Origin of the sequence: Pontibacterium sinense (genome assembly GCF_015209595.1) — a bacterium.
Classification (GTDB): Bacteria; Pseudomonadota; Gammaproteobacteria; order Pseudomonadales; family Balneatricaceae; genus Pontibacterium; species Pontibacterium sinense.
This window is the reverse complement of sequence record NZ_JADEYS010000014.1, coordinates 1-57,671: the sequence shown is the minus strand read 5'-3', so window position 1 is coordinate 57,671 and position 57,671 is coordinate 1. Positions and strand designations below refer to the sequence as shown.

Annotated in this window: 44 protein-coding genes (1 of these 44 running past the window's edge); 28 read left to right on the top strand and 16 right to left on the bottom strand. The window is 50.8% G+C overall.

Features of this window, described 5'->3' with window-relative positions; all coding sequences use genetic code 11:
* A protein-coding gene (locus tag IOQ59_RS13880) for a LysE family translocator (RefSeq protein WP_193953985.1) crosses the window boundary here: on the top strand, positions 1-100 show its 3' end. It extends 533 nt beyond the left edge of the window; 100 of the gene's 633 nt are visible here — the last part of the coding sequence; the start codon falls outside the window, past its left edge; it ends in the stop codon at positions 98-100.
* A 22-nt stretch (positions 101-122) separates the two neighbouring features.
* Here the strand turns inward: IOQ59_RS13880 and IOQ59_RS13875 are convergent, their stop codons facing one another.
* Positions 123-602 (bottom strand): Lrp/AsnC family transcriptional regulator, encoded by a 480-nt coding sequence (locus IOQ59_RS13875; protein WP_193953984.1) that lies wholly within the window; start codon positions 600-602, stop codon positions 123-125.
* A 272-nt stretch (positions 603-874) separates the two neighbouring features.
* Between IOQ59_RS13875 and aceE the strand changes: the two genes are divergently transcribed.
* The 3 genes from aceE to IOQ59_RS13860 all read left to right on the top strand — a co-directional run bounded on the left by aceE (position 875) and on the right by IOQ59_RS13860 (position 5,615).
* The gene (aceE, locus tag IOQ59_RS13870) at positions 875-3,547 is read left to right on the top strand and encodes a pyruvate dehydrogenase (acetyl-transferring), homodimeric type (protein ID WP_193953983.1); all 2,673 of its coding nucleotides are present in this window, start codon (positions 875-877) and stop codon (positions 3,545-3,547) included.
* A 97-nt stretch (positions 3,548-3,644) separates the two neighbouring features.
* The gene (locus tag IOQ59_RS13865; RefSeq protein ID WP_193953982.1) at positions 3,645-4,961 is read left to right on the top strand and encodes a 2-oxo acid dehydrogenase subunit E2; all 1,317 of its coding nucleotides are present in this window, start codon (positions 3,645-3,647) and stop codon (positions 4,959-4,961) included.
* 78 nt (positions 4,962-5,039) lie between these two features.
* Positions 5,040-5,615, top strand: a complete 576-nt coding sequence (locus tag IOQ59_RS13860) for a 2-hydroxychromene-2-carboxylate isomerase (RefSeq protein WP_193953981.1) — start codon at positions 5,040-5,042, stop codon at positions 5,613-5,615.
* Between the two features lie 86 nt (positions 5,616-5,701).
* Here IOQ59_RS13860 and IOQ59_RS13855 read toward each other — a convergent pair whose 3' ends face one another.
* Together IOQ59_RS13855 and yghU are read right to left on the bottom strand one after the other, a co-directional pair.
* Complete coding sequence (locus tag IOQ59_RS13855; RefSeq protein WP_193953980.1) at positions 5,702-6,376, bottom strand: glutathione S-transferase family protein; 675 nt, start codon at positions 6,374-6,376, stop codon at positions 5,702-5,704.
* 91 nt (positions 6,377-6,467) lie between these two features.
* Positions 6,468-7,328, bottom strand: coding sequence for a glutathione-dependent disulfide-bond oxidoreductase (yghU, locus tag IOQ59_RS13850; RefSeq protein ID WP_193953979.1), 861 nt, complete (start codon positions 7,326-7,328; stop codon positions 6,468-6,470).
* 266 nt (positions 7,329-7,594) lie between these two features.
* Between yghU and IOQ59_RS13845 the strand changes: the two genes are divergently transcribed.
* A complete protein-coding gene (locus tag IOQ59_RS13845) occupies positions 7,595-8,173 on the top strand; it encodes a TetR/AcrR family transcriptional regulator (RefSeq protein WP_193953978.1) in 579 nt (192 codons plus the stop codon).
* A gap of 78 nt (positions 8,174-8,251) precedes the next feature.
* Here the strand turns inward: IOQ59_RS13845 and IOQ59_RS13840 are convergent, their stop codons facing one another.
* From IOQ59_RS13840 to IOQ59_RS13825, 4 genes are all read right to left on the bottom strand, one after another.
* Positions 8,252-9,127: an AEC family transporter gene (locus IOQ59_RS13840; RefSeq protein WP_193953977.1), complete on the bottom strand. Its 876-nt coding sequence runs from the start codon at positions 9,125-9,127 to the stop codon at positions 8,252-8,254.
* A gap of 103 nt (positions 9,128-9,230) precedes the next feature.
* Positions 9,231-9,782, bottom strand: coding sequence for a thioredoxin family protein (locus IOQ59_RS13835; protein WP_193953976.1), 552 nt, complete (start codon positions 9,780-9,782; stop codon positions 9,231-9,233).
* Between the two features lie 155 nt (positions 9,783-9,937).
* Positions 9,938-10,228, bottom strand: coding sequence for a putative quinol monooxygenase (locus IOQ59_RS13830; RefSeq protein WP_193953975.1), 291 nt, complete (start codon positions 10,226-10,228; stop codon positions 9,938-9,940).
* 29 nt (positions 10,229-10,257) lie between these two features.
* The gene (locus IOQ59_RS13825; RefSeq protein WP_193953974.1) at positions 10,258-11,283 is read right to left on the bottom strand and encodes a zinc-binding alcohol dehydrogenase family protein; all 1,026 of its coding nucleotides are present in this window, start codon (positions 11,281-11,283) and stop codon (positions 10,258-10,260) included.
* A gap of 96 nt (positions 11,284-11,379) precedes the next feature.
* Between IOQ59_RS13825 and IOQ59_RS13820 the strand changes: the two genes are divergently transcribed.
* From IOQ59_RS13820 to IOQ59_RS13770, 11 genes are all read left to right on the top strand, one after another.
* Positions 11,380-12,279, top strand: coding sequence for a LysR family transcriptional regulator (locus IOQ59_RS13820; RefSeq protein ID WP_193953973.1), 900 nt, complete (start codon positions 11,380-11,382; stop codon positions 12,277-12,279).
* 97 nt (positions 12,280-12,376) lie between these two features.
* On the top strand, positions 12,377-12,706 hold the full coding sequence (locus IOQ59_RS13815; protein ID WP_193953972.1) for a hypothetical protein: 330 nt from the start codon (positions 12,377-12,379) through the stop codon (positions 12,704-12,706).
* Between the two features lie 289 nt (positions 12,707-12,995).
* The gene (locus tag IOQ59_RS13810) at positions 12,996-14,300 is read left to right on the top strand and encodes an HD domain-containing phosphohydrolase (protein WP_193953971.1); all 1,305 of its coding nucleotides are present in this window, start codon (positions 12,996-12,998) and stop codon (positions 14,298-14,300) included.
* Between the two features lie 335 nt (positions 14,301-14,635).
* A complete protein-coding gene (locus IOQ59_RS13805) occupies positions 14,636-15,613 on the top strand; it encodes a dipeptidase (RefSeq protein WP_193953970.1) in 978 nt (325 codons plus the stop codon).
* Positions 15,614-15,775: 162 nt separating this feature from the next.
* Positions 15,776-16,306 carry a 4-vinyl reductase gene (locus IOQ59_RS13800; RefSeq protein ID WP_193953969.1) on the top strand — a complete coding sequence of 177 codons (531 nt, stop codon included), beginning with the start codon at positions 15,776-15,778 and terminating at the stop codon, positions 16,304-16,306.
* 196 nt (positions 16,307-16,502) lie between these two features.
* Positions 16,503-18,566: a dimethylglycine demethylation protein DgcA gene (gene dgcA, locus IOQ59_RS13795; protein ID WP_193953968.1), complete on the top strand. Its 2,064-nt coding sequence runs from the start codon at positions 16,503-16,505 to the stop codon at positions 18,564-18,566.
* Between the two features lie 97 nt (positions 18,567-18,663).
* Positions 18,664-20,589: a (Fe-S)-binding protein gene (locus IOQ59_RS13790; protein ID WP_193953967.1), complete on the top strand. Its 1,926-nt coding sequence runs from the start codon at positions 18,664-18,666 to the stop codon at positions 20,587-20,589.
* Positions 20,589-21,851 (top strand): electron transfer flavoprotein subunit alpha, encoded by a 1,263-nt coding sequence (etfA, locus tag IOQ59_RS13785; protein WP_193953966.1) that lies wholly within the window; start codon positions 20,589-20,591, stop codon positions 21,849-21,851. The genes IOQ59_RS13790 and etfA overlap by 1 nt, the downstream gene beginning before the upstream one ends.
* The gene (gene etfB, locus IOQ59_RS13780; RefSeq protein ID WP_193953965.1) at positions 21,841-22,653 is read left to right on the top strand and encodes an electron transfer flavoprotein subunit beta; all 813 of its coding nucleotides are present in this window, start codon (positions 21,841-21,843) and stop codon (positions 22,651-22,653) included. The genes etfA and etfB overlap by 11 nt, the downstream gene beginning before the upstream one ends.
* Before the next feature lie 425 nt (positions 22,654-23,078).
* On the top strand, positions 23,079-23,324 hold the full coding sequence (locus tag IOQ59_RS13775) for a hypothetical protein (protein ID WP_193953964.1): 246 nt from the start codon (positions 23,079-23,081) through the stop codon (positions 23,322-23,324).
* Positions 23,325-24,139: 815 nt separating this feature from the next.
* On the top strand, positions 24,140-25,714 hold the full coding sequence (locus IOQ59_RS13770; RefSeq protein WP_193953963.1) for a BCCT family transporter: 1,575 nt from the start codon (positions 24,140-24,142) through the stop codon (positions 25,712-25,714).
* An 84-nt stretch (positions 25,715-25,798) separates the two neighbouring features.
* Here IOQ59_RS13770 and IOQ59_RS13765 read toward each other — a convergent pair whose 3' ends face one another.
* Complete coding sequence (locus IOQ59_RS13765) at positions 25,799-26,686, bottom strand: LysR family transcriptional regulator (RefSeq protein ID WP_193953962.1); 888 nt, start codon at positions 26,684-26,686, stop codon at positions 25,799-25,801.
* Positions 26,687-26,813: 127 nt separating this feature from the next.
* Here IOQ59_RS13765 and IOQ59_RS13760 point away from each other — a divergent pair, with 127 nt between their 5' ends.
* The 3 genes from IOQ59_RS13760 to IOQ59_RS13750 are packed head-to-tail and all read left to right on the top strand — an operon-like array spanning position 26,814 to position 29,133.
* Positions 26,814-27,380, top strand: a complete 567-nt coding sequence (locus tag IOQ59_RS13760) for a cytochrome b (RefSeq protein ID WP_193953961.1) — start codon at positions 26,814-26,816, stop codon at positions 27,378-27,380.
* Between the two features lie 53 nt (positions 27,381-27,433).
* Positions 27,434-28,201 (top strand): glutathione S-transferase family protein, encoded by a 768-nt coding sequence (locus IOQ59_RS13755; RefSeq protein WP_193953960.1) that lies wholly within the window; start codon positions 27,434-27,436, stop codon positions 28,199-28,201.
* A gap of 29 nt (positions 28,202-28,230) precedes the next feature.
* Positions 28,231-29,133, top strand: a complete 903-nt coding sequence (locus tag IOQ59_RS13750; RefSeq protein ID WP_193953959.1) for an MBL fold metallo-hydrolase — start codon at positions 28,231-28,233, stop codon at positions 29,131-29,133.
* A gap of 92 nt (positions 29,134-29,225) precedes the next feature.
* Here the strand turns inward: IOQ59_RS13750 and speB are convergent, their stop codons facing one another.
* The 4 genes from speB to IOQ59_RS13730 form a co-directional block, all read right to left on the bottom strand.
* Positions 29,226-30,203: an agmatinase gene (speB, locus tag IOQ59_RS13745; protein ID WP_193953958.1), complete on the bottom strand. Its 978-nt coding sequence runs from the start codon at positions 30,201-30,203 to the stop codon at positions 29,226-29,228.
* Positions 30,204-30,329: 126 nt separating this feature from the next.
* Positions 30,330-31,265, bottom strand: coding sequence for a LysR family transcriptional regulator (locus IOQ59_RS13740; RefSeq protein ID WP_193953957.1), 936 nt, complete (start codon positions 31,263-31,265; stop codon positions 30,330-30,332).
* 121 nt (positions 31,266-31,386) lie between these two features.
* Positions 31,387-32,394 carry a TRAP transporter substrate-binding protein gene (locus tag IOQ59_RS13735; RefSeq protein WP_193953956.1) on the bottom strand — a complete coding sequence of 336 codons (1,008 nt, stop codon included), beginning with the start codon at positions 32,392-32,394 and terminating at the stop codon, positions 31,387-31,389.
* A 420-nt stretch (positions 32,395-32,814) separates the two neighbouring features.
* Positions 32,815-33,912 (bottom strand): TRAP transporter substrate-binding protein, encoded by a 1,098-nt coding sequence (locus IOQ59_RS13730; protein WP_228050906.1) that lies wholly within the window; start codon positions 33,910-33,912, stop codon positions 32,815-32,817.
* Positions 33,913-34,492: 580 nt separating this feature from the next.
* On the opposite strand from IOQ59_RS13730, the gene proA reads away from it, so the two are divergent.
* Positions 34,493-40,444, top strand: a complete 5,952-nt coding sequence (gene proA / locus IOQ59_RS13725; protein WP_228050905.1) for an anti-phage protein ProA — start codon at positions 34,493-34,495, stop codon at positions 40,442-40,444.
* 237 nt (positions 40,445-40,681) lie between these two features.
* On the opposite strand, the gene IOQ59_RS13720 is transcribed toward proA, so the two are convergent.
* From IOQ59_RS13720 to gbca, 3 genes are all read right to left on the bottom strand, one after another.
* Positions 40,682-41,680, bottom strand: coding sequence for an adenosine deaminase (locus IOQ59_RS13720; protein WP_193953955.1), 999 nt, complete (start codon positions 41,678-41,680; stop codon positions 40,682-40,684).
* A gap of 118 nt (positions 41,681-41,798) precedes the next feature.
* Positions 41,799-43,097, bottom strand: a complete 1,299-nt coding sequence (locus IOQ59_RS13715) for a sensor domain-containing diguanylate cyclase (protein ID WP_193953954.1) — start codon at positions 43,095-43,097, stop codon at positions 41,799-41,801.
* A gap of 326 nt (positions 43,098-43,423) precedes the next feature.
* The gene (gbca, locus tag IOQ59_RS13710; protein WP_193953953.1) at positions 43,424-44,695 is read right to left on the bottom strand and encodes a glycine betaine monooxygenase oxygenase subunit; all 1,272 of its coding nucleotides are present in this window, start codon (positions 44,693-44,695) and stop codon (positions 43,424-43,426) included.
* Between the two features lie 310 nt (positions 44,696-45,005).
* Here gbca and gbcB point away from each other — a divergent pair, with 310 nt between their 5' ends.
* The 4 genes from gbcB to IOQ59_RS13690 all read left to right on the top strand — a co-directional run bounded on the left by gbcB (position 45,006) and on the right by IOQ59_RS13690 (position 51,143).
* A complete protein-coding gene (gene gbcB / locus IOQ59_RS13705) occupies positions 45,006-46,133 on the top strand; it encodes a glycine betaine monooxygenase reductase subunit (RefSeq protein ID WP_193953952.1) in 1,128 nt (375 codons plus the stop codon).
* Positions 46,134-46,192: 59 nt separating this feature from the next.
* Complete coding sequence (locus IOQ59_RS13700) at positions 46,193-48,070, top strand: DUF294 nucleotidyltransferase-like domain-containing protein (RefSeq protein WP_193953951.1); 1,878 nt, start codon at positions 46,193-46,195, stop codon at positions 48,068-48,070.
* 2 nt (positions 48,071-48,072) lie between these two features.
* Positions 48,073-48,789, top strand: a complete 717-nt coding sequence (locus IOQ59_RS13695) for a 3'-5' exonuclease (protein WP_193953950.1) — start codon at positions 48,073-48,075, stop codon at positions 48,787-48,789.
* A gap of 149 nt (positions 48,790-48,938) precedes the next feature.
* The gene (locus tag IOQ59_RS13690; protein ID WP_193953949.1) at positions 48,939-51,143 is read left to right on the top strand and encodes a putative bifunctional diguanylate cyclase/phosphodiesterase; all 2,205 of its coding nucleotides are present in this window, start codon (positions 48,939-48,941) and stop codon (positions 51,141-51,143) included.
* Between the two features lie 82 nt (positions 51,144-51,225).
* On the opposite strand, the gene fdhA is transcribed toward IOQ59_RS13690, so the two are convergent.
* Positions 51,226-52,425: a formaldehyde dehydrogenase, glutathione-independent gene (gene fdhA, locus IOQ59_RS13685; protein WP_193953948.1), complete on the bottom strand. Its 1,200-nt coding sequence runs from the start codon at positions 52,423-52,425 to the stop codon at positions 51,226-51,228.
* Between the two features lie 615 nt (positions 52,426-53,040).
* On the opposite strand from fdhA, the gene gbdR reads away from it, so the two are divergent.
* The 4 genes from gbdR to IOQ59_RS13665 all read left to right on the top strand — a co-directional run bounded on the left by gbdR (position 53,041) and on the right by IOQ59_RS13665 (position 57,497).
* Positions 53,041-54,162, top strand: a complete 1,122-nt coding sequence (gbdR, locus tag IOQ59_RS13680; RefSeq protein WP_193953947.1) for a choline metabolism transcriptional regulator GbdR — start codon at positions 53,041-53,043, stop codon at positions 54,160-54,162.
* A 415-nt stretch (positions 54,163-54,577) separates the two neighbouring features.
* Positions 54,578-55,585, top strand: a complete 1,008-nt coding sequence (gene dctP, locus IOQ59_RS13675) for a TRAP transporter substrate-binding protein DctP (protein WP_193953946.1) — start codon at positions 54,578-54,580, stop codon at positions 55,583-55,585.
* Positions 55,586-55,653: 68 nt separating this feature from the next.
* Positions 55,654-56,199: a TRAP transporter small permease gene (locus tag IOQ59_RS13670; RefSeq protein WP_193953945.1), complete on the top strand. Its 546-nt coding sequence runs from the start codon at positions 55,654-55,656 to the stop codon at positions 56,197-56,199.
* Positions 56,199-57,497 carry a TRAP transporter large permease gene (locus IOQ59_RS13665; protein ID WP_193953944.1) on the top strand — a complete coding sequence of 433 codons (1,299 nt, stop codon included), beginning with the start codon at positions 56,199-56,201 and terminating at the stop codon, positions 57,495-57,497. The genes IOQ59_RS13670 and IOQ59_RS13665 overlap by 1 nt, the downstream gene beginning before the upstream one ends.
* Positions 57,498-57,671 lie beyond the last annotated feature (174 nt).

Here is a 57,671-nt window from a genome sequence, read left to right as displayed (position 1 = left end):
CCGTCGTTGGTTGCAGCAACCGCGTGTTGCGAAAGTGCTGGATAGCATCACGGGCGTGCTGTTAATCGGTTTTGGTACTAAGTTGGCCAGCAGCAACTGATCCGTTATCGATACAGGCGGGTTTACTTGCTGAGATGGTCAAGGTTATAGGCCGTCTTATTGATCGGCTGTCGCATGATGAAGTTAGTAATAATCGAGTTAACACCTTCGATGACGGTCAGGTGGTCTAAGAGTAACTGCTGATAGTGATCGAGATCGCGGGTAACCACCTTCAGTAAATAGTCCGACTGGCTGCCGGTAATCAGGTAGCACTCCATTACTTCGGGGATCAGGGCGACGGCATCCTCGAAGGTTTTAAGTTTGTCCTTGGTTTGTTTGTCGAGTGAGATCTGTACCAGAATGCTCATTGGCAGGCCGATCTTCTTCTGATCCAGCACAACGATCTGTTTAGCGATCAATCCCTTTGCTTCAAGTTGTTTTATCCGCCGTCCACAGGGTGTCTGCGACAGACCTACCGCGTCGGCTAATTCTGCAATGCTGATACGTGCATCTTTCTGCAATAGCTCCAAAATTCTTCGATCGATCCGGTCCAGTTTATCCATATTACTCTCGCTTTAGAGGCTGATAGTTTTCATTTCTTATCGACCTGATTGAGTTGCTTGTTGCCCTGAGTTGGCGGGTGCTCAGATCATTGCTTGGGTTCAAAAAAGTGACATTTCGATAGGTATTGGATGTGTCCGCTATTAAATAATTGTTTTGTGGATTATATCTCTAATTAAGTGTTTTTGTAGTGGCGTTTTTGACCACGATCACTCACGGGCTAGTGCTAGGATTTTGGTCACTACAAGAATAGATCCCAGAGCAGGTCGCGGTCATGAATAACATACAGATCCAGCACAGTTTAGATGCTGAAGAGAAAGGGTTAGAAAACGCAGAATGGATTGAGGCGCTGGAGTATCTCCGTCGTGAACAGGGAGAGGATCGCAGCCGCGAGATGCTGCGGTTGTTGCAGGATCACCTGTTGAAGCAGGGTGTGACCCTGCCGGAAGCAACGTTGAATACGCCGTATCGCAATACTATCCCACCGCATCAGCAGTCCGGCTATCCGGGCAATATCGAGCTGGAACAGAAAATCGAAAACATCATTCGTTGGAACGCGATGGCGATGGTCTTAAAAGCCAACGAAGACGGTTCGGGTGTGGGTGGTCATGTTGCCACTTATCAGTCAGCAGCCACCGCTCTGGAAGTTGGCTTTCACCATTGGTTTCGCAAACACTCCGAATCCTACGGCGGCGATATTCTGATGGTACAGGCACATGCCGCACCTGGTATTTACGCACGTGCTTATCTTGAGAATCGCTTATCAGAGCAACAGGTGAACAATTTCCGCCGTGAGCTGCAGTCTGGTGGTGGTTTGCCTTCATATCCTCATCCACGTCGTTTGCCTGATTTCTGGCAGTTACCGACGGCATCTATGGGGCTTTCTACGCCTTCCGCGATCTATCAGGCACGCTTTATGAAGTACCTCGAAAACCGGGGACTGAAGCCTGATAACGGTGGCAAGGTATGGTGCTTTATCGGCGATGGTGAGTCAGATGAGCCGGAAGTGCTGGGTACCATTAATATGGCCACCCGCGAGAATTTGGATAATCTGGTGATGGTGGTGAACTGCAACCTGCAACGTCTGGATGGCCCCGTGCGGGGTAACGGCAAGATTATTCAGGAGTTGGAGCGTAGTTACCGTGGCGCCGGCTGGAACGTGATCAAAGTGATCTGGGGCAGCGAGTGGGATGAGCTTTTCTCTCGTGATCGTGACGGACTGCTGCAAGCGCGAATGGACCGTGCAGTGGATGGTGATTACCAGTTCTATACCGTGTCTGACGGGCACACCGTACGTGAGCATTGGATCGATGGTGATGAACGTTTAGCGGAGTTGATGAAAACGCTGAACAATGACGAGATCCGGGTGATTCGTCGCGGCGGCCATGATCGCAAAAAGCTGTACGCAGCCTTTGAGCGTGCAGCCCAAGCCACCGGTCGCCCCACCGTGATTCTGATGAAGACCGTAAAAGGTGAAGGCATGGGCGCCTCTGCGGAAGGCCAAAATACCGCGCATCAGAAAAAACAGTTCAGTGCGGAGGAGCGCATTGCGATTGGTAAACGTTTTGGTATCCCGCTGACCGATGAGCAGATGGCAAAGGCGGAGTTGTACAAGCCTGCTGAAGACAGCCCTGAAGCTCAATATCTGCATCAGCATCGCCAGTCGCTGGGTGGTTATCTGCCATCGCGTGAAGTGAGGTGTCAGCGTTTAACCGCGCCGCCTCTCAGCCTGTTTAAAGTCGCCATCGAAGGCACCAAGCGTGAGCAATCTACCACCATGGCGTTTGTTCGTATGTTGGCGGCGATGCTGAAAGACAAAGAGCTGGGCAAATACATTGTGCCTATCGTGCCGGATGAAGCGCGGACCTTTGGCATGGAGTCACTGTTTAAGCAGTTTGGAATCTATTCCAGCGAAGGGCAGAAATACAAGCCGGTCGATGCCAGTTCTCTGCTGCCGTACAAAGAGGCAAAAGATGGTCAGCTGTTGCAGGAAGGTATCTGTGAGGCCGGTGCCATGGCGTCATTTTTGGCGGCGGGTACGGCTTATGCGAATTTCGCGGTGCCGATGATTCCGTTTTACATCTTCTATTCGATCTTTGGCTTCCAGCGTGTCGGCGACATGATCTGGAGCTGTGCTGATTCCATGGCGAAAGGTTTTCTGATGGGCGGTACTGCCGGACGGACAACCCTGAACGGTGAAGGTTTGCAGCATCAGGACGGCCACTCCCATGTAATCGCATCTACGGTGCCGAACATGCGCAGTTATGACCCGGCGTTTGCCTATGAACTGGCGGTCATCGTACGGGACGGTATCGAGCGTATGTATCAGAACGATGAAAACATCTTCTACTACCTGACCTTGTACAACCAGAACTACCCGATGCCAGCCATGCCGGAGGGTGTTGAAGAGGGGATTCTCAAAGGGATGTATCGCTATCAGAAAAGCGATAGCACGGGGCAAAAAGTCCATTTGCTGGGCAGCGGCAGTCTGATGCAGGAAGTCCTGAAAGCCGCCGAGATTCTGCAGGGTTATGGCTGCAACGCAGATATCTGGAGTGTGACCAGCTACAACGAACTGTTGCGTCAGGCGCAGCAGGTGGAGCGTCAAAATATGCTGACTCCGGAGGTTCCAGAGCAAAATTATATCCAGCAAATGATGGCGGATGAGCAGGGAATTGTTGTGGCGTGTAGTGACTTTATGAAGTCGTTACCCACCAGTATTGCGCGTTGGTTTCCGCAGCCTGTTGTCGCCTTGGGGACTGATGGGTTTGGACTCAGTGAGTCGCGGCCCGATCTGCGAGATCACTTTGAAGTGGATGCACGTTACATTGCCTGGTCTGCGTTGGCTGGGTTGTATCGGGCGGGATCGTTAAGTCAGGACGTGCTGATACAGGCTCGGACTGAACTGAATATTCCTGAGTCAAAATCCGACCCAGCTTCTTTCTAAACGGATTAGCCAACAAACACTTTAATTTTGATGAAAACCGCTTGGGTACAGGCAGATGTGTTGCCTGAGTGGTGTGCTGATTGCGTGGAGATGAGCAATGACAATACAAACCATATTTATGCCAGAGACCGATGGAAGCGGTGAAGCCGTCGAGTTGCTTACAATACCCGGTGATGAGGTTTCCGAGGGTGATCCTTTATTGGTACTGGAATCCGATAAAGCCTCCATGGAGGTGCCATCGCCTGTCGATGGAACGGTCAGACGCTGGTTGGTTAAGATGGGCGCAGAGATCGCCACCGGGACGCCTTTGCTGGAACTGGAGCTGACTCAGATTCAGGCGAACGAAGCCGAGCCATCTCTGGAGGAGTCGGCGGTGGAGGCGGCTGAGAAAACACCTACCGCATCAGAACTTGAGCTGGATGAGGTGATGCAGGAGAAATCCGTCGTATCAGCGCCGTTGGTTCAGCCATTAATGAACTCAGATGAGACTCCTGTTATTTCGGGGGGCGAGATTAATGCAGGTCCGGCGGTACGCAAGCTGGCGCGTGAGCTGGGGATAGATCTGCTGGAACTGTCAGGCAGCGGCAAGCGCGGCCGTATTCTGAAAGAGGATCTGAAAGCTTACGCTAAACAGCGGCTGGCTGCAGATAAGCCCGTAGCTTCTGCCGTTCAGGGGCAGGGTATTCCGGCGATTCCTCTGGAAGACTTCACGCGTTATGGTGAGGTTGAGCAGCAACCGTTATCGGGCATCGCCAAAGCCACTGCAGCGCATATGAGCCGCTGCTGGCTGAACATTCCCCATGTGACTTTGTTCGATGAGGTTGTGATTGATGATATTGAAGCGTTCCGTCGGTCGATTGATCATGACGCACAGGGCTTACCACGTCGGCCAACGCTGTTGCCGTTTATGATCGCGATTGTTGCCCGGGCGTTGCGCCAGTTTCCACAATTTAATGTGGCGCTTGATCCGGTGAACGACCAGTTGATCAGCAAATCCTACGTTAATATCGGCTTTGCGGTGGATTCTCCAGCAGGGTTAGTCGTGCCCGTTATTCGGGATGCGGATAAAAAGAGTATTCGAGAGCTGACGCTAGACATTGCGGATCTGAGTCAGAGGGCGCGTGATCGTAAACTCAGCGTGTCCGATATGCAAGGCGGTTGCTTCACCATCTCCAGTATGGGAGCAATTGGCGGGACCGGGTTCACGCCTATTATCAACGGACCTGAAGTGGCGATTCTTGGTATTGCGAAATCAACAATCAAACCCGTGTGGAACGATGAGCAGTTTGTCCCTGCAACCCTGTTGCCGTTGTGCCTCTCTTTCGATCATCGGGCCATCAACGGCGGCGATGCGGGCCGTTTTATGGCCTATATTCATGCCATGTTGAAGGATGTCCGGCAGGCGCTGCTTTAACACGAAGCGGGTAGTGTCTGGTAAGCTGCTATCCGTTTGCTCATATTCGAAAATGGAATGACTCAACGAGGACGCAGTATGGCAAGTGTAGAATATTATTTCTGTCTTAATTCACCGTGGTCTTTGTTTGCAGCAGAGCAACTACTCCGTGTGCGGTCGGATCATGATTTCGATCTGATCGTAAAGCCCATAGAGATTGCCCGTTTGTTTGATGAGACCGGTGGATTGCCGTTGAAGAAACGCTCTCCTAATCGGCAAACGTACCGGTTGCAGGAGTTGACGCGTTGGAGCCAGCGTTTGGGTATTCCTATCAACTTGCACCCCGCACACTATCCTTGCAACGAAGCGTTTGCCGATGCACTGGTGTTGTCCGCTGAAAAGGAGAAAGGTCAGGGGCTGGAGATGGCGATCAGTATCGGTCGTGGTTTGTGGTGTGAGGATGCAGATATCGCTGATCCGGATTTTATTGCGTCACAGGCAGAGAAATTTGGTCTTTCAGCGGTATTGGATCAGACTCAATCGACAAGGGTCTTGGCGGAAAATACCGCTAAACTGATCGAAAAGGGCGGTTTTGGTGTGCCTACATTCATTGTGGGTGAACAGGTGTTTTGGGGGCAGGACCGAATCGATTTCTTGATTGAAGCGCTGAGTTAACCGGGCGTCGTGCCGTCTTTTCGCGGCAAAGTGTGACTTCAATGTACATATGGACGTTGAAGTCACACCATGGTTATTCAGGTTTTTTATGATGGATAGTTCTGCGGAAAGAGCGCGCGTTTCGTTTCTTCATCAACCTCAGTTTTAAAGCTGATATCACTGCCAACGTTTCGTGCTTTGGCAACGGCCGGACGTGCATCAACGGACTTGAACCAGCGGTTCAGGTTGGGATAATTTTCCAGTTCTCCTTCCCCAAGAACGGGCATCACCTTATCGATCCAGCCCCACGCGGCAATATCGACGATGGAATAGCTATCACCGACGATAAATTCTCTGTTCGCCAGGCGATCATCGAGGATCTGGTAATGTCGCTGGGCTTCACGACGGTAGCGGTTGACTGCATAGGCCAGTTGCTCGGGCGCGGCATGCTGGAAGTGAACCGCCTGCCCGGAATAGGGCCCCAAACCCGATGCGATAAACATCAGCCAGGACAGTAGCTCGCCACGATCCTCTTGCTTACCAAGGAATTGGCCGGTTTTTTCAGCTAGATATAAAAGAATTGCGTTGGAATCGAAGACGATTGTCCCGTTATCGTCAATCGCAGGCACTTTTCTGTTGGGGTTAATCAATCTGAAGTCTGCAGCGTGTTGCTCACCTTTGCGGGTATCCACGGCGATCAGTTCATACTCCAGACCGGATTCGGCCAGAAACAGCGCGACCTTCATTGGATTGGGGGTTGGGTGAAAGTAAAACTTCAACATGATGCTGTCCTTTATAAATGAGAAAAGCTGCTGGAATGCCCACTGCTGTACTTCGAGGATTTGGTCAGCAGGCGCTTCGGGTGTTCGGGCTTTATAAACTTTTTAGTTTCAATACGGCGTCGATATCTGAAGCTTTATGACGTTCCGCGAGCATTTCCCAAGGTTCTCCCCACGTACGATTAACAATGGCGCCACGCTGTACGGCCGGACGTTGTGCAATGTCTTCCGCCCAGCGCTGAACGTGTGTGTAGGTTTCTGCATCTAAAAATTCTGCAGCGTTGTAAGCAGTCCCTCGCACCAGGTTGCCATACCACGGCCAGATGGCGATGTCCGCGATGCTGTATTGGTCCCCTGCAATAAAACGTGTTTTTGCGAGCTGCTTGTCTAACAGATCAAGCTGGCGTTTTACTTCCATGGTGAAGCGGTCGATCGCGTATTCGATTTTTACAGGTGCGTAAGAATAGAAATGCCCAAAGCCACCGCCAAGATATGGGGCAGAACCCTGCAGCCAAAACAGCCAGTTAAGAACTTCTGTGCGTTCTGGCATCTCTTGAGGCAGGAAGAGTCCGAACTTTTCCGCCAGATAGAGCAAAATCGAACCTGATTCGAATACCCGTACCGGAAGTTCGCCGGATAAATCCAATAAGGCCGGAATCTTAGAGTTAGGGTTCAGATCCACAAAGCCGCTGGAAAACTGATCGCCTTCGCCAATACGAATGAGGTGAGCATCGTACTCTGCATCCTGCTGTCCGAGTGCAAGTATCTCTTCCAGCATAATGGTGACTTTCTGGCCATTGGGCGTTGCCATGGAATAAAGCTGTATCGGGTGTGTTCCTTGAGGAAGAGTGGCTTCATGGGTTGCCCCAGATGCCGGGCGATTAGTCTTCGCCCACTCGCCGCCGTTCTCAGCGTCGAACGTCCAAACTTTTGGTGGTACGTATTCGTTGCTCATAATTCTCTCAATATCCAAGTTTCAGAAGGCCATCGTTTTGAGGTGTTCGGTGTAGGAATCACACCTGGGTATTGATGCAGAGCCTCAGGTCGAGCCGCTGTCCGTGATTGCTTTTGGGTATGCAATTGTTCAGTCGTTGGCAGATAAAAAATTATTCAATTCAGAGCTTAATAACTCAACTTGAACGACTGTTCATTTCCGTAGCTTATCTGGACGTGAACGACTGTTCAAGTTAAAATTTGAGCAAATGTTCAAACGGTGAAGATATGCCTAACCCTGCGAGATATGACCGACACGCCACAGTCAAAAAGGCGACGCACCTTTTTTGGGAGAAAGGTTTTCACGCCACATCTATGCGTAATCTTCAGGAACATATCGATATGCGTCCGGGCAGCATTTACGCAACTTTTGGCAGCAAGGAAGGCTTGTTTAAGGAGGCGTTGCAATATTATGCCGACTCCGGTGTTACCCGTTTGACTGAATATACGGATTCATATGCATCACCCGTTGATGCGTTGAAGAATTTCATGCGCGACATGGTGCAGGGCGGTGAAACAGCACCCAGTGAGATGTGCATGCTTGTAAAAACGGTCTCCGAGCTGACTGAAGACAATGTGGAATTGTTAGAGGAAGCTAAACGTTTACTGGGTGTCATGGAGGGAGCCTTTGCCGCCGTGTTGATTAAGGCTCAGGAGTTGGGGGAGTTCGACCGCAGTAAGGACGCGAGACGAATGGCGCGTTTTTTTCAGATGCAACTGATTGGACTGCGCGTCTACGCCCGTGCTAATGAGGATGCAAAGGTTGATGAGTTGATCGATGATATATTTGATTGTTTGAGCAAATGATCGGTGGCTCGTGCCCCCAGCCCTTCGGGCGCCTGTCTGCAGGCTGATCCGACGTGGTATCAGCCTGCAAGCCAGTTATCAAAGTACATACCAAAGCAATGCCGGAAGCGCTGCAAATCCCATGAACGTAGACACGATGACAACCCCCGCGACCTCTTCGGCTCGTTGGTCATATAGCTGGGCAAACAGGTAGCTGAATACGGCAGCGGGTAACGCGCATTGCACAATAACAACGCCCGCGGCTGGGCCTGTAAAGCCCATGCCTGCAACAATTCCGACGCCTACACCGAAGCCCATTCCAAGGCGTAAAAGAGATAACGCAACGGCGGTTTTCAGACTGCCCATCTTCAAACTGGCGAGTGATACCCCCAGCGTGAACAGCATCAGGGGGATGGTCAGGTCACCAATCAGCTTGGTCGTGTTGAATAGCCATTTCGGTACATCGATATCGCCGAAAAGAAAAATCGATGCCAGCACCGTCGCCGGGATAATCGGCATTTTCAGCAGTGATTTAGGAGAAAAGCTGCCTGAGACAAATGCGACGCCAATGGTCAGCTGTAAAACCACATAGACCGTAAAAAACGCAATCGCCAGCGCCAGCCCTTCCTCGCCAAACGCCAACAAACACAATGGTAAGCCAACGTTTCCGACGTTGGGCCAGGTTAATGCCTGTAGAAATGCCCGTTGCGGTAACTTGAATACAGCGAGCACGGCCCCGCCAATCAGCACAAACGCCAGATTAGCGATCAGTGCGGCCAGCCCCATACTCCACAGCTTCGATAGATCCAGCTCGACAGTAGCTAGTGCATAAAAGACCAGACAGGGCGTTGCAAAATAGGTGACGATGGCGGTCACAAGGGAAGTATCAAAGTCCTTGCCACTTCTGGACCAGGCATATCCAATGCCCACACAAACAAATACGGGCGCTAAAATAGAGAAAATTTCTGAAAACACGTTCAGGGCCTTACGGTGAGGGAGATAAAATGGGATGGGCGTTAACCGGTATCTCTACGTGGTTTAGTGACGTGTGCTGTGTGCAAACGTCACCTGTGTGAGACTAGTCAGTTCTCCATTTAATGGAGCACCCCATGCTTGGAACCTGAGTCTGTGGGCCTTGTCCTGTTTCGGCAATCATCCGCATGGCATTAATCAGTTCCGGTATTCGGTTTGCGGAATCATCCATACGAGCATCGTCCAATCGACCGCGATATTGCAGTTCACCCTGATGGTTAAAACCAAAAAAGTCAGGTGTACAGACCGCGCCGTATTGCTGTCCGACAGATTGATCTTCATCGATGAGGTAGGGAAACGTAAACCCATACTGCTTGGCAAATTGCTTCATATTGTCAGGTGAGTCGGCTTCGACCAGCGTATAGTCATTCGACATGATGGCTAAAACGTTGATGCCTTCGTTCATCAACAACGCGGTATCCTCTGCCAAACGCTGACCGATGCGCTGAACATAGGGGCAATGGTTGCAAATGAAGACAATCAACAAGCCTTTGTCTCCAAGATGATCGCTCATGGAAAAGCTTTCGCCGTAAGCGTTTTTCAAGGTGAAATCGGGTGCTTTCCAGCCAAAATTGCACACGGGGGTATCGAGTAACATCGTTAGAAATCTCCGCCTGTTTCGGCACACTCCAGGTTGCAGTATGTCGTGTTGTATCGGTCTGATGCGCTGGCGGGTTGACCATAGAGTGGCTAACCCGCTCGGTGTTCTGCTTTGATCTTAGCGTTTATTCGTCGATTCGCAGGATAACAGGATTATTTAACGATGGTCATTTCGTTCAGCGTAAACTGCGCAACAGCCCCTTCAGTTGCGGCCATGTAATCCTGCAAAGGCTGATTGCCCATGTGTGCCTGCCACAGTTCACGGGATGCCCAGTTTTCGTAGAACATGAAATGCGCTGGGTTTTCATTATCCTGATGCAGATCGTAATTGATGCAGCCTTCTTCGGCGCGGGTAACATCGATCAGCTTGACCAGTTCGGTTTTGACCAGTTCCATTTTGCCGGTGTTGGCGATGATATTGGCAACGATGGTGAGTTGAGTCATGTGAGTGTCCTCCTCAGTGTTAAATGTGCTTAAAAGCCTTCTAGAACGATTTTGCCAATTGCTCTGCCGCTTTCGAGATTTGCGTGCGCCCGTTTCAGGTTGTCCGCGTTGATCTGACCGTAGTGTTCACCCAGTGTTGTTTTGATGCGCCCGGTATCAATCAGATCTGCAACGCTGTTCAGCAGGTCGCGCTGTTTTTCAATGTCGTCGGTGTTGAACATTGAACGGGTGTACATAAATTCCCAGTGCAGAGAGATCGATTTCATTTTCAGCTTCATGATGTCGAGCGGAGACTGAGGGTCATCAATCAGCGCGAGCTTGCCCTGTGGTGCAAGGCTCTCAACGATCTCGTCGTAGTGCTGCTCAGTCGCGTTTAACGAAGCGACATGGGTGACACTATCAATACCGATGCGCTTCAGTTCTTCGCTCAACGGTTTGCGGTGATCAATCACATAATCTGCACCCAGCTCTTTCACCCATGCCTGACTTTCCGGACGGGAAGCGGTGCCGATGATGACCGCATCGGTGAGTTGTGCGGCAAGCTGGACCAAAATGGAGCCTACGCCACCTGCAGCACCCACGATCAGAAGCTGCTGGCGTCCGGCGTTGTCTGCTGACGTGCTTTGTTCAAAACCGAGGCGGTCAAATAGCAGTTCCCATGCGGTGATGGCCGTCAGTGGAAACGCAGCGGCTTCCGCATTGGATATGGACTCAGGTTTGCGACCTACGATGCGCTCATCGACCAGATGATATTCAGAGTTCGTACCTGGGCGGGTGATATCGCCCGCATACCAGACTTTGTCGCCTTTCTGATAGAACTGTGCCTGATCACCTGCATCGATCACTTCGCCAACCGCATCCCACCCCAGCACCTTGTGCTCACCGTTTTCCGGCTGTGCTCTTACGCGGACCTTGGTATCCACGGGGTTAACCGAGATCGCGTCAATTTTGACCAGCAGGTCCCTGCCGGTGGGTGTTGGTGTCGGCAGATCGATGTCGATCAATGAATCCTGATGGCTGATGTCCAGTGACTTTAGGTAACCAATTGCTTTCATGGGATGTCTCCGTTGAGTGAATGAAGACATTGTGGGTGAATATGTATACTCTAAAAACAGGGTAATGACTTAATTAGTTTCAAAAATATTTTGATAATGAATACATCGGATTTAGCACTATTTGTGAGAACCGCCGATACGGGCAGTATCACGGCATCGGCTGAACAGCTGGGTATAACGCCTGCTGCGGCCAGTGCCGCGCTCAAACGATTAGAAAAACAGCTCGATACACAGTTATTTATTCGTTCGACCCGACAACTGCGTATCACCGCAGAAGGGGAGCGTTTTCTACTGCATTGCCGAAAATCACTGGCATCCCTCGAAGAGGGAAGGGCGTCACTGGATGCGATGCGCGGAAAGATTGCTGGAGAGATACGACTATCCGTGTCGTCTGACCTGGGGCGCAACATCGTGCTGCCGTGGCTGGATGAGGCGATGGACAGCCATCCTGATCTGACGATGCATCTTAGCGTTGGCGATATGCTGTCAGACTTTTATCTCGACAGAGTGGATGTAGCGCTGCGCTATGGTGAGCCGGAAGATTCCAATATGGTGGCGTTTCAGGTTGCAACTGTGGAACGTGTTGCATTTGCTTCCCCTGACTATCTGTCCCGATTCGGGATGCCAACGCACCCGGAAGATCTGCGCAAGCATAATTGTTTGCGCTATCTGTTGGGGAATCGCGCGTATGACATGTGGGAGTTCGTTAAAGAGGGCGAGAATAGCCGTATCCGGGTGCTGGGTGATCGGGAGAGCAATGATGCCGATATTGTCAGGCGCTGGGCGGTGGCGGGGAAAGGTATCGGTTTTAAATCGATACTGGATCTGAGTGCAGACCTGCGTGCGGGCAATATCGTGCGGTTGTTCCCTGACTATCAATCAGAACCGTTAAGCGTCTGGTTGATCTGCCCAAGCCGGAAGCAAGTCACACCTGCTATTTTGATGCTGCGGGATATGTTGCGAAAGAAATGTGCGGCAGCAGTTGCAGGGTTGTGAATTACCCAAAAACACCGCAGCACACTATGATGGAAGTGTCCGTTGATCGGATATGTATCAGCGGGGCACCCTGAAATCTGGAAGTGGGGATACGTCTATGAGTACAGGTTTAACCAGCGCGTTACATATATTGGCTCAATGGCAGTGCACACCCAATCAGGCACTGGCCATTCTGAAGCTTGATCCTGATCTGCCTTTCCCCGAAGTTTTGAGCGACGAACAGTGTGAACGAGTCACCTTTGTGCTCAATATCCATTCAGACCTCGACACCATATTTGATGATCCTGACGATATCTATGGTTACATGGCGCGTCCGCATGATGATCCCTATTACAACGGTCGATCACCGCTTGAGCTGATCAGCAGTGGGGATCTGACCGTGTTTGGGCGCATCTGCTGGCATATCGATGCGATGCGGGTCAATTGATGCGCACGCCTGAATCTTCCAATACCGGTTGGTAGTGTAAGAAGACGATTGATAACTACGAAGCGTACTTCCCTCCGTTTGTGATCAAAGATTATCGATCTAACAGCTTGGTGATCTTTGTTCGCACCTATCAGTTGAGCATCTGCCTGTCAGCCCCCTTTGTTGACCAAGCATAAGGAATCAGGATCAATAGAATGGCGTGCTACGCATAGATGGCGCAAAAGTTACTTGACGAATATCAAGGCGCTGGATATTAATGGGCGCACAGTTTTTGAACTTTGGTTAAGCAATGAAGGATAGGGCTCTGGATACGGGACACATAAGCACATCTGATGAGCTTCAAGGAATGGATGTTGATGTCGGTCGTGCTGCGCACACCGTTACCCAAGCCTTAGATTACGTTGGAATTGACGATAGAAGTCACGGACGACGGGTGGGTTTAATCTGCCATCGTATCGCACACTTAATGGGGTGGGACCGCGACAGACGGCACTACATTTTGTTGGCCGGCATGCTGCATGACAGTGGCGTATCATCTACTGCAGTGCATAAAAAGCTTGCGGATGAGTTGGAGTGGAATGGGGCTGAACAGCATTGCATCCGTGGTGATTACTTCCTGCGCAATTTCCCGCCATTTCGTCGCTACGCTGAAGCGGTACGCTACCACCATACCCGGTGGGAACATCTGCCAGAGTCGCTGGATCAAACGACGCGTGAGTATGCCAATCTGATTTTTCTTTCAGATCGATTAGACGTTATCTATGCCTCATTTCTTCAAACCCATCCCCATCATCTGGTGTTGCTTCAGCGAGACAAGTTGCTGGACGAATTGCGACCACATATCGGTACGCTGTTTTGTCCTCAACTGTTTGAGGCGCTGGAGCAAGCCGCACTGAAAGACAGTTTTTGGTTAGAGTTGCGAGAAGAGTTTCTGGATGATGCGATTTTCGACACGCTGGCATCCAGCGATTACAAAATCTCATTGAGCTTTAGTGAGATTGAGTCGCTGGGTGAGCTGATCTCACAAGTGGTCGATGCCAAGAGTCCGTTTACGCACTATCACAGTTTAAGGGTTGCCGATCTGGCGTATTCTCTTGCTGAATTGGTGGGCTGCGATCAGTACCACAGCCGTATCCTACGTATTGCTGGGTTGCTGCATGACGTTGGCAAGCTCAGAACGCCCGACGAAATACTGGAAAAGCCGGGTGCGTTAACACCTGAAGAGCTGGCCCAGATGCGCAGCCATCCTTTGGATAGTCGACGTGTATTGAAGGCTATCTTTCCCAATACGCCGATTGCGAAGTGGGCATCTGAACATCACGAAAAACTGGATGGCTCCGGATACCCGTATGGCTGGGAAGGTGATCGGATCGATCTGCCGACGCGCATTTTGTGTATTGCCGATATCTTTCAGGCGTTGTGCCAAAAAAGACCTTATCGAGACCGTCTGAGTGTTGAAGAGGTTTTGGGCATTATGGATAAGATGGCTGATGGCGGACAGCTCGACAAGGATGTGTATGGCACGCTGAAAGAACACAGGGATGATCTGTATCTTCTGGCGATTAAAGAAGGTGCCGTCACCGTAGAAATCTAGACTTGTCATAAGCCGGCTATTGTTCAAGTTCACCCCTTACAATGGCCGGAATCTCCTCTGTATCATCTGCGTCCCTCTATAGCGACACGCTTTATCATCTCCCTGTTGCAGCCTTATTCCTTCACTTTCCCGCTCGCCAGATGGTCATTGATTCGTCAGTGGGTCGGTTTTAGTAATCAGCGGGTCGTTTCCAGCCTCTTACCAATTTTTACGAAAAATTACACTGAATGAACTCTGGGAAGTGAGCCATCTTTCCCACTTCTCGTTCTTCCGTTGAAAGAAGAAACGAGACAGAAACCCGTTTAGTCAGTTGGTAACGAAAAAGGATAACAACAATGAACGCAGCCGATCTGCACAATGACTCCATCGTGATCGATGGTCTGATCTGCGCGAAGTGGAATCGCGAACTGTTTGAAGATATGAGCAAGGGTGGATTGACCGCTGCGAACTGCACGGTGTCCTTCTGGGAAAATTTTCAGGGTACGGTTGATAACATCGTTGAGATGAATCAGCTGATTGAAGAGAGCAGTGACCTGCTGATGAAAGTCCGTACCACCCGTGACATCTATCGTGCGAAAGAAGCAGGTAAGACCGGTGTGATGATGGGTTTTCAGAATGCGCATGCGTTTGAAGATCAGATCGGCTACGTCAAAGTGTTTAAAGATCTGGGCGTGGGCATTGTGCAGATGTGCTACAACACCCAGAACCTGGTCGGCACCGGCTGCTACGAGCGTGACGGTGGTTTGTCCGGTTTCGGTCGCGAGATTGTGGCGGAAATGAATGAAGTGGGTATGTTATGTGACCTGTCTCACGTTGGCCCACAAACCGCAAAAGAAGTGATCGACGAATCCAAAAAACCGGTGGCCTATTCTCACTGCCTGCCATCGGGTCTGAAAGAACATCCACGTAACCGCAGCGATGAAGAACTGAAGTACATCGCGGACAACGGCGGTTTTGTCGGCGTGACAATGTTTACCCCATTCCTGCGTGCGGGTGTGAATGCCACGGTTGACGACTACGTCGAAGCGATCCAGTACATCTACAACATCGTGGGTGAAGATGCGATCGGTATCGGTACTGACTTTACGCAAGGTCACGGTCAGGATTTCTTCGAATACCTGACTCACGATAAGGGCTACGCACGTCGCCTGACCCGCTTTGGCGAGATCATCAATCCTAAAGGCATCCGTACGGTCGGTGAGTTCCCGAACCTGACCGAAGCTTTGTTGCGCAACGGTTTCTCTGAAACACAGGTGCGCAAAATTATGGGCGATAACTGGGTCAACCTGCTGAAAGACGTCTGGGGCGAATAAGCCAACCCACTCCCTGAACCCTGTTTGTGACGGGGCATGAGTTGCCGGGCGATTGGGCTCCTCGGCAACTTGTGCCTTGTTACTCCTAACGTGACACCCGCTGTAAATCATCAATAGCGACCCGGGTGCACGCATAAAGAATTGAATTTGAGGTAGAAAAAAATGGGTGTACACACGCCAGAAATGCCAATCAACGTAGACGACGAAACCGGTGTATGGACAACAGATGCATTGCCAATGCTGTACGTGCCGCGTCACTTCTTCGTTAACAACCACATGGGTATTGAAGAGGAGATCGGTGCCGAGCGTTACGCCGAGATTCTGTACAAAGCGGGTTATAAATCTGCGCACTACTGGTGTGAGAAAGAAGCGGCAGAGCACGGTATCAAGGGTGAGGATATCTGGCATCACTACATGAAACGTCTGTCTCAGCGCGGTTGGGGTTTCTTCATCACGGAAGAGCTGGATCTGGAAAAAGGGACTGCGAAAGTGCGTCTGGAAAACTCCGCATTTGTGTACCAGTACGGTCAGGTTAACCGCAAAGTCGATTACATGTTCACCGGTTGGTTTGCTGGTGCACTAGATCAGATCGCTGAAAGTTTGGGTTACGACGTGCGTACTAAAGCGGAACAGACTCAGTGTGCGGCGGAAGAAGGTTGTGAGGTGGGTTATTTCGAAGTCACCCCACTGTAAAAGCTGCTGAAAGCTATTGCGCTTGGCAGGGCGGTTTCCTGCCGGCGCTCATAACGCTTTCAGTCACCTTTTATGCACGATTTAGACAAGAGCAGAGGCCTTCGGGCTTCAAAAAAATAAATATAAAGGTACGAGAAAGGCTTATAGCGTGGTTGCTTCAAGTTGACTCGTCCAGAGAAGAGATCGGGGTGTTTCCATGTCCCAGTTTGATGTGCTGTTTGAGCCACTCAAGATTAACAAGCTGACGATTCGTAACCGTATTGTCAGCACCGCTCACGCTGAGGTGTATGCCACCGATGGCGGTATGACCACTGATCGCTACGTGAAGTACTACGAAGAGAAAGCCAAAGGCGGTTGTGGTCTTTGCATCTGTGGTGGTTCCAGTGTGGTGTCTATCGACAGCCCGCAAAGCTGGTGGAGTTCCGTCAACCTGTCGACGGATCGGATCATTCCACACTTTCAGAATCTGGCCGATGCGGTGCATAAGCACGGCGGCAAGATCATGATTCAGATTACCCATATGGGCCGTCGTTCCCGTTGGGACGGTGAAAACTGGCCGAACCTGATGTCACCATCCGGTATCCGTGAGCCGGTTCACCGCGCGACCTGTAAGACCATCGAAGAGGAAGAGATCTGGCGCGTGATTGGTGATTTCGCGCAAGCGGCTCGCCGTGCGAAAGAGGGTGGTCTGGACGGTGTTGAACTATCAGCGGTACACCAGCACATGATCGACCAGTTCTGGTCGCCACGTGTAAACAAACGCACCGATAAATGGGGTGGTACCTTCGAAAACCGTATGCGCTTTGGTATGGAAGTGCTGAAAGCGGTACGCGAAGAGGTGGGCCGTGATTTCTGTGTTGGCTTGCGTATTACCGGTGACGAATTCCACCCGGATGGCCTCAACCACGACGACATGAAAGAGATCGCCGCGTACTACAACGCGACAGGCGAAATTGATTACTTCGGTGTTGTTGGCTCCGGTTGTGACACGCACAACACCCTGGCAAACGTTATTCCGAACATGAGCTACCCACCTGAGCCGTTTCTGCATCTGGCGGCTGGTATCAAAGAGGTGGTGGATGTTCCTGTCATTCATGCGCAGAACATCAAAGATCCTAACCAGGCGAAGCGTATCGTTGAAGCCGGTTACGTAGACTTCGTCGGTATGACCCGTGCGCACATCGCTGATCCGCATCTGATCGCCAAGATCAAAATGGATCAGGTGGATCAGATCCGTCAGTGCGTGGGTGCAAACTACTGTATCGACCGTCAGTATCAGGGACTGGACGTGCTCTGTATCCAGAACGCTGCGACCTCCCGTGAATACATGGGCTTGCCACACATCATAGAAAAAACCAGCGGTAACGTACGTAAAGTTGTCGTTGTTGGCGGTGGGCCGGGCGGATTGGAGTCAGCACGTGTTGCCGCAGAGCGCGGTCATAACGTCACGCTGATCGAAAAAGCGGAAGAGCTGGGTGGTCAGATTACCTTGGCGTCCAAAGCACCGCAGCGCGACCAGATCGCAGGTATCACCCGTTGGCTGGTGATGGAGCTTGAGCGTTTGGGTGTTGATATCCGTCTGGGTACCGCTGCGGATGCGGAGTTGGTACGCGAACTGAAACCGGATGTGTGTGTGATCGCCACCGGTGGTCGTCCGTTTATCGATCAGAACCCGGAATGGGGCGCAGAGGAAGGCTTAGTGGTCTCCAGCTGGGATATTCTCAGCGGCAAAGTTGAGCCGGGCAAAAACGTGCTGATCTACGACACCATCTGTGAATTCTCTGGTATGTCTGCAGCCGATTATCTGGCGTCAAAAGGCTCGCTGGTTGAGTTGGTGACTGACGATATCAAGCCGGGTGTTGGCATCGGCGGAACGACCTTCCCAACGTACTACCGTTCTCTGTATGAGAAAGAGGTGATCATGACCTCTGACTTCCTGCTGGAGAAAGTGTATCGCGAAGGTGACAGTCTGGTAGCTGTGCTTGAGAACGAATACACCGGCCAGCGTGAAGAGCGTGTGGTTGATCAGGTGGTGGTTGAGAACGGAACTCGTCCAAACGAAGAGCTGTACTACGCCTTGAAAGAGGAGTCCCGCAACAAGGGGCAGATCGACAACGACGCATTGTTCGATATCAAACCACAGCCTGTGCTCTCAGAATCCGGCGATGGCATGATCCTGTGGCGTTTGGGTGACTGTGTATCCCAGCGCAACACCCATGCTGCGATGTACGACGCATTGCGTCTGTGTAAAGACTTGTAAGGCGCTACCCCGTCACGCCGAACCTTGGGGGTGACGGGCCTTTCAAAAATAACAGGGCAGGCTCACTGCCCGTACACCTGCTCTATGAGGGTGAAAAATGGTTCTCGATTGGTTACCTTCCGTTTTGATCGCTGCCACGCTGTTGCTGGCGGTGGTCGGTGCTGTCCGCCGCATCAGTTTATGGCGTGCGGGCCAGCCAGATCAGGTTGATCTGATCGCCGGTTTGATGGCGATGCCCAAGCGTTATCTGCATGACCTGCACGATGTGGTTGAACGTGACAAATACATGTCCAAAACGCACGCCGCAACCGGTGGTGGTTTTGTCCTTTCTATCGCGCTGATCCTGCTGGTGCATCTGGCGGGTATTGATAGCCAGATTCTGGCGTGGGCGCTGTTGTTTGCGCTGGCGTTGATGTTTGTCGGGGCGATCTTTGTCCTTAAACGTCGTATGGACCCGCCAAGCCGGATCTCAAAAGGCGCGTGGATGCGTCTGCCAAAAAGCCTACTGGCATTTTCCTCTGCCTTTATCATCCTGACCCTGCCTGCAGCCGGTATTTTGCCGGAAGGTACCGGCGGTTGGGTGCTGACGTTGATCCTCAGTGCTGTGATCCTGCTGGGACTTGGCGAGATGCTGTTTGGCATGACCTGGGGCGGGCCGATGAAGCACGCGTTTGCGGGTGCCCTGCATCTGGCGTTCCATCGCCGTCAGGAACGTTTTGGCGGCGGCCGGTCTACCGGTCTGAAACCGGTTGATCTGACTCAGAACGGTCAGACGCTGGATATTCTGGGTGTCTCTAAACCCAAAGACTTTAAGTGGAACCAACTGCTGGGTTTTGATGCCTGCGTGCAATGCGGTAAGTGTGAAGCGATGTGTCCTGCGTTTGCTGCGGGTCAGCCGTTGAACCCGAAAAAACTGATTCAGGATATGGTCGTGGGTCTGGCCGGTGGTACCGATGCCAAATACGCGGGTTCTCCTTATCCGGGTAAAGACGTTGGTAACGCGAAAGGCGGTCCGGATCAGATCATCACTAACGGTCTGGTTGATCCTGAAACGCTTTGGTCCTGCACCACCTGCCGTGCTTGTGTGGAAGAGTGCCCGATGATGATCGAGCATGTGGATGCGATTGTGGATATGCGTCGTTTCCTGACCATGGAAAAGGGTGATACGCCCAACAAAGGCGCAGAAGTGCTGGATAACATCATCGCCACGGATAATCCGAACGGGTATTCACCGGCCAGCCGTGTGAACTGGGCGGCGGATCAGAACCTGCCGTTGATGAGCGATGTAAAGCAAGCCGATGTACTGTTCTGGGTCTCTGATGGTGCGTTTGATATGCGCAGTCAGCGTATCCTGCGTGCGTTCGTTAAGCTGATGAAAGCGGCGAATGTGGATGTGGCTATTCTGGGTGATGAAGAGCTGGATAGCGGTGATGTGGCCCGTCGTCTGGGGGATGATGCTGCGTTCCAGAGCCTGGCTAAACGCAATCTGGAAATTCTGTCTCAATACTCATTCAAGACCATCGTGACCACCGACCCGCATGCTTACCATTGCCTGCGGAACGAATACGGTGATTTTGGTAGCGATGCGCTGGAAGGGGTAGACGTGTTACACCACACCACGTTCCTGAATCAGTTGGTACAGAGCGGTGCGCTGAAACTAGAAGCCTTTAGCGGCGGTACCGTGACCTATCACGATCCGTGTTATCTGGGACGATACAACGGCGAATATGAAGCGCCGCGTGAGTTGCTGCGTTCGTTGGGCATTGAAGTCGCCGAAATGGAGCGCTCCGGTTTCCGTTCACGCTGTTGCGGTGGCGGCGGTGGTGCACCGATCACGGATATTCCAGGTGAACGCCGTATCGCAGATATGCGCATGGAAGATGTGAATAGCACCGGTGCGGAGCTGGTGGCCGTTGGTTGTCAGCAGTGTACGGCGATGCTGGAAGGCGTAGTCGAACCCCGTCCGGAAGTGAAAGACATTGCCGAGATTCTGGTCGATCAGCTGATCGAGGAGGTCCACTGATGAGTGATGTGCTAAGACGAGATCCCCGCGCCGAGTGGATCGCCCGTAACCGATTGCATCCGCTACACGGCACGGTCAGCGTGGGTGATGAAGCCGAAGTCCGTGGTCCATCCGGTCTGCTGCGTAAGAATCCGCATAAGGTTGGATTTATTGGCCCGAACGGCATTAAACGTATTGATCGCCTGAAAGGGAATGGAAACACCGTCGCGATGGGACGCCGCAGCAGCGGTCCTCAGGAAGTATTACTGCCGTTACACAGTGTTGAGCAGCCTGATTTCTACATTGTTGTTGTACCGGATATGGTGGGCGGTCGTCTGACCAGTCAGGACAAAGACATTCTTGGTCAGGCACACAAGCTGGCGCGTGGAATTGAAGGCGGCAATGAACAGCAAGGGGCTGTGGTTGCTGTCTGCTTTGGTGAAAGCAAAGAGGAAGGGTTCGACACCGCCGGTGTGGATCGTCTGATTCTGCTGGATAGTGAAGAGTATCAGGGGTTCTGTCCTGAACAGCAGTTGGCTGCCTTGGTGCAGATCGAAGCCAGCTACCAGCCAAAGCACTGGTTATTCCCGGACAGCGTGAATGGGGGGGCAGACCTCGGTGCGCGTCTGGCGGCACGATTGGGCGAACGTCCAGCCGTACAGGCGTGGCAGGTGGATCACGAAACCACGGTCAGTCGCGGTGCGTCGGGCAGTATTGATATCAGCCGCACGACACCACATATCCTGATGCTGGTAGAGGAGTGTGCTGATCCCATCGACGAAACCCGTCATGAAGCGCAGCCACTGGCACTGGAATCTATACCGCGTGCCATTGCTCAGCTGCAGGATCAGGGACAGGTGGCGGTTGATCCAAATGCAATTCCACTGGCCGAAGCGGAGTTTATTTTGTCGGCGGGCAACGGTATCCATAACTGGGATCAGTTCCACGATACGGCGACTGCGCTGGGCGCCACCGAAGGGGCCAGCCGTGTGGCGGTGGATGATGGCTTTATGCCACGTTTCCGTCAGGTCGGCGCTACCGGCACCTGGGTAACTGCGCGTGTGTATCTGGCCGTAGGTATCTCCGGTGCGATTCAGCACATGCAGGGGATTGGCCAGTGCGACAAGGTGATCGCCATCAATACCGATGCCGGGTGTGACATGGTGAAACGTGCCGCATTGAGTGCCATTGGTGACAGCGAAGAGATTCTGGCTGAACTGCTGAAACTGGCGCAGGAGCATCGTGCAAAACAAAGTGAAGAGGGGGATCAGCATGCAGCCTGAAGGTAAACGCCAAGTGCAGGATCATTCGTTGGATCGTTCACTAGATATCGTATCGTTGATTTCCATCGGTCAGCACCCGCAGTCAGGTCGTGTACGCCGCGCCGAACAAGATGGTCGCGCGGTGGAGCTGGGTATGAATCTGGCAGAGAAACATACGGTGCTGCATGCGGGTGACCCGTTGCAGCAGGCCTTACGTTCCTATGCGGGTATGGGGTTGTCCGAAGTGCAGGTGCTGGACCTCGGTCCCCGTGCTGATGCTGTGCCCGCACTGGTCGAATACTTGCAGGATCATCGCCCGGACATCGTACTGACCGGTGTGCGTGCAGAAAGTGGCGAGTCATCAGGTATGGTGCCATATCTGTTGGCTGAGAAACTCAACTGGCCGGTGGTGGCACGTGTGGCTGATATCGTGTCGGTTGAAAACGGTGTCGCTGAGCTGTTGTTAGCACTGCCGCGCGGTCAACGTCGAGCGTTAAAAGTCCCTCTGCCTTTTGTGGCGACCATTGATAATGCTGCGCCGGAAGCGCGTCAGTCTGCATATGGTCCGGGTCGCCGTGCGCAGGTTGAATCGCTTGATGCTGTGATTGAGGATGACCAGACGCGTAGTGATTGGGTGGAAGCAAAAGCGAAACCACGACCTAAACGTCTGAAAGTGGTTAAGGCAAAAACAGCGGCTGAGCGATTCAAAGCGGCGACCGCAAAACCACAAGGTGAGTCCGGTAAAGTGCTCAAAGACATGCCCGCTGCAGAGCAGGCACGCGAGATTTTTGATCTTCTGTTGGAAGAAAAGGTCATTAGCTGATTGCGATTAAAGTGCCCCTTCCCTAAAGCGGGGGCACTATTTGATCGACTATCTCTACGCCATTCCCTCTATTAGTGCTATCTCATCTCTCAATTTTCTTGGCTTAAAAACTTCTAATGTCGAAGAAACTAACATACTGGTGATCGACCATTATTAGCTTCCAGAATCTGGTTTTTGTAAGACTTCATTGATTTCTTTATGTCCGTGAGATTATGCCGATGTCGCAGGCAGGTATGGGAATGTCGCTTTAAGATGTGTTGGCCAGGTACATAGCGATAGTATAAATAAGGTCGATTAACTGAACTTCCGTTTACGTATAAGAATGCTCTGTTCAGATGTTTTATAAGGCAATAACTCAGTTTGCTTAACGTACAGGCTGTTCCGGTTTCTTATCGCGGTGATATTCAATATAAGGATACAGCAGCATGATGATTGCAGACCTTTTTGACGAAAGTGATTTCAGAGAAAAACTGATCGACCTCGGAATACCTATCGATCAGGACGCAACCTTCGATGAGTGCCGCAGTACAGTATTGGCGTGGTTGGATAGTACACCGGAAGCCGTGTCACATGTCGTTGGGCTTTTTGAGACGTTAAGAAACACTGATGTTGTTCTGTTGCCGGAAGTAGATGAATTTATTGAGAATATTCTTTCAATTCATACGCGTTAGTCTGTATCAGTGATGAATAAAGTTCAGGCAATAAAATCTGCTTTGGAAGTCATTTTGCTGGTTTACATCGTACTGGGTGTCGGCTGGCTAGCTTGGCTGGATATTGCAGGGAATGGATGATGTCTTCATTGTGCAAAAGTTAAAAGGTTCTGCCCGATGAAACGCTATTCTTGAAAATAATTTCCTCTACAAACAACTGACTATTAAGTACTTATATTGCGTTGGTTGTGTCGTTGGTTTGTATTTATATCGCAGATATTGAACGTTTGTTAGTCATTCTTGATTTCGCCTGCTTTATTTCTTGCCGATAGTATCCCTTCTCTGTATCGTCGCCGAAATTATTCTCTCACTATATACATAATCTTATTAGAACGGGGCATTGGCATATGCCCGCCTTCTTATCTGTGCTGCGAAAATCACCTGTTTAAATGGTTTCTATGAGTTGTCGAAAACAGACAGGTTTCAACAGTATCTGTCGTTAAAAGTCAGCTGAATAAAATCACCAACTCGTAAGATAAATAGACCTGATCAAACACCCCGGATGTCACGTCATTGCTGCAGAGACCGAAAGAGCCGGTCTCACATGGGGGAGTTGGAGTATTGGGGGCTCAACGGCTATGCATGCATGACCGATCCCCTGAGTACTCTTAACACCAGATACGCAAGGTGACGCTCGTGACGGGACTGTTTTTGATTGGCGATGTTCGTACTCGATACAGCATATCGTCGCACAGAGCTGCCTCGGCCGATTACGATTCGTATCAGCTGAGCCGCAGGCGGGGATATCAATTCTAATAAGAAAACGGAGTAGTTCTATGAACCAAAGTGTGAAAGACCGTCCTAAGTCGGCGGAGTATACCTCCGACTATAAGGCGGGACAGGACAACGTGCAGGTGATGGGGATGGACGTCCATAACCCCGTATTCACCACAAGTGCATTGGCGATCCTGACCTTTATTGTACTGGCCTTGCTGTTCCCGGCTGATGCAAAAGAGATGCTGGTAGGCGCACGTACCTGGTCAATCGAGACCTTCGATTGGTTGTTTATGATCGCTGGAAACGTATTTGTCCTCTTCTGTTTGGCTTTGATCATTCTGCCTGTCGGCAAGGTTCGTCTGGGCGGCGCGAGTGCAAAACCTGATTTTAGCCGTATGTCCTGGTTCTCAATGCTGTTTGCCGCAGGCATGGGTATCGGTCTGATGTTCTGGAGTGTGGCTGAGCCCGTTGCGTACTACACCGATTGGTGGGGCACACCGCTGAATGCTGAAGCGAAAACACCGGAAGGTGCGTCTGCTGCCATGGGCGCTACGATGTTCCATTGGGGCTTGCACCCATGGGCAATCTACGGTGTCGTTGCACTGGCACTGGGCTTCTTCACCTATAACAAAGGCTTGCCGCTGACGATCCGTTCTGCGTTTTACCCATTGTTTGGTGAGCGTGTTTGGGGGCCAACGGGTCACATCATCGATATCGTTGCTGTACTGGCGACCATCTTTGGTCTGGCTACATCTCTGGGTCTGGGGGCTTCACAGGCGGGTGGTGGTCTGAACTTCCTGTTTGGTATCGAGAACAACATCTCTACTCAGGTGGCGATCATCGTTGTTGTCTCTGCGATTGCGATCTTCTCTGTGGTTCGTGGGTTGGATGGCGGTGTAAAACTGCTAAGTAACCTGAACATGGGTATCGCGGGGGCACTGATGCTGTTCGTGATTCTGGCGGGTTCTTTGGGCGCGTTCTTTGGTAACTGGTTCAGCACTGTCGGCAGCTACGCGGAGAATATTTTCCAGCTGAGTAACTGGATTGATCGTGAAGACGAGAAGTTCTACAAAGGCTGGACCGTTTTCTACTGGGCGTGGTGGGTATCCTGGTCTCCATTCGTGGGTATGTTTATCGCCCGTGTATCCCGTGGCCGTACCGTGCGTGAATTTATGATCGCTGTATTGTTGATCCCTACTTTGGTGTCTTCTGTCTGGATGGCGGCATTTGGTGCGCAGGCGCTGGATCAGATTCAGAACAACGTCGGTCAGCTGGCGGGTGGTTTGGGTGATGTATCGCTGGCGATGTTCCAGATGCTGGAAAACCTGCCAATGGCAGAGATCACTTCTGCTATGGCGATCATCCTGGTGTTGGTATTCTTTATCACCTCATCTGACTCCGGCTCATTAGTTATCGACTCGATCACCGCAGGCGGTAAAGTGGATGCGCCAGTACCACAGCGTATCTTCTGGGCAGTATTGCAGGGTGTTATCGCAGGTGTACTGTTGTACGGCGGTGGCTCAGAAGCACTGACCGCATTACAGGCCGGTGCGATTACAACGGGTCTGCCATTCACGGCAATCCTGTTGCTGATGTGTGTCAGCATCTACAAAGGCCTGAAGACCGAGGTTTAAAGGTTTAAAAACAAGACATGTGGCAAAGCCGGCGTAAGCCGGCTTTTTATTGGCTACTTTTTAGGGAGCCAAATGTGTTTTGCCTCAGGCTGATAATCGCTCCGCCAGAAAATCAATTAGTATTCTTACCCGCCGGGATAGGTTCCGGTTAAGCGGATATATGGCTGAAATCGCCGTCGGTTGTTCATAGTACTCAGTGAGCAGTGGGCGCAATGTCCCTTCTTTAATATGTTTTTGGAACAAGAAACTGGGTCCAAAACCGATTCCCAGCCCTTGTACCATGCCACTGACGACTAAGGTTCCGTCATTACTTGTCAGGTTACCGTTTACCTTGACCGTCATGGTTTCACCGTCCGGTGTACGAAAAGGCCACCCACGGTTCAGCTTTGAGTCACCATAGATCAGACAGTTATGCTGCGTTAGATCAGCAGGGTGGTTTGGCTCTCCCCATGTTGCCACGTATTGGGGCGACGCGACGACTTGAAAGGTACAGTCTGCCAATCTGCGAGATATGAGACTGGAATCTTCCAGTTGCCCGACACGCAGGGCAATATCGATGCCTCCCTCTACCAGATTTTCAAAACGCCCACTCGCAATCACGTCCATATCAATCTCCGGATATTGATGCTGAAACTCTATAAGCAATTGCCCAATACCCGAAATAATCAAACTTTGGGGAACAGTGATGCGTATTTTCCCTCTTGGCGTTTTTTGGCTGTCCATGATCTCTGCACGGGCACTTTCCGCCTCCTCCATGATGAGTTTGCAGTGATTGTAAAATCGGGAGCCCTCATCTGAGAGGCTTAACTTACGCGTTGTGCGGTAAAGCAGCCGAGCTCCTAAGTCTTGTTCCAACAAAGAAACCTGTTTGCTGACAAACGATTTGGACAGTCCCAATCGTTCAGCTGCCGCCGTAAAGCTACCGGTATCCACTACCGCAGCGAAGGTTTCCATTAGCGTTAAAGTATTCACATTATCACCTGCTAGAGAACAATGAGTTTGCTGGTAGCTCGTATATCAGCGTTTAAGAACACAATAAGCTTAACACATAGGATTTCACGTGCATTTGAACGCGAACAAATTTCTACCGAGGTGACAGATGAATAGAGTACATACTGAGCAACAGCACTACGGAGTTGTAGCCAAAGGGTTGCACTGGGGGATGGCATTGATGCTGATCGCACTCATCTCCATAGGGACCTATATGACAGGGTTGGATAAGTCTGATCCCAGCCGGCTAGAGCTATTAGGTATGCATAAATCGTTTGGTGCGATCTTTATGCAGCTTGCGGTGTTTCGATTGATTTGGAGTCGTATTCAGCCAGCACCCACATTGCCGAACGTTCTGTCGGGTTGGGAGAGGTTACTCTCACGCTTTGTAACCGCATCACTTTATCTATTGATGTTGGCCATTCCGTTTAGCGGTATGGCGATGACTAACTTTGCCGGTTATCCCGTCAGCATCTTTGGTCTGATCGATATGCCGATACTGTTCGATAAAAACACAGAGATGGTGGGGCTGGCTAAAAACGCGCATGGCATTCTGGTTTATGCGTTGCTGGTATCGATATTCATGCATATTGCTGGCGCACTCAAACACCGTTTTCTGGATGCTCCGGAGGCAGATGTTCTTCCCCGAATGGTGCCGTTGAAACCACGTGTATAGGGAGGGTCTGCAATCAACTTAATCTTATTTTTTAGATAGTCGGAGTTTAGACGATGTATTCATTAACGCTTCACCACCATCCACTGTCCGTATGCTCCATGAAAGTCCGTTTGGCACTTGAAGAGAAAGGGTTGGAATGGTCAGGACGTGTGATTGATATTGTCCGCGAACAAGAGCAGCTGGAACCCTGGTACTTGAAACTTAATCCCAATGGCGTCATTCCTACGCTGGAGTTTCATGATGGTACACCGGAGTTGGTTACCAACTCAGCCAGTATTATTCGGTTTATTGCAGCATTACCTGAAGGTCGCTCGCTCCTGCCAACGAATGCCTCAGATCTAGAGATGATGGAGGCGCTTATTGATCTGGCAGATCAAATTGATCTACAGATTCTGAGTTATGCACGTCATCCCTCGATGGAAAAGTCTGAGAAGATTTTGGATATGCGCATTCACAAATCGCGTTTGCTCGCTGAACAGCACCCCCAGCTCAAAGAGAGCTATCAGGCATGTGCGGAAAGGTCTGAGAAAAGCAAAAGATTCAGGGTTGATGCTGCGCATATAACGGAAGTGGAAGACCGGGCTTTACAGGCGATTACGTTTGTTGAACAGCAACTGAGGGGCAATAAATACCTGCTGGGTGATCACTATTCCCTGGCAGATGTTATCTGGACGGTTGTCCTCTCAAGGCTCGATTTACTGGGCTATAACGACTGGGTAGCAGGGAATGATTTCCCGCTATTGGCGGGATACTACCAAGATACCCAACGTCGTAAAAGCTACACCCTTGCTCAGGTTCAGAACGAGTGGTGGGACAAATGATTTCTAATACCGTATCGGAGGGTCACATTATGAAAACAACAGTGCGAGCGGCCATTTTACTCATTGGCCTGATCATGTCCTCAATCGCGTTCGCTTCAACCAAATCGCCCACGCAAGACCCTATGGGAGGACAGGACTTTGGACACAGCGTTAAGCATATTGGCAACGGACTCTATGTTTTTCGCTGGTGGGTTTACCGCAATATATTCGTCGTGACTGACGAGGGGGTGATTGTAACTGATCCAATGAATCCGAAAGCGGCCAAGCTATTGCAAAGCGAAATCCGCAAGGTGACAGACAAACCGGTGAAATACGTTGTATACAGTCACAATCACCATGACCATATCTCTGGCGGAAACATCTTTAAAGCAGAGGGCGCTAAGTTTGTTGGCCATAGAAATATGGTGAATCAGCTGAGCGATCACCCAAGCCCTGTCATTCCGATGCCAGATATCACATTTGACGACAGCTACACGCTGACTCTGGGTGGACGTACTTTGGAGCTGACATACCTTGGCCCAAACCATGGTGACAGCCTTGTCGTTATGCGACTGCCTGAAGAGAAGATATTGTTTGTGGTTGATATCGTCACCCCGCGCCGAGTGGCATTCAGAGGCATGCCTGATTTTTGGCCGGATGAGTGGATTCGCTCTTTGAAAGAGATCGAACAGATGGATATTGATTACGTTATCTCTGCCCATGGTCCGCAAAATCAGCCAGCGATTGATTCTGCGTCCGTTGTCACAGAGCAGCGAGTTTACCTTGAGGACTTGATGGCGGCAGTAAAAGACGCGATGGATTCAGGTATTCATAGCCCTGATGCATTACGAGAAAAAGTTAAATTACCGAAGTATCAGGAATGGCGCTATTACGACAAATGGCTGCCAATGAATATCGAACGTATCTGGGCGTTCTATCATATGGGTTGGTAATCATCTAACGGATGTTCGTTGAACATAGGGCAAGCTATTCTAATCCACGAATAGTTTGCCCTTATCTATATGTATTTGTGAGAGGGTGCCGATTATTGCTTATCCTGATTCACTTTCTCGGCCAGTAGACAGAGCATCTCCCACATGAGCGTGGCACCGACCAGCGCGGTTGCACCGCTTGGATCAAACGGCGGCGATACTTCCACCAGATCCGCACCAATCAAATTCAGACCACGTAATCCCCGAACCATCTGCTGGGCTTCAACGGTGGTCAGGCCGCCGATTTCCGGGGTACCTGTACCAGGAGCGAACACCGGGTCGAGACAGTCCACATCAAAACTGATGTAGGTTGCTTGGTTGCCCACTACCTCGCGAGCAACCTCCAATGCTTTATTAACACCGAGTTCGGTAAATTCTTCCATCCGCATGACGCGAATGCCTTGCGCCAGGCCCCAGTCATCGTCATGTTCGCTGTAGAGTCCGCCACGAATACCGATCTGAACCACGCGTTTAGGATCAAGAATGCCTTCTTCTATCGCGCGTCGAAAGGGCGTGCCGTGGGTATATTTGCATGCACCGAAATAACGATCCCATGTATCAGTATGAGCATCGAAGTGCACCATGCCCAGTGGGCCGTGCTTCTTCGCCAGTGCTCTTAAAACGGGCAGACTGACAAGGTGATCACCGCCGGCACCGAGGGGCATGATGTTGTGTTCCACCATCTCGGACACAAAGCCTTCAATCATCTCCAGCGTTTCTTCGATCTGCAGCGGGTTTACCGGTGCATCACCAAAGTCGGCACAATTAGCCAACTTAAACGGACTGAGATTAAGGACGGGGTGAACCTTACGCATCAGCGCTGATGCATCACGAATCTGTCGAGGACCATGTCGGGCACCGGCACGGTTGGTTGTGCCGCCGTCCCATGGCAAGCCATACAGACCGATGTCAGCTTGTGTTGCTTCGGCGATGGTGTAGTGGGGCAGACGCATAAATGTTGCAATGCCGGCATAGCGGGGAACGGTTTCAGACGCTAAAGGACTGAAGCTGAGTTCTGATTGATCTGGCATTTTGGTTCCTCAACTCGAAGTGTAAAGGTTCACTGTATGAGTTGAGGAAGGTGCGATAAATGGCAAATCTGGCAGGTAAAGTTTCCAAAACAAGAAACTATTCGGATTACGCTGGTTATTAGGCTTTTAAGCGTAGCCGGTGGTGGATGTATCCGGGTGTTTGAAGGCCTGCAGCAGGGCTTCACGTAGCAGATTGGGTCGCGAATCTCGTCTGACGATAATCTTAAAAGGTACCTGATAATTGAGGATGCCTGGCAGAAGTGCACGCATAAGCTGCTGATCACTCCAAAGGCTGGCGTAATGCTTAGGCAGGAAACCAATATATTGTCCGCTGAGGATCAGGGTGGCGATTCCTTCGACCTGATAGGAGGTCGCGCTGGCCTTAAGTTGCGGGAATTGTTCCTTCAGCATCACTGAATGGGTGTAACCCGGTGCAATAAAGTCATGCTGACTCACGGTGTCGATGTCGAGCTGATCGCCGGGAACATCAAACAGGGGATGATTGCGCCCGCAGTAGAAAAGGGATGTTTCGTCGTACAGGTCATAGTACGTCAATCCGGGCAGATCATGATGCTGAGGTACGATGCCCATATTAAATCGCCCTTCAATGACCGCTCGCTCGACCTCGTTTGGCGCAGCCACTTGTAGGTTAATTTTGACCTCAGGTTCTTGCTGATGGAAGGCTCCAAGCACATTGACCACGGGCGAGTTGGAGTCAGTAAGCATGTTGTCGGTGAGGCCCAGCGTCAGTTCACCAATCAGGCGGCTGTGCACCGCATTTACGTTGGCGCGAAACTTCTCAAGATCAACCAGCAGTTCTTGTGTTGCTTCATACACAAGGCGGCCGTGGTCTGTCAGTTGAAAACCAGAGCGGCCCCGTTGGCACAGATGCATATCGAGGCGGGTTTCCAAATCAGACATCTGGCGGCTGATCGCCGAACGGCCGATATTCAGTTCGACCTCGGCCGCTGAAAAGCCCCCGCATTCCACCACGGTTTTGAAGATCCGTAGCAGTTTCAGATCGATGTCAGCGATTTGTCCGGAGAGGCTGGTTCGTTTCATAGGCGTAAGCTGGGTCATAAGAGGATGTTTTTTCAGAGTAACCGAAAAAAGCCCTGTCGACATAGCCGACAGGGCGAATTCAGGCGTTACTTATCATTTCAGGTGTTACTTTGTCGTGCGCTTAAATCTCTTCACGGCCCAGCAAACGGAGGATTCGGTTGAGTTTATCTTTACCGCCGATGCTCTCGTAATGCTTTGGCCACACAGAGGTCGTAGCTTTATCGATCCATTCCTTTTCACCGTTAGCAGGATCACTGATGACCATGCCTTTTTCGACCAACTGTTGTTTGATACGGGTTTCGTTTGCGGTCAGGAATTCAGCACTGTGTTTCGTTGCTGCGTTCCCTGCCTCAATGATGGCCTGTTGGACTTCAGGGCTTTGTTCCTGAAACAACGCTTCACTCATGATCAGTGGTTCGATGGAGAAGATGTACCGGATGTTGGTGACATACTTCTGTACGGTATCGAACTTCATCGCATCCACAGTGACATACGGGTTGTCCTGACCATCCACCACGCCTTGCTGTAATGCCGTAAAGGTTTCGGACCATGCCATCGGGGTTGGATTGCCACCCCACGCTTTGTAAGTGTCGATCATGATCTCATTTTTAGGGACACGAACAATGATCTGCTGAAGGTCTTCCAGCGTTTTGACCGGTTGCTTGGAGTTCGTCAACACACGGAAACCGGTATAAGCCCAACCCACAATCCGCACACCGGCATCTTCAACGGTATTTTCAACCAGCTCCGCACCTACTTCACCTTGTGTCAGCAGTTCGGCTTCCTCAAGGCTTTGAATCACATAAGGCAGTGTAAAAACGCCCACTCTTGGGGAGAACGGGGTAACGTTATTAATCGCGAGGATAGAGAAGTCCAGCGTGCCGAGGCCCGCTTCAACGACGGTATCCTGCTCGCTACCCAGCTGACTGTTCATAAACAACTGACCGGTGTATTTACCATCGGTTTTGGCTTCCAGTTGTTCGACAAATTTCAGGCCAAAGGCGTGTTGAGAGCTGCCTTCTGAATCACCACCAGCAATTTTCCAGGTGGTAGCAGCGAATGAGCTGCTGCTGAAGAGGAGTGCGGCGGTCAGTGATAAGGCTACGGCATTATTATTTTTATACTTCATATCTACCTCAGAGTGATTGTGTTGATCTCCAGAGACCTGCGGCGGAGGAGCCGCTATGTCTAACCTGTCTGGAATCATCCTGCGCCAAACCCTCAATTGAATAAATGCAAACATATGGTTGTTTAGTTGCGGCTTTAGGAAACAATACTATATGACAATCATGTTGGATGACGGTTATAGAACCTAAAGATTGACCGCTTCTGGCCACTCTCTAAGTTAGATGTCTGGTTGTTCAGAAAGTGCGAGATACGAACAGAGGGAAGCGTTTTAAAGCGGGAAGGCGCTGTTGTCGTTTATGAGCTAAAGCGGCACTCGCACGTTTTACAGTGGCTGTGCCGCTCATAGATAGCTTTCAATGTACTGACTTGAAAGGAGGAGCCACATATCAGCGTTGTATCCTTTCGTGGGCTGAGGCGTTCGCTAATGAGCTGAGTCCCCCGTGTCCCGAGGTAGAAACGCGTGTCGCTGCCAGATCTCATAATTGGCCCTGAAGGTTGCCAGATCTTCCCAGACCTTTTTGAAGAAAGGATCTTTTGACTCTTCACTGACGACCTGTTGCCAGGTGTCTTCGAATAACGCCAGCATTTCTGGACTCCAATAAAGATTGGTGACACCACGCTCATTGATGTTTTTTTGCATGGCTTGATATTGGATTGCCTCACCTTGGGCCAGCGTGTTGGTCATCGCCGCTTTGCACAACGCTTCCAGTGTGGCTTGTTGGCTGGGATGCATGCTCTGCCAACTGTTCTGGTTGATCAGTAACTCGATGATACTGGCTTGCTGATGCCAGCCGGGGAAGTAGTTGTACTTGGCCACCTTATGAAACCCCAGCATCTGGTCGATAGCGGGTTGAGAAAACTCGGTGGCATCGATGGCACCCCGTTCCAGTGCCGGGAATACTTCCGATCCGGGGATCAACGATACCGAAGCCCCTAAGTTGCTGAACACCTTACCGCCGAGGCCATAAAAGCGCAGCTTCAGGCCTTTCAGATCTTCTGCTGTGTTGATCGGTTGCTTAAACCAGCCACCACTTTCTGGTGCCAACATGGCACAGGGGATCACTTTCACAGAGTATCCCGCCTGTTGGTACATCTCCTGATAGAGCGCCCGCCCGTTACCGTAATAGAGCCAGGCCATAAACTCACCGCTTTCTGGCCCGAAAGGGACTGAGGAGAATATATTGGCTGCCGGTATCTTACCGGCCCAATAGCCGGAGATGGAAAATCCCGCATTCACCTTGCCACGGGATACCGCATCGAGGATTTCGAACGGTGGCACCAGCTTCCCCGGTTCATAGGTTTTTATCTTCAGTGATCCATTACTGATCAGGGCGGCCTGATCCGCGATCCATAATATTGAGCTTTTTACTGCGGGCAGCGCAGAAGGAAAGGCGAGGGGGACTTTTAGTAGCACCGGTTTGATTGTTTCTGCTGCCTGCAACGATGAGACATTTAACAGGGTCGTCAAGCTCACTCCTAAGACCAACATCTGGCGTCGCAGGATACTTTTCCGGCTCATGTTCATCTCCGTGATAGATCGACAGCGGGTCTAGGTAGATTAGGTCTGAATTTATAGGTTCGCCAAACAAGGTGGCGAAAGTATAGGTGTCGACCTACGATTTGAAAGGGGTAGCTGGCTACGTTTGAACTGAAATTGAAGACACAAAGTGTCGGTAATAGGATGACGTTTATTGTTAAGCGATTACTAGGAACGAATCAGTTAGTTCTTAGGTGGAAAAACGGAGAGGGCATATCATCTGATATTTGATTAGACTCAGGCGCATTAACGTGATCACCTATATCAGGCGACATTAGACTTCTATTTACGATACTTCTCTTTCATAGTACGAAGTTAAAAGGCCAACGTCGGCTAGAACGATAAATTGGACTCATCTCGGTTTATATCTGTCATTTCTCCATAGGAAGGAAGTCGCAGCCAGTTTTAACTATCCGATTCATTAGAATTATGGATTAGCTATATTCAAAGCTCTTGAGGGTACTAAAGTGAATCTCTAAACTGGATTAATTGTTTGATCTTACTGGAAATGCTTGCCAGTCGAGACGGCATGACACGTGCACAAATTAATAAGGAAGTTAGTATGGAGCTGCACCTCAACAGTGAACTTGCGTCAACTTTTTCTTTAGCGGCGCAGCAGAACGCCTACCCATTATTGAAGCGAGTGCTCATATCAGCACCCGTTGCAGGCGAGGGGGAGACCTCAACGCCCGTCACTGATATCCGTGTTCGTCTCACCAGCGAGCCCGCCTTTTTTGAGCCTGAAGAGTGGCTCATAGACCGTCTTGAGGCAGCACAGTCCACGAAGCTGCAAGATCGACCGCTAAAACCACACTTCGATAAGTTGTTGGGTCTAACGGAAGAGATGCGGGTTCAGCTAATGTTCGCGGTATCTTATATTGATAGTGACGGGCAGACGCATGAGCTATCGTCACATCATGAAATCAGTTTCTTGCCAGCCGACTATTGGGGCGGTGAATCGCGCCAAGCTGAACTGTTAGGAGCATTTGTTCAGCCCAACGTTCATGCGGTTGAAGCGCTAACCTCTAAAGTCGCACAGGGGCTTCGCAGCGCAGGGCAGAATAGCGCAATCGATGGCTATCAATCCAATACCCGCGAGCGCCCTTTCTTATTTGGTAGCGCGCTCTGGTCAACGCTCTTTAATGAGCGCCTTATCTACTTGTCGCCACCGAACGGATGGGCTGAGCGTGGACAGCGTATTCGTCCTGCTGCCGATATATTGGAGCACAAGACCGCCGCTTGTCTTGATACCTCGGTCCTGTTTGCCAGCTGCCTCGAGAATATGGGATTGAATCCTGTCATCGCGTTAACTAAGACACACGCCTTCTCAGGCTTTTGGTTGATTGATGAGTGCTTCCCTGTGCTTACCAATGACGACCCGATTGATCTCCGCAAGCGCATGGATACATCCGACATCGTGATGTTTGAGACTACGCTGGTCACCAACGATTCGCCTGTAACATTCAAACAAGCTATCGATCGTGCTAAGACCTTGTTGGAAGAGGATCAAGAATCTGAATTCGTGATGTTGATCGACATCAAGCAGGCACGAGCTCGCAGGGTGAAACCGGTAGGGGCCATAGAGGATAAACTCGTAACGGATATGGGTAACGAGGTCGAAGATGGTGCGACAGATGTAACTATAGGCATCGCCGCCCCACCGCAGCTACCACCTGTACGTGGTGATGATCGTGTCTATGAAGAGACCCCTGAAACTCGCGTTGATATGTGGCAGCGTAAGCTACTGGATTTAACAAAACGTAATCCACTGCTAAATGTGAAAAGCTCCGCTCTGAAGCTTTTCTGCCCTGATCTGGGCACGCTCGAAGATATGCTCGCAGCCGATCAGACGTTTAGCTTTGTTGCCGCGGAAGAAACTCCACTCGTTGAGAATGAACGCAGTACCGAGGCATTTCGTCTCAGTACGGGGGAGGATTTACACAGAGAGTTTGCGCTGCAGCAGCTCGACAACAAAAAGCTCATCGTTAACGACACGGTGAGACGCAAGGACGTAAAGCTCGTCGAACTCCTTCGCAAAGCTAAAAATGATTTGGAAGAGGGCGGCACAAATACGCTATTCCTAGCAATTGGTATGCTTCGCTGGAAAGAGGCACCAGATAGTGAAAAATCGTTCCGTGCTCCACTAATTATGTTACCGGTTAAGCTGGAGCGTCGCAGCGCACAGGCTAAGGTAAAGATGCGTCAGCTTCCCGACGAAGAGCCAATCTTTAACCTGACGCTCATTGAGATGCTTCAGAGAGATTACGATATTAATCTTGAGCAGTTGCGCCACGAACTCCCCGAAGATGAATCTGGCGTAGATGTAGAAGGGATTTGGAATATCGTTCGAGCAGCAATCCAGGATCAGCCAGGATTTATTGTCGTTGAAGAGATTGTTCTGGGTTCTTTTTCGTTTGCGAAGTTCCTCATGTGGAAAGATCTTCGCGATCGTACTGAGCTGCTTAAACAAAGCCCGTTTGTAGAGCATCTTGTCGATCATCCATCTGATGCTTTTAAGCAGGAAAGTTCCTTTGTTGAACGTAACGAAGTGGACGATAAGATCAATCCGGAGTCGTTCTACGCGCCGCTTAACTGTGATTCTTCTCAGATGGTTGCGGTAGAGGCCTCGTCCCACCCGCAAGACTTTGTGCTTGAGGGACCGCCAGGTACGGGTAAGTCAGAAACGATTGCGAACATCATCTGTCACAACCTAGCCTTGGGACGGAAAGTGCTGTTCGTGGCCGAGAAGATGGCTGCACTTCAGGTCGTTTACCGTCGTATGGAAAAGGTCGGGCTGGAGCACTTATGTTTGGAGTTACATTCGAACAAAGCAAACAAAAAGTCGGTACTTGATCAGTTGGGTGCGGCATGGACTCAGCGAGAAAGGGCTACTCAGAGTGATTGGATTGCGAAGGCGCAGAAACTAGAGAAAGTCCGTCATGGGTTGAATAACTATGTGGCAGAGCTTCATTGCCACCATGCTCTCGGTCTATCTGCTCGTGATGCAATGGCACGGGTAGTGCGTTTCTCGTATGAGCACCCGTTACGTCTAGAATGGCCTGAAGACCAAAGCCAAGCACCGGTCAGGACAGAAGCTGACCTCGATCCGTACTTGGAAACCGCAAGGGAGTTGGGTATTGCCTTTGGTGAGGTCGAAGATCTCGATCCTACTAACTTTGAGTCGATCATCCAGCTAGAGTTTTCAAACCAGTGGCGTACTTCAGCTGTCGTGTTTGCGAACCGGGTACACACCGCGGCGAATAAAGCGCGTGCAAGCGTTGTGTCCTTATTGGACGCACTAGAGATCCCTCTTGAGCACATCTCACCAGCTAAGCTCACTCAACTTTCGAGTTTGTCTGAACTGTGTGATCTCGCGATGAATGGTGATGTTGATTTCGCGCTTAGGGGAGGTGGTCCATCTCGAGTTAATGCATTGAGCGATAGCATCTCCCTGCACACGAGGTTGCATGATCAGATAAGAGAGTTTGGTCATGGCCTTAAATGGGCGATGCTCGATGAGTGTGAATGGGATCAATGGATTCAACAGCGAAACGAAGCGACAGGTCTTTTCGGTTTTTTGAAGCGTCATAGCCTACGAAAAACGATGCGTGCTAAAGGACTTGATAAGATCGTAGATCTCGAGATTCTTGAGTCAGCAGTTGCTGCACGTGAAACACTTAGACAGCTTAAAAGCAGTGCTGCTGAGCTCGAAGGAACGCCAGCATGGTCCGGTGTGGATTCAGATCCGCAGAAACTCAATAGATCGCTTACGAATGGTTCACTGGCGCTTGAGCTCTTCAAGACGTTTATCGGATCGTTTGCTGATCCGACGCTTCCTATTGGTACGTTGCGCCGCCACTTAATTGATGGTCGAGACTTCCTATCCGAAAGCTCACAGATCGTTGGGCTGGCTCGCAGTGTGGCCTTCGCCGCCGCGAACATTACAGCGCTTAATGAAGACGCTGAAGCTCTAAAAATCAGCATTAACGCTGATGATGATTTTAGCAAAATCGCGTCTGATTTCAGTGTTGTAGCGGATCAGAGTGAACGTTTGAGCCGTTGGTGCCGTTGGTTGGCGGCTAAGAAGCATGCGACTCAGTACCAACTTGAGCCACTATCGCTGATGCTGGAAACACGTGCGATTGCACCACGAGCTTGCGAGGACAATGCAATGACTGCGTTGTGTGTATGGTTGGCACCGAAATTGATCGATCAGAGTCCTTCGTTAGTTCAGTTTGCGGGTGCGTCTCACGAATCCACCATTGAGATGTTTCGTGAGCTTGATGCTGATGTCTCAGCAACAACAGCCGAGTATATCGTGGCTAAGACTGCTGGTAGCGTGCCTGATCGTAACGCCTCTGATACGCCTGCGGAGTATGGTGTACTCGCACGTGAACTGACGAAGAAAACACGGCACAAACCTGTGCGCGCGTTAGTGAATGAAATGGGAGGGGCTCTCACGGATCTGACACCTTGTTTTATGATGTCGCCGCTATCGGTCGCGCAATTCTTGCCTGCCGATTTTGCATTTTTTGATCTCGTGGTATTCGATGAGGCTTCTCAAATCACCACGTGGGATGCCGTTGGCGTGATCGCACGCGGTAAAAACGTCATCGTTGTTGGCGATCCGAAGCAGATGCCGCCAAGCAACACGTTTGGACGCAAAGAGGAAGAAGATTCGGATGAAGGTGATTTAGAATCCATCTTGGATCAGGCGTTAGCGGCGCGTTTGCCTCATCTTCGTTTAACTGGGCACTACCGCAGTCGCCATGAAACACTGATCGCCTTCTCGAACTCGCACTACTACGAGAATCAGTTAACTACGTTCCCGTCAGCGGAAACGAAAGCTAGCGCCGTAACGTTGCACCGAGTAGACGGTGTGTATGCTAAAGGTCGTGGTCAGACTAATGCCATCGAGGCACAAGCGGTAGTCACAGAGGTCGTTCAACGCCTCTCTGGCATGCTTAATGGAGAGCCAGAACGTTCGATGGGTATCGTTACGGTCAACTCACAGCAACAGCGTTTAATTGAAGACCTCGTTGATGAGGCGCGCCGTAAAAACCCCGAACTCGAACGATTCTTTACTGCAACGGATACCTACGATCCGTTATTTGTGAAAAACCTTGAGTCAGTTCAGGGTGATGAGCGGGATATTATTATCCTGTCTCTGACCTACGGCCCGACTGAGCCTGGTGGCCGCACAATGAGTATGAACTTCGGCCCTCTGAATAAGCAGGGAGGGGAGCGCCGATTGAATGTTGCTGTGACGCGCGCAACGACTGAGGTGCTGGTCTTCTCCAGCTTTGATTCATCCATGGTGGATCTGTCTCGTACACAAGCGACGGCGATAGAACATCTTAAAAACTACCTAGAATTCTCCGAACGCGGCCCGATCGCGTTGGCTGAATTTAGTTCAGCTAATTACGGTGTTGATCAGTTTGATTCAGACTTTGAGCAGGCGGTTGCCATGACGCTTCGCGAGAAGGGGTGGAAGGTTCAGACACAAGTGGGGGTATCTAAATTCCGAGTAGATCTGGGCATTGTCCATCCCGATAAACCGGGGGAATACCTCGCAGGTGTTGAGTGTGATGGCGCCACTTACCATGGTTCACCATCAGCACGTGATCGTGATCGCGTACGTCAGGTGATCCTTGAGAACCTTGGTTGGCGCATCGTTCGCTTGTGGTCTACTGACTACTTCCAAGAGCCTGAATATGCGATGAAGAAACTCCACGAGCGCTTAGATACGTTGTTAGCTGAGGATCGTGAGGCAGAGGCAGAGGCAGAGGCAGAGGCAGAGGCAGAGGCAGAGACAGAGACAGAAGCAGAAGCAGTTTTGGAGCACGAATCTGAATCATCGGCAGAGCTCGATCAGGAGTCTTTAAATGCACGGAGTGATGGCCCAAAAGCGGGTGTCTCTCAGGCCGTAATCGAGTTAGAAGAGCCAGTGGAACAGCGCCTTGCCCAAGTCCAGCGCCAAGAGCCATTGTATGAGCCTTTATGTAATCCAAATTCTGCGAATGATGACATTCTGACTATCCTTCCAACATACGAGAAGGATTGCTATTTTCATCCGGATCATCGGATGAATCTAAGCTTATTGGCTAAATCTATATTGGAGCTTAAGAACGGGATTACGCTTCACGAGCTGACTCTCGATATTGCGCACAAGCACAGCTTGAACCGTAGCTCTCGCAAGCAACGTCAGCATCTACGAGATGTGATTAAGAGTTGGGCTGGCTTTTGGCGAGAGGGTGAGGAGAAAACAACCGTTTGGTTATCAGCGGATGATGTGTGCGATGAGATTTCATGGCGTGGTCTTTACGCCTTTGGTATTGAACGCGATTGGAAGGATTTGTGCTATCAAGAGCAGATAGGTGTCGCGCGTGCTGCACTTGCTGCTCAGCCCAATGATCCGATCGGCTGGCTATTCTCTGAATTTAAGGTCGGTCGTCGTCATAGTTCGACGGCAGAGATTTTCCAGACATGGGTCGATAGAGTTCATAATTCTTGATTAGTTAACGAGCGAGTAATCTATCAAGGACGGCATCCTTATCAGAGATAGCCTTCCTTGATAGATGATTGTCGTAACGTTCTTATTATGAAAATGGCTTGAGTATGCTGAGTGAATTAGTAGTATCGATCAATCGAGAAATGTTTCATGTCCGCTATTTGTTGCGGATGCTCCCCTATCTAAATAAGCGTCTTTAATATGAGTAGCCAAATCCATCGGGATAGCTACTCACACACCTCAGTTACGATACTGCTCTAACAATCCCACCATCTCTACCTTCCTTTCCGGACTGGCGAAACTGTATTCAAAGCTGTTTCGGCACAGCGCCAAGGCTTGTTCTTTGCTCATATCCAGTGCGTGATACAGCGCGACAAAGTTTTCAGTCAGGTAGCCACCAAAGTAAGCCGGGTCATCTGAGTTCACGGTGACTTTGACCCCGACGTCGAGCATTTTCAGGATATTGTGTTCGCTCATATCGCTGAAGACCTTGAGGCGGGTATTGGACAGGGGACATACGGTGAGGGCGATCTTCTCTTTCACCAGTCGTTTAATTAGCTGAGGGTCTTCAGATGCACGAACGCCGTGGTCGATGCGATCAACATGCAGCATATCCAGCGCATCAATGACATTTTGTGCAGGGCCTTCTTCACCGGCATGGGCGACGAGTAATAATCCCATCGACTTTGCTTTGGCGAAGACACGTTCAAACTTGGCCGGTGGATGACCTTGTTCCGAGCTATCCAGACCGATACCGATGATCTTGTCCAGATGGGGTTGTGCTTGTTTTAAAGTCTCAAAGGCTTGCGCTTCGCTCAGGTGGCGCAGGAAACACATGATCAGCCCAGAACTCATTCCGAATTGTTTTTTTGCGTCATCTAGTGCACGGCTGATTCCGTTGATCACAGTGGCGAAGGAAATGCCCCTGTCGGTGTGCGTCTGTGGATCAAAAAAGGGTTCAATATGGATCACGTGCTGCGCGCGGCAGTGTTCGATGTAAGCCCATGTCAGCTCGTAGAAATCCTGTTCTGTTTGCAGAACATCAGCGCCCTGATAGTAGAGATCGAGAAAATCCTGAAGGTTGCCAAAGTCGTATGCAGCCTTAAGCTGCTCGACGGATGCGTAGGGCAAATTAATTCCGTTGCGCTCTGCCAGCAGGAACATCAGTTCTGGCTCAAGGGTGCCTTCGATGTGCAGGTGCAGTTCAGCCTTGGGCATCGCGTTCAGGAAGTTTTCCATATTTGAGTCTCGGCGTTTGTATTAGCTCTCAGTGTAGACGCACACGGAGGGTTAACGTAGCGCCTCGTTGAGATGCTACGTGTGATTGAAGACTGTATTTCTGGAGAGAGTCGGAGATTTACAGGTCAACCTGTGATGGTTGAATATCAGGGGAGGTGAACTCTACACGGTTTCGTCCATTGTGCTTGGCCCTATACATAGCGGTGTCTGCACGCGCTAATGTTTCGGAGATTTCCTCCTCTCCGTTGGAGGTGGTGATACCCAGACTGATAGTGATAGGGCTGCGGTCATCAAAAAACGCAGCGCGGACTTCGCGTCGGATTTTCTCACCTAATGCCACCATGTCGTCGAGATCCGTGTTATTTGCAAACAGCAGGAACTCCTCACCACCCCAGCGGCATATGGTGTCAGATGAACGGATAACGTGCCGTAGAACTTTCGCCAGCTTTTTCAGTGTTTCATCACCTTGCTGGTGGCCAAATACATCGTTGATGCGCTTGAAGTGATCAATGTCTAGATACGCAATACCGAGTGGCGTGTTCAATCGCCGAGCAAGGTTCATCTGCAAGACAAGTTGTTTCATCCCCTCGCGGCGATTCACCAGACTGGTGAGCAAATCGTAGGAGGCCAGTTTTTGCAGATTAAGCTCCACATGCTTCTGGTCAGTGATGTTGTGAACTAAACCCATCGCGCGGGTGGGCGATCCGTTTTTATCACGTTCACAGATACGGCCGCGATCCTGTACCCAGAGGTAGTGTCCGTTTCTGTTGCGCAGTCGATAAGTGGCTTCGTAGCGAGGACGTTGTCCTTTCAGATGTTCTTTTATCGTGGCAAGCACCAGCGGTGCATCTTCGGGATGGATGTTGTCTTTCCAGGTATCCAGTACGCCCGGCATCTCGTCGGGTCCGTAACCCAAAAGGCGTTTGAGCTGTGGGCTGAAGGTGACTTCGCCAGTCTGAATGCTCCAGTCCCATGTGCCATCGCTGGCTTCGTTGAGCGCGAAAAGTTCGCTGGAGTTGTCTTCTGAAGCAGAGGGTTCTTGTAGCACTCGGTTGGTGATATCACGGGCTACAGACAAAAAGAAACGCTGGTCGTTCCAGGTGAAGTGCGTTGTATTCACCTCGACCTCTATCTCATGTCCATCACGGTGTTGATGCCTGCCTAGAAAACGAAAGCAGTCTGTTTTGAATATCTCATTGGCAATATCTTTCCACTGCGGTGCGCCATGAACATCCTTTTGCAGGCTTAAAACGCTGTGATTGAGAATGTCATTTGGGGTCATGCCAAGGCTTTTCCACGCCTGAGTATTGCCCCAGATGATATTTGAGGTGACAGGATCGATCAGATACACGGCGTCGGCCAGTTGATCGAATAGTGTTTCCAGCCCGGGAAATTGGGACGCATTCTTGCTAGGCATATTGGTTACATCAGTGACGGATGTGAACCGTTTATTTTATTCGAGTAAATGGTCAATAACTAGTGTAGTTAGTTGGAGACCGGTGCTGATTGGAAAATCCCCAGTTTCATTTGCCAAACAAAAAAGCCAGCGATAAACGCTGGCTTGCCATGCTCTAAGTTATTCTCAACAAGTGCCGGGTCGAAGCTCAGGTAGCAACCATAGTGTCGGCCGATTGACGGGCTGCTCCTGAAGGGCTTCGTAGTCGGTATTACCTATTATGATCAAAAAAGAGCGCCGCTGGGGTGTTGGGTACGGTTAACACCTCAGCGGTAAGGCAGAACTGGTTAACCTTTCAGGTTTTTCTGAACGGTTTCGCTGTACCACTCCATGAAGTTGACGATGCCGAACTCGAAGGTTTCTGAGTAAGGTCCCGGCTGATAGCCGATGGAGTTAATACCGCGCTGGTTTTCTTCGCCCAGAATACGGTCTTGTTCATTGGTTGCGTCCCAGACCTGACGCAGGCGGGCAACATCGTAATCAACACCTTCTACAGCATCTTTGTGCACGAACCATTTGGTGGTCACAATCGATTCCTGTGCGGAGATCGGCAGCACCCGGAATACGATGAAGTGATCAGACTGCATGTGATTCCAGGAGTTTGGCAGATGCAGGATTCGCATCGAACCAAGGCTTGGGTTCTTTACGCGGCCCAATAGTTTTTTGCAGCCCGCTTCGCCGTCCAGCGTCATCACGTGAGTGCCTTTTTTCAGCGGCATACGCACGATACGGTTGCGCAAGCCCGGACCAAAGCTGCGGTGTTCGTGTGGGATACCTTCTGCATCCCATTCAGCGGCTTGAGCGGCGCAATGTTCTCTGAATTCGTCAGAGGCACGTGGATCGTTGGTGTCATCCCATTCCAGCAGGGTGTTCAGCAGTTCTGGGTGGTTGCCCGCACAGTGGTAGCACTCACGGTTGTTTTCGATAACCAGCTTCCAGTTCGCTTGTTCGTACATGTTGGATTCCACCGCCAGCTTGGTGTTCTCCACGTCGTACGGTTCCATGTACTCTTCCAGCGTTTCCAGAAACTCGTCGAAATCACCTTCAGGCTCGTTTTTCGCCAGACACACGAAGACAAAACCGCCGGCAGTTTTGGTGTGTGCTTTTTTCAGGCCGTGTTCTTTCATATCGAACGCGTCACCCATTTCGGTGCCCGCGAATAGCAGGTTGCCTTTAAGGTCGTAGGTCCACTGGTGGTATGGGCACACCAGGTTGGCTACTTTTCCGCGGTGTTCGGTACAAATGCGGGAGCCACGGTGGCGACAGGTGTTGTGGAATGCGTTCACACTGCCGTCGGCATCACGGACAACCAGTACTGGGTTCTGGCCGATCTCTACGGTGAAGTAGTCACCTTTGTTTGGAACCTCGCTGGTCATGCCAACAAACAACCACTCTTTCTGGAACACTTCTTCCATGTCGACGCGGAACATCTGCGGGTCGTTGTAAAGCGGCTGCGGTAAGGAGTAGTTGGCCGGACGCGCTTCGAGCAGATTTGCCATCTCTTCGCGTGCTTCGTCCATCGTCGCATTACGGGTATTGATCAGGTCATTCTGGTTCATTTTATTTTTATCCTCACTAGCACCAGAGTGCAGATTATTTGATGTATCCGTGGTTCATGGGTTGGTGTGTTGGCACGCTATAACCCTGCGACCCGTGATGACATTGTTGATGGGGCTATGCTCGCTCAAGCGTGGGATCGCGGAATGACCATTCGCGACATGATGCTGTACATAAATCGACCTCGGTCTCTGGGCTGATGGGGGGTGGTCGCAATAAGCAACTTATTGTCGTGGATGGCTAACTAGGAAAAAGTGTCTGCGCTGACAATGGGCGGAACTGCTGAAAGATCCCCCGAATGAGAGAACAACTATGACCAATTCAGTGCCAGTGACTGTCAATTCAGACAGCTTTATCCCGGTTAAAACGCAGACCTGGGTCAATGGTCGTCACAATGTCCGCTGTGTAAAGGTGATTGAAGAAACCTGGGATGTACGTACGTTCTGCTTTATGTCTGAGCAGCCGGTAATGTACTTCTTTAAACCCGGTCAATTTGTCACGCTGGAGTTAGAGATCGACGGTAAGCCAACCATGCGTTCGTACACGATCTCCAGCTCGCCGTCTGTGCCCTACAGTTTCTCCATAACGGTGAAGCGTGTGCCGGGTGGTCTGGTATCCAATTGGTTGCACGATAACCTGTCCGAGGGTAACGAACTGGCGGTACACGGCCCGGTAGGTGTCTTTAACTGCATCGATTTCCCGGCTGAAAAAGTGTTGTTGCTGTCCGGCGGTGTCGGTATTACCCCAACGATGTCCATGGCGCGCTGGTGGTTTGATACCAATGCTGATGTGGATATGGCGTTTGTGCACAGCGCGCGTACGCCCCGCGATATTATCTATCAGCGTGAGCTGGATCATATGGCGTCGCGTATTGGTAACTTTAATCTGCATCTCATTTGCGAAAGCATCGAGAATGGTCAGGCATGGCACGGATATCGTGGGTATCTTGATGAGTCTAAACTGGAGATGATTGCGCCCGACTTTATGGAGCGTGAGGTCTTCTGTTGTGGCCCGGGTCCTTATATGAAGGCGGTGAAGAACTTGCTGGAAAGCAAAGGCTTCGACATGAGCCGTTATCATGAAGAATCCTTTGGTGCGACACCGATTGATATTGCCGAAGATGCCAAGGAGCAGGCAGAGACCGCTCAAGTCGAGTCTGATGCGATTACCCAATCCGATATGTTGCGGGTCGAGTTTGCCAATAATGGCAAAAGCATCCAGATTGCACCGGGTGAGACCTTGCATGCGGCGGCCTCTAAACTGGATCTGCACATTCCTAAAGCCTGCGGTATGGGGATCTGCGGTACCTGTAAAGTGATGGTCAAGGACGGTGAGACCACCATGGAGCATAACGGCGGCATTACCGACGATGATGCAGCGGCGGGTTATGTCCTGTCTTGCTGCTGTGTACCGACCAGCGATGTGGTGATCGAGTATTGATCCATGTTGTTGTAACGTTTAAAAAGGCCGCTCTGATCGAGAGATAAAGTAGAGATAGTATGGAAGCCGAACAGATAGAGATCGCGGGTTTTCTAAGTCAGTATCCGCCGTTTAACACATTGCCGGAAGACACGGTGAACCATATTGCGACTCAGATCGAGATCTCCTATTACCGGGCGGGTGCCGATGTATACCGCTTTGGTGATGAGATTCGTGATCTGTGTGTGATTCGCAGCGGGGCGGTCGAGATTTATCGCCGCAACGGCGATCTCTACAACCGCTTGAGTGAGGGTGATCTGTTCGGTCAGCTCGGCTTGTTAATGAACAACAAAGTGCGTCTGCCCGCCCGCACGCTGGAAGACTCGCTGATCTACTTTATCCCTGAAACGCTGTTCACCGCGTTGTGCGATCAGTTCGACGAGTTCGCCTATTTCGTGGAGATGGACGACAACAGCCTGCGTCAGGCGGTCTCCAGCAAACAGGAAAATAACGACCTGATGGTGTCGAAGGTCACCACGTTGATCTCGCGTGAACCGGTCACCATCGATGCTTCTGCCTCAATCCGGCAGGCTGCGCAGAAAATGGCGGAAGAGGCCGTATCCTCGCTATTAATTTTGCATCAGGATGCTGAAAGTGCGGGTGAGGATGAACCTTTGCTCGCGGGTATCCTGACCGATCGTGATCTGCGTATCCGGGTTGTTGCACCGGGGATTGATCTGGATCGACCAGTGACTGAGGTGATGACCAGCGGTCCCATTACGCTGGATGATGATGCGTACGTATTTGAAGCGATGCTAACGATGTTGCGCTTTAACCTGCATCATCTGCCGGTGATGGACGGTAAACGTCCCATCGGTGTTATTGCCACGTCCGATATTGTTCGTTATGAATCCCAAAGCAGCTTATATATGGTCAGCACGATTCTGCGTCAGCAGAGTGTTGAAGAGCTGGTGCAGCTGTCGAAACAGGTCAACTCTTGCTTTGTGCGGATGGTCAACGAGGATGCTAATTCTCATATGATTGGCAGTGCTCTGTCGGTCATCGGACGCAGCTTTAAGCAGCGTTTGCTGGAGTTGGCGGAGGAGAAGTTGGGGTCTCCACCAGTGCCATACTGCTTCCTGGCGCTGGGGTCTATGGCGCGGGACGAACAGCTGATCATTACCGATCAGGACAACGCGCTGATTCTAGACAACCGCTATGATCCGAAGTTACACGGTGAATACTTCGATGAACTGGCGCAGTTTGTCAGTGATGGTCTGGATGCGTGTGGATACACCTATTGCACCGGTCTGATTATGGCGACCAACCCTCAATGGCGAAAAACCCGCCGGGAATGGGAAGCCTGCTTTGCAGATTGGATCGATAACCCGGATCCTGAGGCGTTGTTGAACTGTTCTATCTTCTTCGATCTGGATGGTGTCTGGGGCCGCATTGACTGGGCTAAGCAGCTGAACACCTTTATCGTGCGCCGCTCTAGTATGTCACCACGTTTTCTGGCCTGTTTGGCTCGAAACTCGCTAAGCCGTACGCCGCCATTGGGCTTCTTCAAAGGCTTTGTGATGGAGAAGGATGGGCAGCATCGTAACTCAATCAACCTTAAGCGCCGTGGTACCGCACCACTGGCGGACCTGATCCGCGTGCATGCGCTGGCGGTCGGCTCGACCGCACGTAACTCGTTTGAGCGTCTGGATGATGTGATCGATGCGGGCATTCTGCCGCAAGATCGAGGTACTGATCTGCGTGATGCGCTGGAGTTTATCTCGATGGTGCGTATTCGCCATCAGGCGCTGGATGTGGAGTCAGGACGTGCGCCGGATAACAATATCGAGCCGGATAATGTGTCTGACTTTGAACGGCGAAATCTCAAAGAGGCGTTTCTGGTGCTCAGTAATGCCCAGCGTTTCCTTAAGTTCCGCTATCCCTACACGCGGAAATAATGATGGCGATTACACCCTTACAAACCGTCGCTGATTGGCCATTACTGTTTCGTGAGCTTGCCCTGAGTTCACATGATGAGCGGCTGCAGCTCTTCTATGCCGGAGGCTGTCCGGCAGCGGATACCCCGTTGTCTGACGTGCCGTTTGTCGCGCTGGATTTTGAAACTACCGGGTTGGATGCGGAGCACGATGAAATTGTCAGTATCGGCTTAGTACCCTTTGATCTGCAGCGCATTCGAGTACGCGATGCCCGTCACTGGCTGCTGACGCCGCGTAAAGAGATGGAAGAGAACTCGGTTGTGATTCACGGTATCACCCATTCCGATATTGATGGCGCTCCCGATCTGTATTCCGTTATGGGGCCGCTGCTGGAAGCGATCGCCGGTCGGGTAGTGGTTGTCCACTATCGTTATATTGAGCGTGAATTTCTTAACGCGGGAATAACTCGCCGTGTAGGCGAGGGAATTCAGTTTCCCGTTGTCGACACGATGGAATTGGAAGCGCAGCTCTACCGTAAAGGTTTTTCCTCATTTTGTGGTCGTCTACTTGGTCGCAAACCCACTTCTATTCGTCTGGGTGATAGCCGCAGTCGTTATGGATTACCGCATTATGCGCAACACGACGCGATGGTGGATGCATTAGCCACGGCTGAGCTGTTGCAGGCGCAAATCCGTCACCGCTATAGTGAAGAGACTCCCTTGAGTGAGATCTGTATCTGATCGGAATGGTGGTATTGTCGCGTTTAGGGGTATAGAAATCGCAGATCTTGCCGACACCTATCTAATAATGAACGGTTCGAGTATGTGAAGGGTATCGCGTAGATCAAACTCGAATCAGGGTTATCCTGTTGAACGGTTAGGTATAGCGTGTGTCAATAAACGAGAGTGTAGTTTTCAGTGCTGATGAATTGACAGAACTCTGTGGTGAGGGTTACTTCAATGTGCTGATGAAAAAGCTAGGCGAACTGTTGTCGGCAGACTACACCTTTGTGGCGCGGGTGTTGGAAGATAATCACGCTGAAACCGTCTCGCTCTGGGGCAAAGGTGAGCTCCTGCCGGTCATGCGGTATGACTTGCAAGGCACGCCCTGTGAAGATTTACGTTGTGCAGGGGAAGCCTGCATTCTGAATGGCGTCGTTGAACGCTATCCTGATGATACGCTCCTGCGTGATATGTCCATCGAAGGCTACATTGGGATCACCTTGCAAGATATAGACGGTCAGGTGATCGGCATTTTGTCTGCGTTATTTGAAACACCGATCGACAACGTTGATGTTGAACAAATTTCCCGCTATTTCAATACCTTTGCCGTTAGGGCATCGCGAGAACTTGAACGTATAAAGTACGAGCATTTGCTGAAAACAGAGATCGCTCAGCTACAGGAAAAGAACGACCGCCTTCTAATCGCTCAGCAGGTGTATGATTTTTCCAAAGATGGAATCATCATCACCAACGCAGAGAATCAAATTGTTTATGTTAATGCCTCGTTGGAAGAGATGTCCGGCTTCTCTATGGATGAGCTGCAAGGCGAAAATCCGCGCATACTCAGCGCAGGTCAGCACGGCGGCGACTTCTATCAGCAGTTGTGGCATGACCTGTCTGCGAAGGGGCATTGGCGGGGTGAATTCCTTAATCGCAGTAAAACCGGTCAGATTTACCCTGTGTTTACCAGCATTAGTCTTATCCCGGATAATGCGGGGGACGCAAAGCACTATGTTGCGATTCATCGTGATATTACCTCTGAGAAAGAAGCTCAGGTTCTGATCTCCTATCAGGCTACCCACGATTCGCTCACCGGGTTGCTGAATCGTTATGAATTTAACGCACAGATGGAACGCGAGCTGATTAATATTAAAGCCCGTGGTAACTCCGGCGCGTTTATTTCACTGGATGTTGATGACTTTAAAAGTGTGAACGATACCCAGGGACACGGGGTGGGAGATCTGTTGCTGCAGGCGATTGCCAGAAGGATTAAAAACTGTGTTGGCGAAGGCGATATTCTTGCGCGTTTGGGCGGGGATGAGTTCGCCATTTTTACTGAGTTCACAGAAATCCATAGTGTCGAGAATAAGGTTTCTGACCTGCTGGACTGCTTCAAACCGGCAATTGAAATAGATGGACTGCGGCTACGTTGTGGCACATCGATTGGCGTCAGTATTTTTCCTGATGATGGAGCTGATACCGGCGAGTTGTTTAAGTGTTCTGATCAGGCGATGTATCAGGCCAAGAACGCCGGGGGTTCTACCTATGCATTCTTTACGCCTGAATTACGTGTTGCGGCTGAGCGTCATCAGGATATCCGTATGCGTTTGGCAGATGCCCTTGAGCAGGGTCGTATAGAGGTTAAGTACCAGCCGATTATCAATCTTGCATCAGGAAAAATTGGCCGCTGTGAAGCGTTGGTACGTTGGACTGATCCTGAGTTGGGGGTTGTGCGGCCTGACGAGTTTATTGAAATTGCTGAGCATTCAGGTCTGATTCAACAGCTGGGTTATCAGGTCGTTAAACAGGCGTTGTCCGATATCTATCAGATTAACTCGGCGTTGCGTGAACCTATTGGCGTTGCAATTAACCGCTCGCCGCAGGAATTCATGGATCTGTCCGAGACCGGCGATTATCTGGATGAGCTGGCGATGAAGGCGGGGGTTGCTCCTGAGTTGGTGACAATTGAGTTAACTGAAAGCCTGATGATGAAAGATCCAAAGCTGGCGGAGCGTCAGTTGAATCTGTTGAAAGCAGATGGATTCAGGCTATCGCTGGATGACTTTGGGACGGGGTATTCCTCTCTGGCCTACCTGAAACACTTCCCATTTGATGTGCTTAAAGTGGATCGCTCCTTTGTATCCGATATTGCATCTGACAAAGATGATTATCTGTTGGTGAAAACCATTCTTGAGATGGGTAGTAACCTGGGTATGCACTCCGTTGCAGAAGGTGTGGAAACGGCTGAGCAGTTGGCGCTAGTCACCGAGTTGGGCTGTGAGTGTGTGCAGGGATATTTCTTTTCACCACCGATATCACGTGATGAGTTGCTGAACTACATCGGTACACAGTTTCCCGAGCTGATGGCGTGACGTTGTTGTAATCTCATTTAGCAGAAAAGCCATTCAGCTTACCGGCAGGCAATCTGAATGGCTACAATCAACGTGTAGGCAGCTATGCCGCTACGGTGTTGTGTGGATCAATCACGTATTTCTTCGCCGCACCGCCGTCAAAGTCAGCGTAGCCATCCGGCGCCTGATCCAGAGAGATCATCTGCACGTTGACGGCTTTAGCAATATCCACCTTATCGAACAGAATCGCCTGCATCAGCGGGCGGTGGTATTTCATCACGGGGCACTGACCGGTGTGCAGGGAGTGAGACTTCGCCCAGCCCAGACCAAAGCGCATGCTCAGTGCGCCCTGTTGTGCTGCTTCATCCACTGCACCTGGGTCTTCCGTAACATACAGACCCGGAATACCAATCTGGCCACCTGCACGGGTAATCGACATCGCCGAGTTCAGTACCGTCGCGGGCGCTTCTACGCCGTGGTTGCAACCGCAGGCATGGGCTTCGAAGCCGACACAGTCAACAAACGCATCCACTTCACGTTCACCCAGAATCTCTTCCAGCTTATCTTCCATGTCGCCATCTTGGCGTAGGTCGATCGTTTCACAACCGAAACTGCGTGCCTGGTCCAGACGTTCTGTGATCATGTCGCCGACAATGACACAGGCTGCGCCCAACAACTGAGCAGATACTGCTGCTGCCAGACCCACTGGGCCCGCACCTGCGATATATACGGTTGAGCCTGGACCGACGCCTGCAGTGACGCAGCCGTGGAAACCGGTTGGGAAAATGTCGGATAGTAACGTCAGGTCTTGCAGTTTTTCCATCGCCTGATCGGAATCGGGGAACTTCAGCAAGTTAAAGTCAGCGTAAGGCACCATGACGTACTCTGCCTGACCGCCAACCCAGCCGCCCATATCTACGTAACCGTATGCCGCACCCGGACGGGCAGGGTTTACGTTGAGGCAGATACCGGTTTTGCCTTCTTTGCAGTTACGGCAGCGGCCGCAGGCGATGTTGAATGGAACGGATACGATGTCACCCGGTTTCAGGAATTCTACATCGTTGCCACATTCAATGATCTGTCCGGTGATTTCATGGCCCAGAACGAGACCGGAGGGTGCAGTGGTACGGCCGCGCACCATGTGCTGGTCAGAACCACAGATATTTGTTGTCAGGACACGGAGTATAACCCCGTGGTTGCATTTGCGTTTACCGAGCGACAGTTCCGGGAAGGCGATGGATTCAACTGCAACTTCACCCGGGCCTTTATAGACCACACCCCTGTTGGAATGGTTGCTACACATGGTAACTACTCCTGTTATTTTTGTTTGAGTACACGTCCTGTACGGAGCCGTGGCCTATCACTCTACCCAGCCGCTGAGCAGGGTGGCTGTCCCGAACCGCGCGTAAATTGATCATGAGCGACAGAGGAGGGTTGTCGCGTTGAGAAAAGTTGTTGATAAACAAGGGTGATCCGTCAGTCGTAATGCTGTGTATTGTCATTGGTGGGCAATTGAGATGGAAACAGGACGCAAACAGGCATGAATTAACGGTGACTTCAGCAGCAGGTTTTTGGGTCGCTAGGTCTGCCCCGTTTGGAGAGAGATTTAATAAGATGCTTGATTTACATCAAGACTAACGTCTAGCCTAGTGTCGGTTTTGGATAACTTGGCGGGCCTGAGTGTCGTTTTTGGGGTGATGTGTCGTTTTTGAAACGCATATGATTAGTCCTAACGTGACCGCCCTGAAAAGGCCAAAAACCAGTGCAGGGTCGAGTCGTAAAGTCCGGATAGTCGAGTGTGATCAGAGAGTCCGCCGATTATCTAATTTATTCGTCCTACATAATAAAAAAGCGTAGCAAATGTTTTCATGAGCCTTGGAAACATATTGTCCAGCACATACGCACAGAGGGCATACCAATGACAATTGCTGTAAATCCAACCCTGACTGCAGGAACTAAGAAGGTTACCCGTGTTGGTTTTCTTCTGTTAGATAACTTCACCATGATCGCGCTGGCATCGGCTGTCGAGCCATTACGTATGGCAAATCAGCTATCTGGTTCTGAACTGTATAGTTGGCATATGGTGACTGAGACAGGGGCGCAGGTTTCTGCCAGTGATGGTTTAAGTTTTACACCGGATTTTTCTTTTCAAAATGTGATCGATCTCGACATCGTTATCGTGGCCGGTGGCGTTGATATCACCCGCAGTTTTACCCCCAAACAGGTGAGCTGGTTGCAGCTGATGGGGCGTCGTCGTAACGCCATCATGGGGGGGATTTGTACGGGTGGTTATGTGCTGGCGCATGCCGGCTTGCTGGATGGCTATGATTGCAGCGCCCATTGGGAATGTATGGCTGCATTGCAGGAGCGCTACCCTAAAGCGCGCTGTAACAGCCGTTTGTTCTCCGTTGATCGCAATCGTATGACATCCTCGGGCGGAAACGCGCCACTGGATATGTTCCTGCATATGGTGGCAAAGCAGCACGGGCCTAAGCTGTCGAGTGCGGTGTCGGACATGTTTATCTGCGACCGTATTCGCAGCGAGTTTGACCAGCAGCGTGTGCCTTTGCGTCAGTTGCACAACGGCGGAGAATCTAAGCCTAAATTGGTTGAGGTGATTGAGCTGATGGAAAACAACCTTGAGGAACCGATTGGTTTGGATGAGTTGGCGCATTTCGTCAGTGTATCCAGGCGGCAGCTGGAGCGTATGTTCCTCAAATACCTGAGTTGCTCGCCTTCCCGATACTATCTGCGCTTGCGGTTGGACCGTGCGCGTCAGCTGCTGAAACAGTCCAGTATGTCCATTGTTGAGATCTCAGGTGCCTGTGGATTTATCTCAACGCCGCATTTTAGTCGTTGCTATCGTAAGCATATCGGTATCTCTCCTCGGGATGAGCGTAAGATCGCATGGGCGGCTGACGGTACACAGAACGCCATTCGTGAACCGCTGCAGGATGATAGCCTGATCAGTCTTGCGCGTTCTGCATCTGCGCTGAGCAGTGCCAAGGTAGAACCTAGCTTTGGTTCGATAGCCGTTTAATTACTCTGCTGCGTCTGCGACAGGCGCGGGTATCAAAAAAATCGCATTGAGGTTTGGCCTTAATGCGATTTTTTTTTGCCGTTTTTCCCATTTCCCACTCAGAGTGATCTTATGTTGGATAAGGTCTGTTTTGGTGCGCCTGAAGAAGGCTGTTTTTTGTACGGTTTCAGAAGCGACACTTTGCCTATCCATTTGCGAAATTGCGGCCGCAAACAGGCAAGTTAAAGCGAATGCCTTACATTGTATGTGTGAAATAATAGTCTGTATTTTGTGTTTATATAAGTGAAAGTATCTGGTTTTTATTGTTTCTTGTGGTTAATAAGACTGAATTAATGCCCGTTTGACCGAAGGGTTTCGGATTGATACCTATAACCCTGACAGACCAAAACACATAAAAATAACGACGGGTAATACCATGGTAAAGACTAAAGCAACGCTTCGTTCATTCGTCACCGGTTTGGTAACAGCGGGTGTTCTGATGGCAGGTTCAGTGCAGGCCGCAACACTGAAAATGGCTACCGATTCCGGTGCAAAAGGCTCTCCGGCAGGGGATACGCTTGAACGTTGGGCGGATCTGATTGAAAAAGGCTCTAACGGCGAGATTGACGTTAAGGTGTTCTACCAAAATGAGTTGGGCAGCCAAAACGAAGTCTTCGATTTGCACGTGGCAGGTGACGTTGATGTCATGCTGAACTGGCCAATGACCTCTTACGACAAGCGTATCGGTGTGATTTATACGCCGTATATGACTTTGTCATGGGAAGAGGCAATCAAAGCTTACAGCCCGGGTGGTTGGGTCAACAACATGCTAGGTGGTATCTACGCCGATCTGGGTTTGAAGTTCTTTGGCCCATGGCCTGAAGGCTTCAATGGTGTAGCGACGCGCGGTAAGTACGCGACCAATATCGCAGAAGCTGATGGCCTTAAAGTGCGCACTATGACCGTCTTTCCAGCACCACAAACGATGCAGGCATTAGGCTACCAGACTGCAGCGATCGACTGGGGCGAAGTGTACACCGCACTGCAAACCGGCGTGGTTGATGGTGAAGCAGGCAACGTGATCTATTGGGATTACGAATATTTCCGTGATCAGTTGGATTACTACGTACGCAGCAAGCATTTCTTCATGACGGGCGTACTGAGTATGAATGCTGAGTCTTTCGAAGATCTGTCTGAAGCCCATCAGGCGATCGTGGCTGATGCGGCTAAACAGGTGATGATGCAGCAGTTCAAGGCCGCGAAAACTGCCGATGAGCTGTACGTCAAAAAAGCCGAAGAAGCAGGCATGAAGTACTTCGAACTGTCTGATGAACAGATCAAAGTCTTTGCGCGTGCCGCACGCGAAAAAGTATGGCCGCTTATGGACGAAGAGATCGGCTCCGAGATCATGGGCACCATTCGGAACAACGCGACTAAGCTCTGATCGAGTTTCCCATCCAAACGGTGGGGCAGCACGCTGCTCCGCCGCTTTTTTGTTTCCGAAGGTGCTTCATGATTGTGCGTTTCTTCACCGCGCTGGATAAGAAGATCGGTTGGGTGCTGAATGCGGCTGCGCTTATTAGCAGTCTCATGTTAGTCGGACTGATGCTGTTTCTTGTTCTGGCACGATATGTCTTTGGTTGGTCCATTGTTGGACTGCTGGAAGTGATCATGCTGTTTGGTATGTGGCTGTATATGGTGGGCGGTTTGATCGCCAGCCGGAAGCGTGAGCATCTGGTGGTCGATTTTGTGCAAACCAATATCCAGGATCAGCAGATCCGTCGCTTGCATCAGGCTTTTCTGTCGCTGGTCACGTTGGTGATTACCGGCTTCTTTGTGTATCTCTCCTACCGAATGCTGAAGTGGGGCATGCGCCGTCCGCAGCATACGCCGGGTTTGTCTATCCCGCTCTGGATACCGCAAAGTGCCATTTTGTTTGCCAGTGTCGGCTGTGCGCTCTATGCCTTGCGTGACCTTATTCAGTCAATTATTGGCAATGATACCCATCTTCTCGTGGCACATGAGCCGGCCGAATCTGCTATTGAGGAGGATCGATAATGGAAGGATTAATTGCCGTAGGGCTTCTGTTATTTTTGATGATCGTTGGTGTGCCTGTGGCATGGTCATTTGCCGGTGTATTGGCGTATCTGAGTTTTGCCTACGATGCGAACTTCAATACATTAATGTTGCAGGGTTACCGATCCATCGACTCGGTGATTCTGATCGCTTTACCGCTCTTCGTACTGACCGGTTACCTGATGCAAAGTGGGGGTATCGCCCATAGACTGGTCGACTTCATTGAAGTATTGGTCGGTAAACGTAAGGGCGGAATGGGTGCCTCGATGGTACTGGCTTCCGGAATCTTTGGCGCCATCGCCGGGACGGCAACAGCAGCTGTTGCATCGATTGGCACGATCATGATCGATCCTCTGGAAAAACGCGGTTATCCCCGTGGATATTCCTCTGCATTGCTGGGGATTTCGTCGTTATTGGGTATTTTGATTCCACCCTCGATCACCATGATTTTGTTTGCCGTAGTGACCCGCCAATCGGTAGCTGCCTGTTTTGCGGCTTCAATAGGGCCCGCGCTGCTGTTGATCGCTGGACTGATTCTGATGAACCGCTTCAACGTGGGGCGTCTGTTTGAGGAGGTTTCTGCTGGTGCAAAGGACGGTATGGAAGAACTGCCGGGGAAAGGGATCGCTACCTTAAGGGCGTTACCGGCGCTGTCGTTGCCTATCGTGATTCTTGGTGGTATCTACGGGGGGATCTGTACACCGACAGAAGCGGCGGCGATTGCTGCATTTGTGGCAATTCTCATCGGCTTCTTTATCTACCGTGATCTCACCATCAAACGACTGGGAAGCAGTGTGGTGGCCGCCGCGGAAACCACGGGGACCGTGATTCTGATCTTGTTGTTCAGCTTTATGATTGGCCGTATTCTGGCATCGGAACGTATTCCGCAGGAACTGACTGAAACGATAACCTCATTGGTCAAAGATCCACTGATGATCCTGATCGCGGTGAACATCTTCCTGATCATCACGGGTATGATTATGGATGATGTGTCGGTGACAGTTGTTGTGGCTCCGCTGTTTATGCCGCTTATGATCGCAAGCGGAGTCGATCCAATTCACTATGCATCCATCGTGGCGTGCTCTGTGGTGATTGGTGCCAACAGTCCGCCGGTCGCACCGATACTCTACATGGCATGTAGGATCGGTAAGGTCAGCATTCATCAATCGGTGATGCCTGCGATTAAACTGATGGTGTTTGTGGGCATGCCGGTGATGGCGGTGACCAGCTTTGTACCGGAGCTGTCGCTGTTTATTCCTAAGTTGCTGGGGCTGATGTAAGTGCTCTGCCTATCAGCAGCGTTAGGTTAATAGACGCGTGGTGATGCCCCGCATTTGTGCCTGCTATCAGGTTGAGTGTTGGGTATCGCGTTGCTCGACCCAACCTTGTATCTCTCCATCTGCTCTGTTTGATTAGATAGAGCTCCCCGGTCAGGTGAGGCTGTACCCAACCTA

Excerpts from the sequence above, each read along its gene's own strand:
- IOQ59_RS13740 (WP_193953957.1), bottom strand. The coding sequence starts at position 31,265 with ATGAAACGAACCAGCCTCTCCGGACAAATCGCTGACATCGATCTGAAA.
- IOQ59_RS13665 (WP_193953944.1), top strand. The coding sequence starts at position 56,199 with ATGGAAGGATTAATTGCCGTAGGGCTTCTGTTATTTTTGATGATCGTT.
- IOQ59_RS13755 (WP_193953960.1), top strand. The coding sequence starts at position 27,434 with ATGTATTCATTAACGCTTCACCACCATCCACTGTCCGTATGCTCCATG.
- IOQ59_RS13855 (WP_193953980.1), bottom strand. The coding sequence starts at position 6,376 with ATGTTGAAGTTTTACTTTCACCCAACCCCCAATCCAATGAAGGTCGCG.
- IOQ59_RS13815 (WP_193953972.1), top strand. The coding sequence starts at position 12,377 with ATGAGTACAGGTTTAACCAGCGCGTTACATATATTGGCTCAATGGCAG.
- IOQ59_RS13670 (WP_193953945.1), top strand. The coding sequence starts at position 55,654 with ATGATTGTGCGTTTCTTCACCGCGCTGGATAAGAAGATCGGTTGGGTG.
- IOQ59_RS13790 (WP_193953967.1), top strand. The coding sequence starts at position 18,664 with ATGGTTCTCGATTGGTTACCTTCCGTTTTGATCGCTGCCACGCTGTTG.
- gbca (WP_193953953.1), bottom strand. The coding sequence starts at position 44,695 with ATGAACCAGAATGACCTGATCAATACCCGTAATGCGACGATGGACGAA.
- IOQ59_RS13875 (WP_193953984.1), bottom strand. The coding sequence starts at position 602 with ATGGATAAACTGGACCGGATCGATCGAAGAATTTTGGAGCTATTGCAG.
- IOQ59_RS13775 (WP_193953964.1), top strand. The coding sequence starts at position 23,079 with ATGATGATTGCAGACCTTTTTGACGAAAGTGATTTCAGAGAAAAACTG.
- aceE (WP_193953983.1), top strand. The coding sequence starts at position 875 with ATGAATAACATACAGATCCAGCACAGTTTAGATGCTGAAGAGAAAGGG.
- IOQ59_RS13760 (WP_193953961.1), top strand. The coding sequence starts at position 26,814 with ATGAATAGAGTACATACTGAGCAACAGCACTACGGAGTTGTAGCCAAA.
- IOQ59_RS13750 (WP_193953959.1), top strand. The coding sequence starts at position 28,231 with ATGAAAACAACAGTGCGAGCGGCCATTTTACTCATTGGCCTGATCATG.
- IOQ59_RS13735 (WP_193953956.1), bottom strand. The coding sequence starts at position 32,394 with ATGAAGTATAAAAATAATAATGCCGTAGCCTTATCACTGACCGCCGCA.
- IOQ59_RS13695 (WP_193953950.1), top strand. The coding sequence starts at position 48,073 with ATGGCGATTACACCCTTACAAACCGTCGCTGATTGGCCATTACTGTTT.
- dgcA (WP_193953968.1), top strand. The coding sequence starts at position 16,503 with ATGTCCCAGTTTGATGTGCTGTTTGAGCCACTCAAGATTAACAAGCTG.
- gbcB (WP_193953952.1), top strand. The coding sequence starts at position 45,006 with ATGACCAATTCAGTGCCAGTGACTGTCAATTCAGACAGCTTTATCCCG.
- yghU (WP_193953979.1), bottom strand. The coding sequence starts at position 7,328 with ATGAGCAACGAATACGTACCACCAAAAGTTTGGACGTTCGACGCTGAG.
- proA (WP_228050905.1), top strand. The coding sequence starts at position 34,493 with ATGGAGCTGCACCTCAACAGTGAACTTGCGTCAACTTTTTCTTTAGCG.
- IOQ59_RS13715 (WP_193953954.1), bottom strand. The coding sequence starts at position 43,097 with ATGCCTAGCAAGAATGCGTCCCAATTTCCCGGGCTGGAAACACTATTC.
- IOQ59_RS13865 (WP_193953982.1), top strand. The coding sequence starts at position 3,645 with ATGACAATACAAACCATATTTATGCCAGAGACCGATGGAAGCGGTGAA.
- dctP (WP_193953946.1), top strand. The coding sequence starts at position 54,578 with ATGGTAAAGACTAAAGCAACGCTTCGTTCATTCGTCACCGGTTTGGTA.
- IOQ59_RS13770 (WP_193953963.1), top strand. The coding sequence starts at position 24,140 with ATGAACCAAAGTGTGAAAGACCGTCCTAAGTCGGCGGAGTATACCTCC.
- IOQ59_RS13700 (WP_193953951.1), top strand. The coding sequence starts at position 46,193 with ATGGAAGCCGAACAGATAGAGATCGCGGGTTTTCTAAGTCAGTATCCG.
- IOQ59_RS13820 (WP_193953973.1), top strand. The coding sequence starts at position 11,380 with ATGAATACATCGGATTTAGCACTATTTGTGAGAACCGCCGATACGGGC.
- IOQ59_RS13825 (WP_193953974.1), bottom strand. The coding sequence starts at position 11,283 with ATGAAAGCAATTGGTTACCTAAAGTCACTGGACATCAGCCATCAGGAT.
- IOQ59_RS13730 (WP_228050906.1), bottom strand. The coding sequence starts at position 33,912 with ATGAGCCGGAAAAGTATCCTGCGACGCCAGATGTTGGTCTTAGGAGTG.
- etfA (WP_193953966.1), top strand. The coding sequence starts at position 20,589 with ATGAGTGATGTGCTAAGACGAGATCCCCGCGCCGAGTGGATCGCCCGT.
- IOQ59_RS13800 (WP_193953969.1), top strand. The coding sequence starts at position 15,776 with ATGGGTGTACACACGCCAGAAATGCCAATCAACGTAGACGACGAAACC.
- IOQ59_RS13845 (WP_193953978.1), top strand. The coding sequence starts at position 7,595 with ATGCCTAACCCTGCGAGATATGACCGACACGCCACAGTCAAAAAGGCG.
- IOQ59_RS13810 (WP_193953971.1), top strand. The coding sequence starts at position 12,996 with ATGAAGGATAGGGCTCTGGATACGGGACACATAAGCACATCTGATGAG.
- etfB (WP_193953965.1), top strand. The coding sequence starts at position 21,841 with ATGCAGCCTGAAGGTAAACGCCAAGTGCAGGATCATTCGTTGGATCGT.
- speB (WP_193953958.1), bottom strand. The coding sequence starts at position 30,203 with ATGCCAGATCAATCAGAACTCAGCTTCAGTCCTTTAGCGTCTGAAACC.
- IOQ59_RS13805 (WP_193953970.1), top strand. The coding sequence starts at position 14,636 with ATGAACGCAGCCGATCTGCACAATGACTCCATCGTGATCGATGGTCTG.
- IOQ59_RS13860 (WP_193953981.1), top strand. The coding sequence starts at position 5,040 with ATGGCAAGTGTAGAATATTATTTCTGTCTTAATTCACCGTGGTCTTTG.
- IOQ59_RS13835 (WP_193953976.1), bottom strand. The coding sequence starts at position 9,782 with ATGTTACTCGATACCCCCGTGTGCAATTTTGGCTGGAAAGCACCCGAT.
- IOQ59_RS13720 (WP_193953955.1), bottom strand. The coding sequence starts at position 41,680 with ATGGAAAACTTCCTGAACGCGATGCCCAAGGCTGAACTGCACCTGCAC.
- fdhA (WP_193953948.1), bottom strand. The coding sequence starts at position 52,425 with ATGTGTAGCAACCATTCCAACAGGGGTGTGGTCTATAAAGGCCCGGGT.
- IOQ59_RS13830 (WP_193953975.1), bottom strand. The coding sequence starts at position 10,228 with ATGACTCAACTCACCATCGTTGCCAATATCATCGCCAACACCGGCAAA.
- gbdR (WP_193953947.1), top strand. The coding sequence starts at position 53,041 with ATGACAATTGCTGTAAATCCAACCCTGACTGCAGGAACTAAGAAGGTT.